The organism is Streptomyces sp. Ru62 (assembly GCF_002920615.1).
In the GTDB taxonomy this organism is placed as follows: Bacteria; Actinomycetota; Actinomycetes; order Streptomycetales; family Streptomycetaceae; genus Streptomyces.
The window spans coordinates 1-56,458 of sequence record NZ_PQSU01000041.1 but is presented as its reverse complement, the minus strand read 5'-3'; the positions used below and the strand labels follow the sequence as shown (position 1 = coordinate 56,458).

At 71.5% G+C, this 56,458-nt stretch carries 56 protein-coding genes and 1 pseudogene (2 of these 57 running past the window's edge); 27 read left to right on the top strand and 30 right to left on the bottom strand.

Annotation, left to right across the window (positions count from 1 at the left end):
• Positions 1-3, top strand: the final stretch of a protein-coding gene (locus C3492_RS47050; RefSeq protein ID WP_103817189.1) for an EF-hand domain-containing protein. It extends 534 nt beyond the left edge of the window; only the last 3 of its 537 coding nucleotides appear in the window; its start codon lies beyond the left edge, outside the window; it ends in the stop codon at positions 1-3.
• Positions 1-1,133, top strand: partial view of an isocitrate/isopropylmalate family dehydrogenase gene (locus tag C3492_RS38105; RefSeq protein ID WP_258056156.1) — the 3' portion only. Its footprint begins 1 nt before the window's first position; 1,133 of the gene's 1,134 nt are visible here — the last part of the coding sequence; its start codon straddles the left edge of the window (only 2 of its three bases are visible, at positions 1-2); it ends in the stop codon at positions 1,131-1,133. Before C3492_RS47050 ends, C3492_RS38105 begins: the two co-directional genes overlap by 4 nt.
• Positions 1,130-1,840: a cysteine hydrolase family protein gene (locus C3492_RS38100; protein WP_103817188.1), complete on the top strand. Its 711-nt coding sequence runs from the start codon at positions 1,130-1,132 to the stop codon at positions 1,838-1,840. The genes C3492_RS38105 and C3492_RS38100 overlap by 4 nt, the downstream gene beginning before the upstream one ends.
• On the top strand, positions 1,807-2,712 hold the full coding sequence (locus C3492_RS38095; protein WP_258056155.1) for a class I SAM-dependent methyltransferase: 906 nt from the start codon (positions 1,807-1,809) through the stop codon (positions 2,710-2,712). Before C3492_RS38100 ends, C3492_RS38095 begins: the two co-directional genes overlap by 34 nt.
• A gap of 232 nt (positions 2,713-2,944) precedes the next feature.
• Positions 2,945-3,709 (top strand): hypothetical protein, encoded by a 765-nt coding sequence (locus C3492_RS38085; RefSeq protein ID WP_181140760.1) that lies wholly within the window; start codon positions 2,945-2,947, stop codon positions 3,707-3,709.
• A 108-nt stretch (positions 3,710-3,817) separates the two neighbouring features.
• Here C3492_RS38085 and C3492_RS38080 read toward each other — a convergent pair whose 3' ends face one another.
• Positions 3,818-4,708, bottom strand: coding sequence for an AraC family transcriptional regulator (locus C3492_RS38080; protein WP_103817185.1), 891 nt, complete (start codon positions 4,706-4,708; stop codon positions 3,818-3,820).
• A 161-nt stretch (positions 4,709-4,869) separates the two neighbouring features.
• Here C3492_RS38080 and C3492_RS38075 point away from each other — a divergent pair, with 161 nt between their 5' ends.
• Positions 4,870-5,673 carry an alpha/beta fold hydrolase gene (locus C3492_RS38075; protein ID WP_258056159.1) on the top strand — a complete coding sequence of 268 codons (804 nt, stop codon included), beginning with the start codon at positions 4,870-4,872 and terminating at the stop codon, positions 5,671-5,673.
• A gap of 71 nt (positions 5,674-5,744) precedes the next feature.
• Positions 5,745-6,512 (top strand): type I methionyl aminopeptidase, encoded by a 768-nt coding sequence (gene map, locus C3492_RS38070; protein WP_103817184.1) that lies wholly within the window; start codon positions 5,745-5,747, stop codon positions 6,510-6,512.
• Positions 6,513-6,537: 25 nt separating this feature from the next.
• Here map and C3492_RS38065 read toward each other — a convergent pair whose 3' ends face one another.
• The gene (locus C3492_RS38065) at positions 6,538-7,197 is read right to left on the bottom strand and encodes a hypothetical protein (protein WP_103817183.1); all 660 of its coding nucleotides are present in this window, start codon (positions 7,195-7,197) and stop codon (positions 6,538-6,540) included.
• 515 nt (positions 7,198-7,712) lie between these two features.
• Here C3492_RS38065 and C3492_RS38060 point away from each other — a divergent pair.
• The gene (locus C3492_RS38060) at positions 7,713-8,270 is read left to right on the top strand and encodes a hypothetical protein (protein ID WP_103817182.1); all 558 of its coding nucleotides are present in this window, start codon (positions 7,713-7,715) and stop codon (positions 8,268-8,270) included.
• 225 nt (positions 8,271-8,495) lie between these two features.
• On the top strand, positions 8,496-9,026 hold the full coding sequence (locus C3492_RS38055; RefSeq protein WP_103817181.1) for a DinB family protein: 531 nt from the start codon (positions 8,496-8,498) through the stop codon (positions 9,024-9,026).
• Between the two features lie 302 nt (positions 9,027-9,328).
• Here the strand turns inward: C3492_RS38055 and C3492_RS38050 are convergent, their stop codons facing one another.
• Positions 9,329-9,994, bottom strand: a complete 666-nt coding sequence (locus C3492_RS38050; RefSeq protein WP_103817180.1) for a DUF4097 family beta strand repeat-containing protein — start codon at positions 9,992-9,994, stop codon at positions 9,329-9,331.
• A 234-nt stretch (positions 9,995-10,228) separates the two neighbouring features.
• Here C3492_RS38050 and C3492_RS38045 point away from each other — a divergent pair, with 234 nt between their 5' ends.
• Complete coding sequence (locus tag C3492_RS38045) at positions 10,229-10,984, top strand: helix-turn-helix domain-containing protein (RefSeq protein ID WP_103817179.1); 756 nt, start codon at positions 10,229-10,231, stop codon at positions 10,982-10,984.
• Positions 10,985-11,125: 141 nt separating this feature from the next.
• Here the strand turns inward: C3492_RS38045 and C3492_RS38040 are convergent, their stop codons facing one another.
• The gene (locus C3492_RS38040) at positions 11,126-11,557 is read right to left on the bottom strand and encodes a MarR family winged helix-turn-helix transcriptional regulator (RefSeq protein ID WP_103817178.1); all 432 of its coding nucleotides are present in this window, start codon (positions 11,555-11,557) and stop codon (positions 11,126-11,128) included.
• Positions 11,558-11,711: 154 nt separating this feature from the next.
• Between C3492_RS38040 and C3492_RS38035 the strand changes: the two genes are divergently transcribed.
• Positions 11,712-13,124 carry a DHA2 family efflux MFS transporter permease subunit gene (locus C3492_RS38035; RefSeq protein ID WP_374938419.1) on the top strand — a complete coding sequence of 471 codons (1,413 nt, stop codon included), beginning with the start codon at positions 11,712-11,714 and terminating at the stop codon, positions 13,122-13,124.
• Positions 13,125-13,415: 291 nt separating this feature from the next.
• Entirely contained in the window at positions 13,416-16,055 is a 2,640-nt protein-coding gene (locus C3492_RS38030) for a glycosyl hydrolase (RefSeq protein ID WP_103817177.1), read from the top strand.
• 46 nt (positions 16,056-16,101) lie between these two features.
• On the opposite strand, the gene C3492_RS38025 is transcribed toward C3492_RS38030, so the two are convergent.
• The 3 genes from C3492_RS38025 to C3492_RS38015 form a co-directional block, all read right to left on the bottom strand.
• A complete protein-coding gene (locus C3492_RS38025; RefSeq protein ID WP_258056154.1) occupies positions 16,102-16,308 on the bottom strand; it encodes an acetyl-CoA synthetase in 207 nt (68 codons plus the stop codon).
• A gap of 88 nt (positions 16,309-16,396) precedes the next feature.
• Positions 16,397-16,627 carry a hypothetical protein gene (locus C3492_RS44340; protein ID WP_146075779.1) on the bottom strand — a complete coding sequence of 77 codons (231 nt, stop codon included), beginning with the start codon at positions 16,625-16,627 and terminating at the stop codon, positions 16,397-16,399.
• 164 nt (positions 16,628-16,791) lie between these two features.
• Positions 16,792-17,502 (bottom strand): hypothetical protein, encoded by a 711-nt coding sequence (locus C3492_RS38015; RefSeq protein ID WP_146075778.1) that lies wholly within the window; start codon positions 17,500-17,502, stop codon positions 16,792-16,794.
• Between the two features lie 148 nt (positions 17,503-17,650).
• Between C3492_RS38015 and C3492_RS38010 the strand changes: the two genes are divergently transcribed.
• Positions 17,651-17,845 carry a hypothetical protein gene (locus tag C3492_RS38010; protein ID WP_103817173.1) on the top strand — a complete coding sequence of 65 codons (195 nt, stop codon included), beginning with the start codon at positions 17,651-17,653 and terminating at the stop codon, positions 17,843-17,845.
• 332 nt (positions 17,846-18,177) lie between these two features.
• Positions 18,178-19,335, top strand: a complete 1,158-nt coding sequence (locus C3492_RS38005; RefSeq protein WP_103817207.1) for a YbfB/YjiJ family MFS transporter — start codon at positions 18,178-18,180, stop codon at positions 19,333-19,335.
• A gap of 406 nt (positions 19,336-19,741) precedes the next feature.
• Here C3492_RS38005 and C3492_RS38000 read toward each other — a convergent pair whose 3' ends face one another.
• Complete coding sequence (locus C3492_RS38000) at positions 19,742-20,854, bottom strand: aminotransferase class V-fold PLP-dependent enzyme (RefSeq protein WP_103817172.1); 1,113 nt, start codon at positions 20,852-20,854, stop codon at positions 19,742-19,744.
• Between the two features lie 259 nt (positions 20,855-21,113).
• On the opposite strand from C3492_RS38000, the gene C3492_RS37995 reads away from it, so the two are divergent.
• Positions 21,114-21,809, top strand: coding sequence for a type 1 glutamine amidotransferase domain-containing protein (locus C3492_RS37995; protein ID WP_181140759.1), 696 nt, complete (start codon positions 21,114-21,116; stop codon positions 21,807-21,809).
• A 162-nt stretch (positions 21,810-21,971) separates the two neighbouring features.
• Here the strand turns inward: C3492_RS37995 and C3492_RS37990 are convergent, their stop codons facing one another.
• On the bottom strand, positions 21,972-24,944 hold the full coding sequence (locus C3492_RS37990) for a GH92 family glycosyl hydrolase (RefSeq protein ID WP_103817206.1): 2,973 nt from the start codon (positions 24,942-24,944) through the stop codon (positions 21,972-21,974).
• A gap of 314 nt (positions 24,945-25,258) precedes the next feature.
• Between C3492_RS37990 and C3492_RS37985 the strand changes: the two genes are divergently transcribed.
• From C3492_RS37985 to C3492_RS37975, 3 genes are all read left to right on the top strand, one after another.
• On the top strand, positions 25,259-26,164 hold the full coding sequence (locus C3492_RS37985; RefSeq protein ID WP_103817170.1) for an NAD(P)H-binding protein: 906 nt from the start codon (positions 25,259-25,261) through the stop codon (positions 26,162-26,164).
• 61 nt (positions 26,165-26,225) lie between these two features.
• Positions 26,226-26,699 carry a VOC family protein gene (locus C3492_RS37980; protein ID WP_103817169.1) on the top strand — a complete coding sequence of 158 codons (474 nt, stop codon included), beginning with the start codon at positions 26,226-26,228 and terminating at the stop codon, positions 26,697-26,699.
• Positions 26,700-26,844: 145 nt separating this feature from the next.
• Positions 26,845-27,417, top strand: coding sequence for an ester cyclase (locus tag C3492_RS37975; RefSeq protein ID WP_103817168.1), 573 nt, complete (start codon positions 26,845-26,847; stop codon positions 27,415-27,417).
• Between the two features lie 189 nt (positions 27,418-27,606).
• On the opposite strand, the gene C3492_RS37970 is transcribed toward C3492_RS37975, so the two are convergent.
• Complete coding sequence (locus C3492_RS37970) at positions 27,607-28,236, bottom strand: TetR/AcrR family transcriptional regulator (protein WP_103817167.1); 630 nt, start codon at positions 28,234-28,236, stop codon at positions 27,607-27,609.
• A gap of 185 nt (positions 28,237-28,421) precedes the next feature.
• On the opposite strand from C3492_RS37970, the gene C3492_RS37965 reads away from it, so the two are divergent.
• The gene (locus C3492_RS37965; protein ID WP_103817166.1) at positions 28,422-28,973 is read left to right on the top strand and encodes an ABATE domain-containing protein; all 552 of its coding nucleotides are present in this window, start codon (positions 28,422-28,424) and stop codon (positions 28,971-28,973) included.
• Between the two features lie 190 nt (positions 28,974-29,163).
• On the opposite strand, the gene C3492_RS37960 is transcribed toward C3492_RS37965, so the two are convergent.
• Positions 29,164-29,877, bottom strand: coding sequence for an SDR family NAD(P)-dependent oxidoreductase (locus tag C3492_RS37960; RefSeq protein ID WP_103817165.1), 714 nt, complete (start codon positions 29,875-29,877; stop codon positions 29,164-29,166).
• Between the two features lie 227 nt (positions 29,878-30,104).
• Here C3492_RS37960 and C3492_RS46735 point away from each other — a divergent pair.
• Positions 30,105-31,027 (top strand): annotated as a pseudogene (locus C3492_RS46735) (LysR family transcriptional regulator).
• Positions 31,028-31,058: 31 nt separating this feature from the next.
• Here C3492_RS46735 and C3492_RS37950 read toward each other — a convergent pair.
• The 3 genes from C3492_RS37950 to C3492_RS37940 form a co-directional block, all read right to left on the bottom strand.
• Entirely contained in the window at positions 31,059-32,582 is a 1,524-nt protein-coding gene (locus tag C3492_RS37950) for a phage/plasmid primase, P4 family (protein ID WP_103817164.1), read from the bottom strand.
• Between the two features lie 410 nt (positions 32,583-32,992).
• Positions 32,993-33,745: a TetR/AcrR family transcriptional regulator gene (locus C3492_RS37945; RefSeq protein WP_103817163.1), complete on the bottom strand. Its 753-nt coding sequence runs from the start codon at positions 33,743-33,745 to the stop codon at positions 32,993-32,995.
• 103 nt (positions 33,746-33,848) lie between these two features.
• Complete coding sequence (locus C3492_RS37940) at positions 33,849-34,349, bottom strand: hypothetical protein (RefSeq protein WP_103817162.1); 501 nt, start codon at positions 34,347-34,349, stop codon at positions 33,849-33,851.
• 243 nt (positions 34,350-34,592) lie between these two features.
• Between C3492_RS37940 and wrbA the strand changes: the two genes are divergently transcribed.
• The 3 genes from wrbA (at position 34,593) to C3492_RS37925 (ending at position 35,970) form a co-directional block, all read left to right on the top strand.
• Complete coding sequence (gene wrbA / locus C3492_RS37935) at positions 34,593-35,204, top strand: NAD(P)H:quinone oxidoreductase type IV (protein WP_103817161.1); 612 nt, start codon at positions 34,593-34,595, stop codon at positions 35,202-35,204.
• Positions 35,205-35,234: 30 nt separating this feature from the next.
• On the top strand, positions 35,235-35,537 hold the full coding sequence (locus C3492_RS37930) for a muconolactone Delta-isomerase family protein (protein ID WP_103817160.1): 303 nt from the start codon (positions 35,235-35,237) through the stop codon (positions 35,535-35,537).
• A 61-nt stretch (positions 35,538-35,598) separates the two neighbouring features.
• The gene (locus tag C3492_RS37925) at positions 35,599-35,970 is read left to right on the top strand and encodes an SgcJ/EcaC family oxidoreductase (protein ID WP_103817159.1); all 372 of its coding nucleotides are present in this window, start codon (positions 35,599-35,601) and stop codon (positions 35,968-35,970) included.
• Positions 35,971-36,139: 169 nt separating this feature from the next.
• Here the strand turns inward: C3492_RS37925 and C3492_RS37920 are convergent, their stop codons facing one another.
• Positions 36,140-37,189, bottom strand: a complete 1,050-nt coding sequence (locus C3492_RS37920; RefSeq protein WP_103817158.1) for an alpha/beta fold hydrolase — start codon at positions 37,187-37,189, stop codon at positions 36,140-36,142.
• Between the two features lie 259 nt (positions 37,190-37,448).
• On the opposite strand from C3492_RS37920, the gene msrA reads away from it, so the two are divergent.
• Positions 37,449-37,964: a peptide-methionine (S)-S-oxide reductase MsrA gene (gene msrA / locus C3492_RS37915; protein ID WP_103817157.1), complete on the top strand. Its 516-nt coding sequence runs from the start codon at positions 37,449-37,451 to the stop codon at positions 37,962-37,964.
• Between the two features lie 143 nt (positions 37,965-38,107).
• On the opposite strand, the gene C3492_RS37910 is transcribed toward msrA, so the two are convergent.
• From C3492_RS37910 to C3492_RS37850, 13 genes are all read right to left on the bottom strand, one after another.
• Positions 38,108-39,571: an NAD(P)/FAD-dependent oxidoreductase gene (locus C3492_RS37910; protein WP_103817156.1), complete on the bottom strand. Its 1,464-nt coding sequence runs from the start codon at positions 39,569-39,571 to the stop codon at positions 38,108-38,110.
• Between the two features lie 385 nt (positions 39,572-39,956).
• Positions 39,957-40,574 (bottom strand): TetR/AcrR family transcriptional regulator, encoded by a 618-nt coding sequence (locus C3492_RS37905; RefSeq protein ID WP_103817155.1) that lies wholly within the window; start codon positions 40,572-40,574, stop codon positions 39,957-39,959.
• Between the two features lie 313 nt (positions 40,575-40,887).
• Positions 40,888-41,571 carry a hypothetical protein gene (locus C3492_RS37900; RefSeq protein ID WP_103817154.1) on the bottom strand — a complete coding sequence of 228 codons (684 nt, stop codon included), beginning with the start codon at positions 41,569-41,571 and terminating at the stop codon, positions 40,888-40,890.
• Positions 41,572-41,710: 139 nt separating this feature from the next.
• Positions 41,711-42,292, bottom strand: coding sequence for a TetR/AcrR family transcriptional regulator (locus tag C3492_RS37895; RefSeq protein WP_258056153.1), 582 nt, complete (start codon positions 42,290-42,292; stop codon positions 41,711-41,713).
• 42 nt (positions 42,293-42,334) lie between these two features.
• Positions 42,335-43,675, bottom strand: coding sequence for an MFS transporter (locus C3492_RS37890; protein ID WP_258056152.1), 1,341 nt, complete (start codon positions 43,673-43,675; stop codon positions 42,335-42,337).
• 225 nt (positions 43,676-43,900) lie between these two features.
• Positions 43,901-44,749, bottom strand: coding sequence for an alpha/beta fold hydrolase (locus C3492_RS37885; RefSeq protein WP_103817153.1), 849 nt, complete (start codon positions 44,747-44,749; stop codon positions 43,901-43,903).
• Between the two features lie 87 nt (positions 44,750-44,836).
• Positions 44,837-46,084, bottom strand: coding sequence for an FAD-binding oxidoreductase (locus C3492_RS37880; protein ID WP_258056151.1), 1,248 nt, complete (start codon positions 46,082-46,084; stop codon positions 44,837-44,839).
• Between the two features lie 238 nt (positions 46,085-46,322).
• A complete protein-coding gene (locus C3492_RS37875; protein WP_041664794.1) occupies positions 46,323-47,024 on the bottom strand; it encodes an SDR family oxidoreductase in 702 nt (233 codons plus the stop codon).
• 162 nt (positions 47,025-47,186) lie between these two features.
• On the bottom strand, positions 47,187-48,023 hold the full coding sequence (locus C3492_RS37870; protein ID WP_103817152.1) for an alpha/beta fold hydrolase: 837 nt from the start codon (positions 48,021-48,023) through the stop codon (positions 47,187-47,189).
• A 258-nt stretch (positions 48,024-48,281) separates the two neighbouring features.
• Complete coding sequence (locus C3492_RS37865) at positions 48,282-48,797, bottom strand: BlaI/MecI/CopY family transcriptional regulator (RefSeq protein WP_103817203.1); 516 nt, start codon at positions 48,795-48,797, stop codon at positions 48,282-48,284.
• 169 nt (positions 48,798-48,966) lie between these two features.
• Complete coding sequence (locus C3492_RS37860) at positions 48,967-49,416, bottom strand: SsgA family sporulation/cell division regulator (RefSeq protein WP_103817151.1); 450 nt, start codon at positions 49,414-49,416, stop codon at positions 48,967-48,969.
• 115 nt (positions 49,417-49,531) lie between these two features.
• Positions 49,532-49,966 carry a universal stress protein gene (locus C3492_RS37855; RefSeq protein WP_103817150.1) on the bottom strand — a complete coding sequence of 145 codons (435 nt, stop codon included), beginning with the start codon at positions 49,964-49,966 and terminating at the stop codon, positions 49,532-49,534.
• Positions 49,967-50,113: 147 nt separating this feature from the next.
• Positions 50,114-50,614 carry a cupin domain-containing protein gene (locus C3492_RS37850; RefSeq protein WP_103817149.1) on the bottom strand — a complete coding sequence of 167 codons (501 nt, stop codon included), beginning with the start codon at positions 50,612-50,614 and terminating at the stop codon, positions 50,114-50,116.
• A gap of 164 nt (positions 50,615-50,778) precedes the next feature.
• Here C3492_RS37850 and C3492_RS37845 point away from each other — a divergent pair, with 164 nt between their 5' ends.
• Positions 50,779-51,351, top strand: a complete 573-nt coding sequence (locus tag C3492_RS37845; RefSeq protein ID WP_258056150.1) for a TetR/AcrR family transcriptional regulator — start codon at positions 50,779-50,781, stop codon at positions 51,349-51,351.
• A gap of 268 nt (positions 51,352-51,619) precedes the next feature.
• On the opposite strand, the gene C3492_RS37840 is transcribed toward C3492_RS37845, so the two are convergent.
• Positions 51,620-52,189: a TetR/AcrR family transcriptional regulator gene (locus tag C3492_RS37840; protein WP_103817148.1), complete on the bottom strand. Its 570-nt coding sequence runs from the start codon at positions 52,187-52,189 to the stop codon at positions 51,620-51,622.
• A gap of 643 nt (positions 52,190-52,832) precedes the next feature.
• Between C3492_RS37840 and C3492_RS37830 the strand changes: the two genes are divergently transcribed.
• The gene (locus tag C3492_RS37830; RefSeq protein ID WP_181140757.1) at positions 52,833-53,852 is read left to right on the top strand and encodes an alcohol dehydrogenase catalytic domain-containing protein; all 1,020 of its coding nucleotides are present in this window, start codon (positions 52,833-52,835) and stop codon (positions 53,850-53,852) included.
• A gap of 110 nt (positions 53,853-53,962) precedes the next feature.
• Positions 53,963-54,799, top strand: a complete 837-nt coding sequence (locus tag C3492_RS37825; protein WP_103817147.1) for an alpha/beta fold hydrolase — start codon at positions 53,963-53,965, stop codon at positions 54,797-54,799.
• 416 nt (positions 54,800-55,215) lie between these two features.
• On the opposite strand, the gene C3492_RS37820 is transcribed toward C3492_RS37825, so the two are convergent.
• A complete protein-coding gene (locus C3492_RS37820) occupies positions 55,216-55,800 on the bottom strand; it encodes a sigma-70 family RNA polymerase sigma factor (RefSeq protein ID WP_258056149.1) in 585 nt (194 codons plus the stop codon).
• Between the last annotated feature and the right edge of the window lie 658 nt (positions 55,801-56,458).

The following is a 56,458-nucleotide window of genomic DNA, read 5'->3' as shown; positions in this document are numbered from 1 at the left end:
TGATCCGCCCCCACATCGCCGTACCGGCGGATGAGTTACGCACCCGGAAGCCCGTCATCGGCCTCGCGGTGGGCCGGGGCACCGGGCCCGAGGTCGCGGACGTCTTCGAGCGCGTGCTCGGCGCGCTCACCGCTCGTCACCCGCACGGCGTGACGATCGAGCGTTCCCCCCGCCTCTACCACTCCTACGTCTCGCTCCGCGCCGAACGGGACGTCGCCAGGATCCGGGCGCTGACCGCCGAGGACGCGGACCACTACGAGCGGTTCTGCCGCACCCGGGCCGAGCAGGGCACCGAGGCGGTCTTCCGCACCGCCATCAACGCCCAGTCCCTCTACCTCGTCCGGCAGCGGCTGCGCGCCGTGAAGGTCGACCTGCTCACCGACGCCCGGCGCTCCCTGCTCCTCGTGCGGGACCAGGCGCAGGGTTTCTACACCGGGGAGAACCGGCACACGCCCGGCGAGGTCACCCGCACCATGACCTTCAGCCGGGACATCACCGAGGCCGTCGTCAGCCACGCCCTGCGGCGAGCCCGGCGGGAATGGCCGGACGGACACCTCGACCGCATCGTCATGGCGTACAAGTTCCACCTGCTGGACGGTGCCCTCGACGCCTGGGTGGCCGACCTCGCGGACCGGCTGGGCATACGCGTCGACCTGTTCCAGCCGGACACGGTCAACCGCAATCTGCTCACCCACGGACTGCCCGACCGCACGCTGATCGTCGCCGGGAACGAGTGGGCCGACATCATGCACGTCATGCTGCTCGACCGGTTCGGCTCCGACCGGCAGGAGAACCGCTGCACCGAGAACGTCTGCCTCGACCCCGGCCTGTCCGGCCTGGTCGAGTACCAGACGGTGCACGGGTCCGCCGACGACCTCGCCGGGCGCGACCTGGTCAACCCGGTGGCGACGATCCGCGCGGCGGCGCTCGTCGCGGAACGTCACGCCGGATGCCCCGGGGCGGTACGGGCCACCGAGCGGGCCCTGCGCATGCTGGACGAGCGGGGGGTACGCACCCCCGACCTCGGCGGCCGGCACTCCACCACCGCCGTGGTCGACACCCTGCTCGACTGCCTCGACGTACCCGGAGCCGACGGGACACCGAGGGACGCCGCCCTGGTCGGCGGGCCATGACCGCCGGGCAGGCGCACGGGACCGCCGGGGACGCGGACGGGACGACGGCCCTGGTCGTCGTGGACGTGCAGAACGACTTCTGCACCGGCCCGACGGTCCAGGCCCGCCTCGGCACGGACAAGCCCCGCTCCCGCCAGGACAGGGGCCCGGTGGTGCTGGAGGCGGCCGTCGCCGGCTGTGTCCGGGCGGTGGAGCTGGCCCGCGAGCGCGGCGTGGAGGTGGTCTTCGTACGGTTCGTCGGCGACCCCGAGCACCAGGGGGCCGCCTGGCGGCTACGGGACAGCGTCCTCGGCAAGCGGCCCAAGTGTCTGGAAGGCTCCTGGGGAGCGGAGTTCCACGCCGTCGCCCCGGCCCCGGGCGAGCGGGTCTTCACCAAGCGCGCCCGCTTCGACGCCTTCCTGGGCGACGGCTTCGCGGAACACCTCGCCGCGCGGGGCGTGGGCCACCTGGTCCTCGCCGGGCTGTACGCGGACGTGTGCGTGGACACCACCGCCCGTACGGCGTTCCAGAAGGGCTTCCACGTCACCGTCCTGACCGACTGCACCGCCGCGCTGCACCTGCCGTACGACGCCGTACTGCGGTTCATGCGCGTCGTCTACGGCGCCCGGACCACCACCGCGCAGGACCCACGGGCGTGGACCGCACCCGTGCCCCGAACCGAGGAGGAGGAGTCGTGCGTCCTGCCGCCGGGCCGGACACCGGTGTGACCGAGGGCGTGGGCCGCACCGCCCTGCTGGTGGCCGCGGCCCGCGCGATCGAGACCCATCGCCCTGACGCCCTGGCCCGGGACCGGTTCGCGGAGCACTTCGTGCGCGCGGCACCGGCCTCCGCGGGCTGGCCGGTCCGCCCGGAGCAGGTGCCCGCCGGTGACGCCGATCCGCTGTGGGGCCGCCTCGGCCGCTACTTCGGCCTGCGCACCCGCGTCCTGGACGACCACCTGCGCCGCTCCGTCCGCCGGGGCGCCCGCCAGGTGGTGCTGCTGGGCGCCGGCCTGGACTGCCGGGCGTTCCGGCTGGACTGGCCGCCGGGCTGCCAGGTCCACGAGGTGGACACCGCGGGTGTACTGGAGTTCAAACATGCGGTGCTCGACCGGGCCGGAGCCACCCCCACGGCCGGCCGCCGCACCCTCGCGGCCGATCTCCGGCTCGACTGGACCGAGGCACTGCTGGACGCGGGCTTCGACCCGGCCGCGCCCACCGCGTGGCTGGCCGAGGGGCTGCTGCTCTACCTCCCCGCGGCGGCCGAGCGCCACCTCATCGGCACGATCGACCGGCTGAGCGCGCCGGGCAGCACCCTGGCCTACGAGATCAAGCTCCTCACCGAGTCCTCGCGGGTACGGGCCGGCCCGGTCTACACCGCGGTGAGACAGCGGCTCGGCATCGACCTGCTCGCCCTGTTCGACGGCGAGCCACGCCCCGACTCGGCGGGCCGACTCGCCGAACGCGGCTGGACGGTGACGGTCCGCACCCCGTACGACTTCACCGCCCTGCACGGCCGCGGCCCCCGCCCGGAGCCGGACGACGCCCTGGCGGCGAACCGCTGGATCTTCGCCACGGCCCCCGCCCAGGGTCCGTCGTGACAGTGGATCCCGCGCGTTGCTGATCCCGCTCTGTGGGACGTGGTGGGTAGCTGGACCTGGACGAGACCGAGCCCCTCCGATGCCCGGCGCATCGCCCTCGCGCGAGGTGATGGTCGTCTGATGCCCGATCGTGATCCACGGGTGTACAACCCCGTGTGGAGCACGGCTGTCTGAAGACGCGCCGGAGGATGAGCAGTCTCCGGCGCCTTTCGGTACGGAGATCGGGGATCAAGTGGGGAAGAAGCTCTGGAGAGCTGTCGTGGCCGGTGGCGCGGTCGCTGTGTTCACCGGCATGGCCGCAGTTCCGGCCGGCGCGGCCGAAGGCGGGGCCTCGTTCACCCGCGTCCGGGTCAACGGCGGCAAGCCGATCGTGATCGGCGTGTCGAACGAGGTCGCGGTACCCACCTCCTTCCGGATGGCGACCACCCACAAGTGGAAGTGGCCGGCGGTGTTTCTGTACCGCGGCGGCACGGGTGATCGACTGTGGCACGCCATCGAGACGAGCGACTGCATCAAGGTGGGTTCGGGCGTCTGCGACTTCAACGAGAGGATGTACTTCGACCCGAGCGAGTGGGACATGCACAACAGCGAGGCCGGAGCCTGGAAGGTCGCGGCCGAGGTGTATTTCCAGGGCGGCGGCGGTGACACTGATGATGAGGACCTCACGGTCTACGTCAAGCGCAACTCCCGCCTGACCGTGAACGCCTCACCCGAGCCGGTGACCAAGGGCAGCACCATCACGGTGACCGGAAAGGTCACGCGAGCCAACTGGGAGACCAGGAAGTACGCCTCCTACGGCGGCCGCCTGGTGAGCCTGCAGTTCAAGCCCACCGGAGCCACCTCCTACACCACGGTGAAGAAGGTGTACGCGAACGGCTCGGGTGATCTCAGGACGACCGTGAAGGCGTCCAGGACGGGCACGTGGCGCTGGGCGTACTACGGCAACACCGCCACCGGGCCGTCGACTTCGGCCGGGGACAACGTCGTAGTGAAGTGATTCCCCTGGGTTGCCTCGCACGCCCGCAGCCGCTCATCGACCCGGTCGGCCCGCAGAGTGTGATCATCCCCGACCAAGATCCACATCCGCGACAGACCCTGGGCCCGGTCACCCGCTGTCGGGGCGGCCGGAGCGGAGGGCGGCCGTCCAGGCGGTGGGGGCCAGGCCGGTCTGGCGCCGGAAGAAGGTGGTGAAGTTGCCGGCGTCGCGGAATCCGAGGCGGTGTGCGCAGCCGCCGACGGACAGGCCGGTGTGGGCGAGCAGCCGTTTCGCTTCGAGCAGGATGCGCTGGTCGAGGAACGTCTTGGCGCCGGTTCCGGTGGCGGTACGGGTCGCCCGGGTGAGTGTCCGGGGGTCGTAGCCGAGTGCGTGGGCGTAGTCGGACACGTGGTGCCAGCGGGCGAAGTGCTCCTCGACCGCGGCGCGGTAGGCATGGAAGACCTCCAGCCGCCGGCTCCGGGGCGCGTCCGGGGAAGCCGGTGGGGGCGTCGTGGGCAGTACCCGCAGCAGCAGTGCCGCCAGCAGATGGGAGAGCAGCGCGGAGGACGCCAGACGCGGCGCTCGCACGGCCGCGTGCTGCTCACGCCGAAGGTGGCCGGCGGCCTGCACCGCGAGCGCGCGGGCGTCCGGCGGCAGGGGCCAGCAGACGGGAGAGGAGACGCCCATGGATTCGAGGCCGGGATCGGGCAGGAGGCCCGGCTGGAACAGGATCAAGGGGCCTTCGACACGCTCGACGTCGCTCCATCGATGCACGACACCGGGCCTGATCCACACGACGTCGCCTTCGCGCAGCTCGTAGGGGCGGAAGTCCGCTTCATGCGCGCCGCGTCCGCCGGTGATCAGGGCGAGGACGTGGAAGTCGGGGCGCTGCAACCGGGTCCGCCGCCGGTCGGTGTCCGTCTCCCGCAGGGCGGCGAAGCTGAGCACCTCCACGCCGTGGGTGGCCCCGACAGCGGGAAGGTAGCGCAACTGCCGCACGGCGAGGTGTCCGTTTTCCACAACAGGTCAGTCTCTTTCCACCAGAAGGAAGTGCTCCACCGGCATAGCGTCGTCCCCGTACCTGACGGCAGGTGCACAGCCCGGACAGGCGAGTGCCCCACGGGAGTGACCGCCTGCCGCGACATCGAGGAGACGGACAAGTGCCGAATACCACAAAGACCGTGGCCGTGGCGGGCGGCTGTCTGGAGGCCCGGATCGAGGGCGGGAACGGCGGCCCCACGCTGGTGTTCGCCCACTACTGGGGAGGCTCCGCCGGCACATGGGACGAGGTCGTCCGCCGCCTGCCGCCCCAGCAGGCGACGGTCCGCTTCGACCAGCGCGGCTGGGGCAGCTCCCGGCACCTGCCGGGGCCGTACCACCTCGACCAGCTCGCCGACGACCTCGTCCGCGTGGTCGAGGGCTGCGTGACGGGACCCTTCGTCCTCGTCGGTCACTCCATGGGCGGCAAGGTCGGCCAACTGGTCGCGGCCCGCCGTCCGGCCGACCTGATCGGCGCGGTCCTGATCGCGCCCGCTCCCGCTCGGCCGGCCCCGGCCGTGACCGAGGAGTACCGCCAGGGGCTGTCCCACGCCTACGACTCGCCCGAGTCCGTCGGCCACGCCCTGGACCACGTCCTGACCGCCGTACCCGTGCCACCGCCGGTACGGGACGCGATCGTGCGGGACAGCCTCGCCGCCTCCCCGGAGGCCCGCACGGAGTGGCCGTTGCGGGGGATCGCGCAGGACATCACCGAACAGGCCCGCCGCATCCAAGTCCCCGTGGCGGTGCTGGCAGGCGAGCACGACAAGGTGGAGCCACCCGCTGTGCTGCGCGCCTGCCTGCTGCCCCACGTCCCGCACGCGACCCTGACCACCGTCCCCGGCGCCGGACACCTCCTCCCCCTGGAAGCCCCCGAAGCGATCGCACGCGCCCTGGCCGACTTCCTCACGGCCACCCACGGCGCCGCCGGCCCGTCACGGCGATGAGGAGCCGGCACCAGGACCGTGATACTAATACCGGTATAAGTATTGGGTCGACGTGCTCCGGGGAGGAACACATGGTGGAGATCAAGACCGACACCGCATTGGACGCGATGCGGGAAGCCGGGCGTGTGGTGGCCCACGCCCTGGCCGCGGTCCGGGAGGCGGCCGACGTGGGGGTGTCCCTGCGGGAACTGGACGAAGTGGCCCGGTCGGTCCTGGCCGAGGCCGGAGCCGGCTCGCCGTTCCTCGGATACCGGCCGTCCTTCGCCCCGGTCGCCTTCCCTGCCGTGATCTGCACGTCCGTCAACGACGCCGTGTCGCACGGCATCCCCGACGACTACCGGCTGCGCGACGGCGACCTGGTGAGCATCGACTGCGGCGCCGAACTCGACGGCTGGACGGGCGACGCGGCCATCAGCTTCACCGTAGGAACGCCGCGCCCCGGCGACCTCGACCTGATCGACGCCACCCAGCAAGCCCTCGACGCCGGGATCGCCGCGGCCCAGGTGGGTGGTCGCATCGGCGACATCTCCCACGCCATCGACACCGTCGCCCGCAAGGCGGGCTGCGGCATGCCCGCCGACTTCGGCGGCCACGGCATCGGCCGCAGCATGCACGAAGACCCCCATGTCCCCAACCGCGGCCGCCCCGGACGCGGCTTCCCCCTCCGTCACGGCCTGGTCCTGGCCATCGAACCCATGCTCATGGCCGGCGGGCGGAACACCTACCGCACCGATGGCGACGGCTGGACCCTGCGCACCACCGACGGCAGCAGGGCCGCCCACTTCGAGCACACCGTCGCCATCACCGACCAGGGCCCCCGCGTCCTGACCCTGCCCTGACGCCCTCGGGAGCGGGATGTCCGCCCTACTCAGCCTCGACGCGAGGTGTGCCGTACCAGCGCCACGTGGTCAGGCGCGGCCGGCCCGGAAGCTCTGAACGACCGGTCGCCCACAGCAGGGTCGGCCACCGGTCGGTGTCGGCCGGGGCGTCGGGGAAGAGCCGGACCAGCACGCGGTCGCACAGGTCGGCGGGCGGCGTCCACTCCAGTCCCAGGCCCTCGGCGACGTCGTGGGTGTGCACCAGGATCTCGACGATGCCCATCGCGGCGAAGCCTTCGGGGTCGGCGGCGCCGAAGACGTGGTGTGCCCGCACCGTGGGCGGTGCGGTGCGGACGACCGCGGTCAGCAAGCCGCCACTGGCGTCCAGTACGTGCAGCAGACCGGCCGTACCGGCCTCGCGGTCCGCGAAGACGGCGTTCGCCGGGCCGTCCGGCCTCCTACGGCTCCACGCGAAGGGGACATGGGTGTCCAACGGCGGGTTCGCCGGGCTGAGTTGGGTGGCATAGGAGAACAGGTCGTCGGCGAGGTGCTCGACGGTCTCCCAGCAGTCCCATTCCAGGGAACCGGCCTTGACACCCCAGTCCCGTCCCTCGGCCTCCCGTAGAGTGGCGAGCGCCAAGCGGACGGCACGTTCGACATCGGCTGCGGAAACCGGGCCGCTCGCTGATCCTTCTGCTCTGGCCATGGATCCTTCTGCTGTAGCCATGGCGGGACCGTATCAACGATCGTCCGCTGCCAGGTGACGGGCCGCGGTCAAGTGTTACGGGGCCGGGCGACGGTCAGGGGCTACGGGCCGGGCGACGGCGCGGGCGGAGCCGCTCTCGGCCACTACGGCAGATCACGGGGGCGAGGGAGTGACGGAACTCCTGGCGCCGATGCCCCGCCGACACCCCTCGGACGCGGACGGGATCTCGGTCCGGGCCGGCGGGCAGGTGCTCCCCGGAACCAGAGTGCCGCCCCCTCGGCTCCCGGGGGCCCGGAGTGTGGGGCAAACCCCACAGCATGCCTCCGGTCCGGCCCACGGCTGTCTGTTGAGTCCGCTCGACAGCGCCCCGCGCCACCGCTGACCAGACTGGGAGGCATCACGGCTGGTCCGCAGCCGATCCTCGCGACCGGGCACGGCCCGACCACTCGACCCGTTGCCCGCTGCCCTGCCCCACGGGGCGACCACCCGCTCACGGTGCTGATGGGAGGAAAGCAATGAGTGACTCCAAGAAGGTCCTGTCCGATCTGGTGCTGTCCACGTCGACGGAGCACGCGCCGCTCGACGCACCCTGGGACGCGATCGACATCGCCGACTGGCTGCTGAACCTTCCGGACAAGGAGTACCAGCGGTGTGCCCCGCCCGACCACAAGGCGGCGGGGTACACCATGACCGACGACGGCAGGCCGATGTCGATCAACGTCGAGATGATCGGCACCGGACTGGTGATCCAGCACTACGTCGCCGAGATCGCCGAGAAGCACCACTGCCACATGGTGTCCACATCCGATGTGCTCACCCCGCACGGCTGGACGACGGTCCAGGTGATCTGGGACCTGTCGGTCAAGGACAACGGCGACGGCACCCTCACCTACACCAACCAGGTCACCAGCCACCCCACCCAGGAGTTCATGGACTTCATCGAGAAGAACGGCACCACCTTCGAGGAGGCCGCCGCCGCACGGCAGGCCGCCTCCGGTGACCACTGCCGGCGCGAGACACCGCTGTACGCGGCGAGCATCGCACGCCACGCCCGGGCCAAGAGCCGGCGGTGACAGGCACCGCCGACGGATGATCCCCGGGCCCGTCGCCGACCCGGCGTGCGGAACCTCGAACGGCGCCCCCGGGGTTCCGCACGTCATCGGAGCAGACGCAACTGAGTCGGACCGCCATGCGCCGCGCTTCCGTCGGCAGACGCGTCCTGCCGTTCCCGGCCCTCTCGCGGTGGAGGGCGACTTCGGGGAACTCCCTGCACGGCCGCGGAGATTACGCGATCCTGGGTGGCCGTGACCGAAAATTCGAGCGGACCAACTCCGGACGCTGAGGTCAGGGCACTTCTCCGGGTCCTGGACGGACAGCGGCGACACGTTCTCGGCATCCTCGACGGGCTCGACGCGAAGGATCTGCGACGGCCCGTGCTGCCATCCGGATGGCACTGTCTGGGACTGGTTCAGCACCTCGCGCTGGATGTGGAGCGGTTCTGGTTCCGCGCCGTCGTCGCCGGGGACGAGGAGGTCCTCCGTGGTCTCACGAGCGGCGCCGAAGCCTGGAACGTGCCCCCGGGGGTCTCGGCCATGGACGTGCTCGACCGGTACCGGCAGGAGACGGAACTCGCCGATGCCGTGATCACCGCCACCCCGGCCGGCGCCGGACTGGCCTGGTGGCCCCACGACCTGTTCGGTGAACCGCACCTGCACACCCTGCGCGACGTCCTGCTGCACGTCATCACCGAAACCGCGTGCCACGCCGGCCACCTCGACGCAGCCCGAGAACTCATCGACGGCCACCGCTGGCTGGTCCTGACGACCTAGCACTCCGGCCTCGACCGAGGACTCGGCGGAAACCGAGCCGCCGCTCGTCACCTTCAGGATCGACTCCCCGACTGGGACCGCCCGTTCCCTGACGAACACCGAACACCGAGTGCCTGCGTCGGCTGCGCTGCCCGGCGCCGCCTGACCGCCGTGCTCGGGCGGGGGACTGGAGCGGCTGGGGGAGCAGCGCCGGCATCTGGTCGAGCGGCCACCCAGAGCCCGGGAGTGGCCGTCGTGGCGCACCCCCGGGGACACCGGGACCGTCGGGCGGTGACTGCTCGGACGGTCCTGGCCCCGCTCCTTCAGAGGCTGCGGGCGGAGATGTCACCGTGGGAGGTGGTGGCGCGGATGTCGAGCGCGGCGGTGCCGTCGTTCCTGAGGGCGTTGTGTACGCGGCCCCGCCCGGTCTCGGCGTCCAGGGTCGCCGAGACACCGCCGGCCGCGGCGACCGAGATGTCGCCGGACTGGGTGCGGAGCACGACCGTCCCGCGCGCGGCCTCACCGATCCGGATGTCGCCCCTGGCAGTGCTGATGTCCGCTGAACCGTTCAGCCGGCCGACCTCCACGTCACCGTCGACCGCGGTGAGGCGGACGCTTGCGGCCTCGTCGACCTTGATCCGGCGGTACGCGCCGTCGAAGGCGATCTCGCCGAGGCGTCCGACTCCCCTGAACTCGGCGCCGGCGGCCTTGCCCTCGATGCCGGAGCCGGTGGGCAGCTGGACGGTGACCTCCACGGAGCCGGAGGGACCGAAGAGCTGGTTGCCGCCGGCCGGGGCGGTGATCCGCAGGACGCCGTCGGCGTAGCTGACGGTGGTCTGGTCGGCGGCCTTGGTGTCGCGGCCCTTGGACGGGTCGGTGGGCAGGACCTCGACGGTGGTGTCGGCGCGGTCCGAGGCGATGAGCTGGACGCGCCCGGAGGGGATGTCGATGACGGCGGCGACCGGGGCGGGGGTGTCGAACTTCTGCATCGGGCTCTCCCGTGTTCGTTGTTGTTTCCGACATTGGAAACGCTACGTTGCTTTCCATGTCTCGACAACAGGCTTGTTGCTTCCGACCTGTGTTTGCGCAGCTAGATGGCATCAAGATGTTGCAATGGCCATGCGGGTAACGCAACGTCGATCACTGATGTCATTGCAATGAGTGAGAGCTGAACGCTATGGTGGGGCCGGTAACAGCCGAGAAGGATTTCCGAGGAGGCCCCGTTGCCGGGAGGCAGGCTCACCCAGCAGGAACGCCAGCAGATCGCACTGGGGCTGGCCGACGGCCTCGCCTACGCCGAGATCGCCCGGCGCGTCGGCCGTCCGACCTCCACGATCACCCGTGAGGTGATGCGCAACGGCGGCCCCACCGCCTACCGTGCCGACCTGGCCCACCGCGCCACCGAACGCCGCGCACGCCGGCGCAGGCCCGCCTCCTCCCGGGGCCCGCAGACGGCCCCCCAGCCGCACGGACGCGACGCCGAGGCCGTGGCCGAGTACGAGGAGACGCTCACCACCGTCCTCATGGCCTCGGGGCTGCCCAAGATGACGGCCCGCGTGCTGACCTGCCTGTTCACCACCGACGCGGGCAGCCTCACCGCGTCCGAACTCGCCCAACGCCTCCAGGTCAGCCCGGCGTCCGTCTCCAAGGCGATCACCTTCCTGGAGGGGCAGAGCCTGGTCCGCCGGGAACGCGACGAACGCCGCCGCGACCGCTACGTCGTCGACGACGAACTCTTCTACCAGGCGACGATCGCCAGCGCCCGCGCCAACGACCAGCTCGTCGAGACCGCACGCCGAGGCGTCACCGTCCTCGGGCCCCACACCCCCGCCGCCACCCGCCTGGAGAACATCGCCCGCTTCCTCGACTTCATCAGCGAAAGCATCACCCGCGCCGCCGAGCAGGCCCGCGAAGTCCTCCACACGAAACCCGCAAGCACCCCGACCGGCACCGGCCGCCCCGGCCCGCACCAGGGATAGCCGACGGAGCGGTACGACGACGCGGGCGGGCGGTACGACGCGGGCGGGCGGTATGGCTGCGCGACCGGCGGTACGACGATGCGCCCAGGTCGTGCGGCGACGTGACCGGCGGTACGACTGTGCCCGGTCGGGGCGTCGCCCTCAGACCATGTGGTCGCGGATGCGCCCCAGCAGCGCCCGAAGTTGCGCGCGGTCGTCCGCGTCCAGGGCGGCGGTCGCCTCGGCGAGGGCGAGGCGGTCGACCTCCTCCGCCTCGCGGTGCCAGCGCAGCCCCTCGTCGGTGAGCCGTACCAGGAAGGCGCGCCGGTCCTGCGGGTGGCGCACCCGTTCCACGAGGCCGTCGCGTTCGAGGCTGTCCACGATCGTGGTGGCGGTACGGGCCGCGATGCCCGCCATCTCGCTCAGGTCCCGCATCCGCAGCGGCTTCTGGGCCTGGGCCAGCATGCGCATGGCGCGCAGCCGGGCCACGGAGGCCCCCTTCTCCCTCAGCCGGGCCTCCACGAACTGCCGTAGCCGGTGCGTCGTCTCGTAGAGCTCGTCGATCAGGATGTCGCTGCTGCCCTGCACTGCCATGGTGCCCAGTCTCCCCTGTCCCGCAGTATGGAAGCCATATGCTGAGTAAGCACATAGTGCGTATGCTCAGCATATGCGCCGACGTCACTCCGTGCTGTCCGCCCTGCCCGCCCGCATCAGCCAGCGCCTGGTCGTCCCCGTCGTGTGCGTCAGCGTGACGTTCATCGCGATCGTCGACGGAGCGATCACGACGGTGGCACTGCCCTCGATCGCCCGTCAGTTCCGGCTGACCACCGCCGCGCTGGACGGGGTGGTCGTCGTCTATCCGGTCTGCCTGGCCATGGCCATACCGGCCTCGGCCTGGCTGGTCGAACGGTTCGGCGCCAAACGCGTCCTGCTGACCGCCCTGGCCGGTTTCCTCGGCTCGTCGCTGCTGTGCGGGGCGGCGGCGGGACTCGGCCAGCTCGTCGCCTACCGCGCCGTGCAGGGGGTGTCGGCCGGTGTCCTCTTCCCGGCCTCCACCGCGCTGCTGTTCGGCACCTTCAGCTCCGCCGAGCAGGTGCGCATCTCCCGCTACATGATCATTCCGCAGCAGATCGCCCCGGCCGCGGCCCCCGTGCTGGGCGGGCTGCTGGTGGACCACCTGTCCTGGCGGTGGGTCTTCTACGTCAATCTGCCGGTCGGCCTGCCGGCCGTACTGTTCGGCACGCTCTTCCTGGCCGGCGACCGTGGCGGCCGGCCAGGCCGCTTCGACCTGCCCGGCCTGCTGCTGAGCGCGGGGGCGCTGGGCACCGTGATGTTCGGCGTCAGCGAGGGGCCCAACCGCGGCTGGACCTCCACCGCCGTCCTGGCCTCCCTCGTCCTCGGCGCGGTGCTGCTGGCCACCGCCGTCGCCGTCGAACTGCGCACCGCTCACCCCCTGTTGCGGCTGAGGCTGTTCACCGACCGGCTCTTCCGCGACACCAACCTGATCAATCTGGTCGGCCTCGTGCCCATCATGGGCGCCCTGTACCTGAGCCCTCTCTTCCTCCAGCAGGCCCAGGGCCGTACGGCGCTGGAGTCGGGACTGACCACCTTCCCCGAGGCGTTCGGCGTCCTGCTGACCGTGCAGATCGTCGGCGTCCTGTACGTCAGGGTCGGTCCGCGCCTGATCGTCGGCTGCGGCATGACCGGTGTCAGCGCGGTACTGGTGCTCCTCGCCACCTGCGACGCGGACACCGGCCTGTGGACCTTCCGCGGCTACATGTTCCTGTTCGGGGCCGCGATCGGCTGCTTCTTCATACCGACCACGGTCGCCTCCCTGGCCACCGTCGACCGGGCGGACCTCGCACAGGCCACCATGCTGAACACCGTCGTACGCCAGACCGGCGGTGCGCTCGCGCCGGCCGCGGTGACCACGGCCCTCGTCCTCGGCACCCCGCCGCACACCGGAGCGGCGCCACCCGTCGCCGCGTACCAGCACGCGTACCTCGCCCTCGCCGCGATCGCGGCGGCGACGGCGGTCTTCACCTTCACCCTGCCCGACGGCCCCGCCCGCGCCGCAGCCCGCGGCAGCGGGACGGGGACCGGAACCGGGACCGACCGGCCCGCTCTCCGCCGGCGCCGACGCGACCGGGTCGGCTCCTGATCCCCAGCCACGGCAGCCCGGGCGGCGCCGCTGCCGCAATCGAAGTCCCCGATGCCGTCGGCAGCGGCTGCGTCACCTGCGTGCAGGCCGGGTGGGCCAGTGGAACGAACTACCGGCGCACGGCGACCTGCTGACCACATGTCCCCAAGAGCCGCGCCGCGCGTTCGCTGAGGGATGCCGGGGGCAGTGGCAGGTTCTGGTCAAAAGCTTCTTCAAGTGACGGACACCTCCCGTCCCCGGTGGTCGGGTTCTCCTCGACGGCTGTACAACCACCCGTTCTGGGAGGACTTGGTGTCAGCACCGACCCGTAAGAGACGATGGCTCACGATCTGCGCCATCACCGCATCCGCCGCACTCGTCGCGACACCCGCCGGCGCCGCGTCCGGCAAGAGCAAGAAGCCCTTCGGGGCACGCACCCTCGCGCGAATCGCCACCGACCGCGACGCGTCCACGGGGGCCCTCAGCCCTGAGGCGAAGGGCGAGGACGAGGACGGCAACGAGGCCGACGAGATAGCCGAGGGGGCGGACCAGTACGCCGAGGCCCGCACCTCGCCCGGCATCGTCGCCCCCGGCGCGTACGGCGCCGCCTGGAGCAGTCTCACCCATCTGCCCAGCACCGGCGGAAGGTGGCGCCACGTCACCGACCTGCCGTACGACTCCGACGACCCCCGCTACCGGGACATCGACTCCAACTCCAGCGGCGGAGCCGGCAAGGTGACCGGCCGGATGGCCGCCATCGCCGCCGACGACGCCGGGTACGTGTACGCGGGCAGCGCGGGCGGCGGTGTCTGGCGGTCCGAGCGAGGCGGCGGACACTGGAAGCCGATCAGCGACAAGCTGCCGTCCCAGTCCACCGGCGCGCTCGCGCTCGACGGCGCCGGGCGGCTGTGGCTGGGCACCGGCGAGGCGACCACCAATGCCGATGCCTATCTGGGCAGCGGCGTCTACGTCCTGTCCGACCCGCACGACGGCACCTTCTCCGCCCGCGGCCGGGTCGGCGGCGACGAGCTGGAGTCCACCACCATCCACGAGCTGCGCTTCGGCGGCGGGAAGGTGTGGGCGGCGACCAGTGCCGGCGTGTGGAGCCACTCCACGAAGACGCTGAAGGGCGCCTGGAAACTGGAGTACGCGCCCAACCCCGACTACCTGCCGGGCGGTTCGAAGGACGACGACCCCGACGCCGCGTACAAGAACATCGCCAACGACATCGCGATCGACCCGAAGGACCCGAGCAGGGTCGTGCTCGCGGTCGGCTGGCGCAGCGGTGACGACTACAACGGCTTCTACACCAGGGTCAACGGCACCTGGACCCGTATCACCAGCGGTTTCGGCGACCTGCCGACCGACCCGGACGACGTCGGCAACGTCACCTTCGCCCGGTCCGCCGACGGCTCGCGCTACTACGCCGTCGACCAGTCGCCGGAGCAGCTCAACACCAACCCGGACAGCGGCCTGGAGGGCGTCTTCGTCTCCAGGTCCGGCTCCCCGGCCGGCCCCTGGACGAAGATCGCCGACTACAAGGGGCTGGCGGCCTCCGGCTCCGCGCTGACCACCGCCGGTTACATGCCGGGCGTGCAGGCCTGGTACAACCAGTTCCTCACCGTCGACCCGAGCGATCCTGAGCATGTCTACGCGGGCCTGGAGGAGGTCTACGAGACCAAGGACGGCGGCAGCACCTGGTCGACCGTGGGACCGTACTGGAACTTCACCTTCCCCTGCTGGAGCATCGACCCGGCCGAGCAGACCGGCGACTGCCACCAGACCACCCACTCCGACCAGCACGGCGTCGCGATCGGCCGCTACCACGGCAAGAGCTTCGTGTACGTCGGCAACGACGGCGGCGTCTACAAGCGCCCGGTCGACGGCTCCCAGGACGCCTCCGGCCACGCCACCGACTGGACCTCCCTCAACGACGGCACCATCGACACCCTCCAGTACTACTCGGTCGGCGTCGGCAGGGACCTCGACCACGGCGGCGTCTCGGTCACCGGCGGCCTCCAGGACAACGGCCAGTCCATCCTGCGCGGCGACGACAAGGTCATGGGCTCCGACTTCGGCGGCGACGGCGGCGACACGCTGACCGACCCGGCCAACGGCTGCGACATCGCGGAGGAGTACGTCTACCTCGCCATCCAGGTGACCCAGAACTGCGCGGTCAACGACGGCAGCTGGACCACCGACCCGGCCAAGGCCACCTCGTACAACGTCGCCCCGGCCGACAACGCGACCGGTGAGGCCCGCTTCATCGCCCCGCTCGCGGCCGACACGAAGAACAGCTCGACGTGGATCGCCGGCGGCCGGCACATCTGGGTGCAGACCCACGGCTACGCCATCCGCAGCGGCGACGAATGGAAGAGCGTGTACGACCTCGGCGCCGGCCGCACGGCGACCGCCGTCGCGGCCTCGGGCGGCAAGGTGTACGCGGCCTGGTGCGGCCCCTGCAACAACCGGGGTTTCGCCCGCGGCATCTCCGTCGGCAACGCGGACGGCACCGGCTGGCACGACATCGCCCTGCCCGTGGACGGGACCGTGCCCAACCGCTACCTCAGCGGCTTCGCCGTCGACCCGAAGAACGCCGACCACGTCTTCCTCGCCGTCAACGGCTTCTCCCGGCACTGGACCGAGGGCCCCGGCGCCGGCGTCGGCCACGTCTTCGAGTCCACCGACGCGGGCACCACCTGGAAGGACATCTCGGCGAACCTGCCCGACGTGCCGACCGACTCCGCGATCGTCACGCCGAACGGCGGCCTCGCCGTCGCCACCGACCTGGGCGTCGTCTACCGTGCGCCCGGCCGCACGAAGTGGCAGCGGGTCGGCAGCCTCCCGGCCGTCGCCGTGCTCCAGCTGAAGCTGGGCCCCGACGGCAGCACCCTGTACGCGGCCACCCACGGCCGCGGCATCCACACCATCAAGGTGCGCGACCTCGGCTGACGCACACCGCGTGGTGAAGGGAGGGGTGACCCCGGGGCGTCCGGGGTCACTCCTCCCGCGCGTACGGGGTGACCGTCACGTCGAGGACGAACCCGACGCGCGCCGCTCCCGCCACGTCCGGCGCCTCGGCCGACGCGGTGACCCTGGCGCTGCCGCCCCGCGCGCCCGCGGTCCGCAGTGTGGCGTGCGCGGTGCCGTCGGCATCCACGCGCCATCCGGACACCAGGACCAGGACCGGCGCGGAACTCCGCACGGCCGTCCACCGCTTGTCATCCGCGCGCGGCCGGAGCACCAGGGACACCACGGTCCCGGGCCGCACACACGACCGCCGCCGCGGCGGATCACCCGGCGCGACGCCGACCTCCGTCCGTCCGGCGACGCAGCCGGCGCTGGAGGCCGAGGACGAGGTGGCGGGAGCGGGGCTGTCCGCCGGCGTACTGCGCGTCGGCGTCCTGCTTGTCGACGTACTGCTCGGCGGCTCCGTCGAGCGGTTCCCGGACACCCTTCCGGCTGCTCCACCACCGGGCGACGCACCGCAGGCGGCCAGGACGACCACCCCGGCGACCATCCATCCGGCGGACCGGCACCGCATCCCCGTACCTCCCAGCTGTCCCGACTCCCAGCATGCCCCGCCGCCACGGAGGAAGCGGCGGACTCGCGAGAGGTTCCCGAAGGCCGAGCCGCCCGAGCGTTGCCTGACCGGGTCGGCGGCGGAAGCCGGCGCCGCCTGACCGGATCAGCCGCCCGCCGGCGTGAGGCAGTGCTCCAGGGCCGTGCGCTGTGCGTCCGGGAGGTGATCACCCAGTGGCGTCCCGCGGGGACTGTGTTCGCCCGCGCAGATCCAGGCGCGCTCGTCCTCGTCGTACGACCAGGCGGCGGCTCCCCACATGGGGTGTCCTCGCAGGAGGTGGCGGGCCAGGGCCTCGCAGTCGTCGGGCCCGCCCTGGGCGATCAGCGCCCGCCGCACCAGGGTGACGGCCTCGGCCGGGACGTCCGTGTCGCCCAGGGCGGGCAGCAACAGGAGAAGCCGGGCGTGCGGATCGGTCACTCCTTCCCCGTCCCCCGGGGCGCCGATCAGCGCGGCCAGCTCCGGCCAGCACAGGCCGGGGCCGATGCGGTCCTCGTCCGTACTGGCGAGGACCAGGCCGTCGGTCCACCAGTCGGGATGGACGATGAAGCAGTCGGTGGACGTGTACTCCTCCCCGCTGTTGTAGTGCACGAGGATGCTGTGTCCGCCCGTGAGCGGGATCCGGAACATCGGCCAGGCGGACTTGTCGCACAAGCGCTCCAGCATGCCTTCGACGTCCGCCGGGTCCACACCGAAGGACTCCACCAGCGCTCCGTCGTACAGGTCCACCAGATGAGCGGCCCAGAACTCCGGCTCCGCCAGCAACGGCAGACCGTCCACCACGGGAGAAGAGGCGTACCAGCGCCTTGCCATGACCATGGCCTGATTCTCGCGTGTCTCCCACGGGTGGTCACGGCCGCATACGGATCCGGTTCCGCGTCACCATATTGACAGGTTACGCGTGGAGGTGCAGGCTTACGGTCATCGAACCCGGTGAACCGGCCCGCGACGAGGAAAGGAAGTCACCGTGGGAACTGAGTCTGCATGGGACGCGGCGGCAGCGGCACGTCACGCCCGCTTCGGCAAGCTGCCCGAGCGTGTCCATTTCCATGAGATGGTCGAGGAGAAGGAGGCCGAGCCGAACGGTTCGGCGGCCGCCTCCTACAACCCCGAGGGCGCCTGGAACCACTTCTCCTGCCTCGCGCTCGACCTGGGGCTGTGAGACACACGCGTCACCGCTCGCGTGATGCCCCCCAGTGACAGCCCCCACACGCGGCCACGGAACATGTTGCGGACACCTTTCCCCGCTGTCATGTGTCACGGTCTCTGGGAGGCTCGGGTTCTCAGCTGGGAGGAAACCGGTCCTGGATTCCGCCGGACAGCGGGCGCAGCCTGGTCCGCATGGGAAGCAGGCGGAACAACGTGTCGATGGCTCCCGGTGCCGGCGGGCGGCCGGTCACCGGCTCCTTGCCGGTCGAGACCTCGGCCCGGGGAGGCCCGCTCCGTTCGCCGTGGGCGCACGTCCTCCAGGCCGCCGCCGCGCTCGCGGCCGGGATGGGCGTCGGCCGCTTCGTCTACACCCCCGTCCTCCCGCTGATGCAGGCACAGGCCGGACTGTCGGCCGGAGCGGGTGCGAACCTCGCGACCGCGAACTACGGGGGATATCTGGCCGGCGCGCTCGCCGGTACCTTCGCCCCGCGGCTGGTGCGTTCCCGGGCGGTGCTGCGTGGCTGTCTGCTCGCACTGGTGGGCACCCTGGCGGGGATGCCGCTGACCCGCAGCGGCGTCGCCTGGCTGCTGCTGCGTCTCGGTGCGGGCTTCTGCAGCGCGATGATCTTCGTGATCGCCGTCGGTTCCCTGCTGGGTCATCTGCGCGACCACCCGCCCCACCTGCCCGGCTGGGCCTTCGGCGGGGTCGGGGCCGGCATCGCCCTCTCCGGCCTGCTCGTTCTCGCGCTGCGCACGGTCGGAAGCTGGCAGGCCGCGTGGTGGGCCTCCGCGGCGCTGGCCGCGGCGCTCACGCTCGCCGCGTGGGGCCTGCGTCCGGAGCCCGTCGCCCGGCCGGCTCCAGGGGCCTCGGCTCCGGGGCCGGGGACGGCCGGGCCGCGCACCCACCGCTGGTTCGGCGCTCTGTTCGTGTCCTACACGCTGGAAGGGATCGGCTACATCATCGCCGGCACCTTCCTGGTCGCGGCGATCAACCAGTCGTCCCCCGGCTGGATCGGCGGCGGTGCCTGGGTGGTGGTGGGTCTGGCGGCCGTCCCCTCCTCCGCCGTGTGGGCGGGACTGGGACGCCGCTGGTCCGGGCCGGACCTGCTACTGGCCGCGCTCGTTGTCCAGGCCGTGGGCATCGCGCTGCCCGCACTGGTCGGGGGAGTGGCGCCCGCGCTGATCTCCGCGGTGCTCTTCGGCTCCACCTTCATCGGCGTGAGCACGCTGGCGCTGGCGGCCGGTACGCAGCTGCGGTTCCCCCGTGCCGTGGCCCTGCTGACCGCTGGATACTCCGTCGGGCAGATCCTCGGCCCCCTGGTGGCGGCGCCCCTGCTCCACCACGGCTATCACCAGGCCCTGCTCCTGGCCGCCGTCGTCGTGCTGGCCGCGGCGCTGAGCGCGTCCGCGCTCCGTATCGGGTTCCCGGACGCCCTGCCGGCACCGAATCCCGCGCCGGGCGCGGAGCCCGGGGCGACCGCCGAGTCCTCGGCGGGCCGGTGAAACGCCGCGCGCGTCGGGCCGGCCGTACCGGCCTCCGCCACGCTCACGCCGTCGCTCCGGTCCGGCTGACAGACCCCCGCCACCCCCCTTCGGCACGACCAGGCGGCCGCCCGACCGGGTCCCGAGACCGGGGTCCGCATTCCGCGCAGCGGGCAGACGCTGCCGCCATCAGCTCCACCGAGGGACGCGTCGCCCGCCCCGGAACGGCCGTCTACGACCTGACGAGGCTCGCCGTCGACGAGATCCTCGTCCGCGCCGGCGAACAGACCTGGTAGCCGGCAGCCTGCGGGCGCGCGGCCGGACGCTCACCCGGGCCGGCGGCCACCACCCGACGCACCCGGGACCGATCCGGCGGCCGGAGACCGCGGGCCGGCCGGGCGCGACGTGCCGTGGTCCGCCGGCGGTCTCAGTTCCGCAGCGACGACAGCGCGGCGGCGACCCGGTCGGACACCTCGGGCGGCGTCGAGGCGTGCGGGGAGAGCCTGAGTGAGTCGGTGCGCACCGTCGGAGTGACCCCCTCGGCGTGCAACGCCTTCGCCACGAGGGACGGTTCGTGCCCCGGCACGGTGAAGGAGAGGATGCCCGCTCGCCGCGCCGGATCGGCGGAGGAGAGGACACGGCCCCCGTACCGCTGGACGGTGTCGGAGAGTTCGGCGATCCGCGCGGCGATCGCGGACTCGATCGCCGCTACGGTGTGCCGCTCGACCAGGGCGAGCGCGGACGCGAACGCGGCGGCCGTCACCGGACTGAGATGGGTGATCGACCACCGTCGGGCGTCCGGGGCCGGCGGGTGCGCCGTTCCGTCGAAGAGACCGGCGTCCTCCACGCCCGTCCATCCGGTGAGGACCGGCTCCAGGCGGTCCAGCGCCCGGTCCGACAGCGTGGCGAAACCGGTGGCCCATCCCGCGCGCAGCCATTTCTGGCCGCCCGTGACCATGACGTCGGCCGCGTCCCAGGGCATCGCGGCCACGCCGAATGCCTGGATGGCGTCCACGATCAGCAACCGGTCCGGCCCGATCGCCTCGCGCAGCGCCGCGAGGTCGGCCCGGAAGCCGGTACGGAAGTCCACGGCGCTGACGGACAGGGCGACCACGTCATCGGTCAGCGCGGCGCGGACCAGGTCGGGGGTGACACCGGCGCCGGGCGCCGGGTCGAGCCAGCGTGGTGTGGCCCGGCCCAGCCGCGAGGTGCGGTGCCAGGGATAGTGGTTTGCGGGGAAGTCGGTGCGCGGCGCGAGGACCATGCCTTCCCGGAGGCCGAGAGCGGCGTGGAACAGGCCGGTGGACGTGTTCGGGAGCAGCACGGTGTGCCGGGCGTCGGTGCCCGCGAGGCGGGCGGCCGTGTCCCGCGCGGCCTCTTCCGCACGCATCAGGGCGTCCACGGTGGTGTGGTCGGCGGTGGCGGACTCCTCCAGGGCTCGCGCGCTCGCGGCCACGGCCTCCCGCGACGGCGGTCCGAAGCGCGCGAAGTCGAGGTACCCGGCGGGCGTGTCGAAGTGGGCGGCGTACGACGTGAGCACGGGGCTCGTCCTTCCGGGCGGGTGTCGGTGCGGTGCGGTTGGCGCGGCGGGTGGGGGCCGTGCGCGTGCGGTGGACCGCCTGCTCGCCGCCCACCGCCACCCGTGTGGCCGTCCGCCCGCCTGGCACGGTACGCGGCTCGCACCGCGCGGGCCTTCCCGGGGTGCCGGTCCGCGTGCGCCCGAACGGAGTCGTGCCTAGCCTGAAGAGGCCCGCGTCCTCCCACAGGACAAAGATCGTCGACGAAGAGGAGACGCGCTGATGGCCAAGGTGCTGTTCATCGTGAGCGGGGCGACGTACTGGGTGCTCAAGGACGGTTCCCGGTACGCGACCGGCTACTGGGCCGAGGAATTCGCGATGCCGTACAAGGCGATCACGCAAGCCGGTCATGAGGTCGTGGTGGCGACACCGGGGGGTGTGACCCCGAATGTCGACATGATGAGCCTGCGTCCGTCCATGGCCGGTGGCGAGGACGGGGCCCTGGAGCTGGAGGCGATCATCCGCTCCGCGGAGGAGATGCGCCGGCCGCTGAAGCTCTCGGACGTCCGCCTGGAGGACTACGACGCGGTGTACCTGCCCGGCGGGCACGGCCCGATGTCGGATCTGGCGTACGACGCCGACGCCGGCCGGCTGCTGACCGCGCAACTGGCTTCGGGCAAGCCGCTCGCGATCGTCTGCCACGCGCCCGCCGCGCTGCTGTCCACCAGGATCCGCGGTGAGTCGCCCTTCAAGGGCTACCGGGTCACGGGTTTCACCAATGACGAGGAGGAGGCCGTCGGACTGGCCCCCAGGGCGCCGTGGCTGCTGGAGGACGAGCTGAAGGACAAGGTGGGCGTGGAGTTCAGCCGCGGACCGATGTGGGAGCCGTACATGGTGGAGGACCGCAACCTCATCACCGGGCAGAACCCGCACTCGGCCGGGGTGCTGGCGGACCGGTTGCTGGAACTCCTCAAGTGAGGGTGCCGTTGCGTACCGGACGTCGCCGACGGGCACACGTCACGACACACGTTTCTCGGGTCCGGGCGGTCCGTGCAGGCGTTCCGACCGGCCGACCGGTCCAGGGGGCCGGGTGACGCCCCGGACGGGCAGCCGCGCTGGAAGCCGTCCGGGGCCCGGGGATCAGGCCCGGCCGCTCAGGGCGAAGACCTTCACGTTGCTCACCGCCGTCGAGGACACCGACTCCGCCGTCCGCTTCGGGTCGACGGGCAGGGCCACGTGCCAGATCCGCACGGTCCGCCCGTCCGCCGTCCCGTCGACGTGGTACCGGGTGGTCGCCGTCAGCGCCGTCTCCTCACCGAAGTGGGGTGTCGTACCGGCCCAGTCCGTGACGGCGAGCGGCACCGTGGAGGTGGTGCCGTCGGTGTACCGGACGGTGACGTCGGCGTGCTGGTCACCGTTCACGGCGGTGACGAGCAGGTCGAGCGCGGAGTAACGGCCGGGGGTCAGGTAGGTCCGCTGGCCGCGCAGGCCGAGGAAGTTCCCGGCCGTGCCCGAGGTCTCGGGGATGCGGTAGTCGTGCCCGCCGACCGAGGTGAGTCCGGGCGCCGGCAACTGGTCCGCCGGGAAGCTCCAGCCCTTGCCGTCCAGGTTCCCCTGCTGCTTGGCGTCCGCGGTGGACGCACCGTCGGTGTCGTACTGGCCGCTCAGGTCCTGCGCGCAGGAGGATCCCGAAACGGTGCACGGGGCGGGCAGGTTGGGCACCGGGGTCCCGGCGGCGGGGACGTGGTCCACCGGCAGGTCGCCCGGGCGGGTGCCCCATGAGGTGTTCGGCGTGGGACCCACGTCCACCACGACGTCGCCCCCGCGGTCGAGCACCGACTCCGCCAGCCAGGACCGGGTCTGCGGGCGGCCGTCCACCCGGACGCTCCGCACGTAGACGTTCTCGGCGGAGGCCTGCGGGGAGGTGACGGTGATGGTGGCGCCGCCGTCCCGCTTGATGCGGGCCTTCGGGAACACCGGGCTCGACAGCAGCATCTCGGCGCGGCTCGGGGTCTGCGGGTACATGCCGAGCGAGGCGAACACGTACCAGGCCGACATCGTGCCGAGGTCGTCGTTGCCCGGAAGGCCCTTGGGGCCGGTTCCGTAGACACGTGAGGCCATCGCCCGGACGGTCTCCTGCGTCTTCCACGGCTGACCCAGGGCGTTGTAGAGCCACGGTGTGTGGATACCGGGCTCGTTCGTCGGGTCGTAGCGCGACGCGTCGCCGCCGGTCGCCCAGGAGCCGTCGGCGCGGTGGAAGAACGCGTCGAGCCGCCCGGCCGCCCGCTGCTTGCCGCCCATGGCCTCGGCCAGGCCCGAGACGTCGTGCTGCACCATCCAGGTGTACGTGGCGCTGGACCCCTGGGCGAACCCGGTGTCCGAGGTCGGCGAGAACGGCCACTGCCAGGTGCCGTCGGCCTTGCGCGCCTGCTGGTAGCCGCCGTCGGCGGCGGCCGAGGGGTTGAAGGTGTTGCGCCACCAGCTCGCCCGCGGGATCAGGGACTGGTAGTCCGCGGTGCGGCCCAGTCGCCTGGCCCAGTCCGCGAGGGCGAAGTCGGCGGCGGAGTCCTCCAGGGTCTCGGCCGCACCGCCCCAGCAGTGGCAGACGTCCTGGGGCGCGTAGCCCAGGCGCAGGTACTCGGCGAGGTTCGGGCGCTGGCCCTCGCACTGCCCGGGGCAGCCCTTGTCCGACAGGCCGTCGGGGTGCGGGACGGTCGCCTGGCGCACGAGCGAGTCGAAGGCGCCGCGGACGTCGAAGTTGCGGACGCCGAGGGAGTAGAAGCCCGCCAGGACGGGGGCCGAGGGATCGCCGGTCATCACGTGGGTGGGACCGTTCACGTGCACCCAGCGGTCCCAGACACCGCCGTTCTGCCGGGCCAGGTTGTACAGGGACTGGGCGAAGTCACCGGCGACCTTCGGCTTGAGCAGTGCGAGCAGCTGGGTGCGCGCACGGTACTCGTCCCAGCCGGAGAAGTTCCCGTACTGGGCGTGCTGGCCGTGCGGCAGCCGGTGGGTCTTCAGGTCGGCGCCGGGGTAGGTGCCGTCGACGTCGTTGGTGACGTTGGGTTCGAGGAAGGCGTGGTACAGCGCCGTGTAGAAGGCGGTACGGGTGTCGTCGGCGCCGCCGGACACCTCGATCGAGCGCAACTGACGGTTCCAGTCGCGGCGGGCGTCCGCGGCGACGGAGCCGACGTCGTCGTGCTCGCCGACCTCATGGGCGAGGTTCTTCTCGGCGGCGGCGAGGCTGGTGTAGGAGATGCCCACCCTCATGCGCACGTCGGCGTCGGAGGAGGTGTCGAAGCCGACGTAGCCGCCGGATCCGCGGCCGGCGCGGTCCGCTCCGGTGGCGTAGCCCTCGCCGCCTTCGGCGGAGGTGCTTCCGGGGCGCAGGTCGCTGTCGACCCACGTGCCGTTGCTCGTGAAGGCGCGGTCGAAGGTGGCCACGAAGTGCAGCCGGTAGTAGCTCTTGCGGTTGTTGGTGCCGCCGTTGGCGCGGCGGCCGCAGAACGCGCCGGTCAGTACGGAGCCCGTCACGGTGCGGTGGCCGGGGTCGATGTCGATCTCCGCGTCCTCGCTGCCGTTGAGGGAGTTGGAGACACGGAACAGCAGGTTGGCGTCGGAGCCCCGGGGGAAGGTGAACTCGCCGACGCCCGCGCGGGTGGTGACCGCGAGGTCCGCCGTTGCGCCCGAGTCGAGCTTCACGGTGTAGCGGCCCGGTTCGGCCTTCTCGTTGTCGTGGCTGAAGCCTGAGGCGTAGATCTCGTCCCTGACGTCGGCGGTGGGGGAGGACGTGACGGCGCCGACGAAGGGCATGACCGGGATGTCGCCCGCGGCTCCGGGGTGGCACCCCGCGCCGTTGACGTGGGTGAGGCCGAAGCCGCGGACGCGCGGGGTGTCGTACGTGTACCCGTTGGCGCCGGCGGCGTTCGTCTGATCACCCGCCGTGTTGGTCGGACTCCAGGAGATCATGCCGAACGGCCGGACCGCCCCGGGGTACGTGTTGCCGCCCCCGGAGGAGCCGATCAACGGGTCCACGTAGCTCGCGGGGTCGGTCACCCGTGCGGATGGCACCGCCGCGGCCACCGGGGCGGCGACGGTCACGGTACCCGTCATCGCCGCCGCCAGGCCGCCTATGACGAGACGCTTCACGAAAGTCTTGATCACACCGGGATCTCACAGCAGGACACCGCACGGGATGTGAACGGTGCCGGGACACCCGGTGTGAGCCTCGTGTACCGGGACCGGAACCCCCGGCCCTGCTCCGACGACGCCGTCGTCGGCCCGGTGAGAGGAGGCTGATGCTTGCCCTCTCCCGGATACGAGCATATGCTCCTAATTGGGGGCGGCGTGTTCCACGCGGCGAAGCGCGCGATCTGACCATTCACGAAGCGCGATCTGACCCATTCACGAAGAAGGAGACGGAGCCTATGGCTACCCATCACCCCACCCTCATCACAGGTGCGGGCGGCGTGGGCCGCAAGGTCGTCGAGAGGTTGCGCGCACAGGACGTACCCGTGCGTGTCATGGTCCGCAGGGACGACGACCGGGCCGCGCGGTTCCGCGCCCTCGGGGCGGAGGTCGTCCTGGGTGATCTCACACGGCCCGAGACCGTCGCGGCCGCCCTGGAGGGCGCCCGGAGCATGTACTTCGCCATGCCCGTCTCACCGGACCACCTTCTCGCGGCGACCGTCGTGGCGAGCGTCGCGCGGGGGTACGGCACATTGGAGGCCCTGGTCGACCTGTCGCAGATGACGGTGTCGCAGATGACCGCCACCAGCACGGCCGAGTCCCACCAGCAGCGGCTGCACTGGCTGGCGGAGCAGGTGTTCGACTGGTCCGGCCTGCCCGTCGTCCACGTCCGGCCGACGTCCTTCCTGGACAACCCGCTGTTCACCGCGCTTCCGGCGCAGACGATCCGCGCGCGGGGCACCATCGAGTTGCCCTTCGGCGCGGGACGCACCTCGCCGGTCGCCGCGGACGACGTCGCCAGGGTGATCGCGACCGTGCTGCGCGAGCCCGCCGCGCACGTGGGGCACGTCTACGAACTGACGGGCCCGCGTACGGTCGACATGACGGAGATGGCCGGGGCCTTCTCGAAGGCGCTGGGCCGGCAGGTGTCGTACGTGGACGTGCCGTTGGAGCGGTGGCGCGAGGAGGTGCTCTCCACGATCGGTCTGTCGCCACACATCGAGCAGCACATCGTCACCATGTGCCGCCTGCACCAGCAGAACCGCTACGACCGGGCTTCCGACGCCGTCGAGCGTCTGACCGGTGCGCCCGGCCGGACGGTCGAGGAGTTCGTGGCCGCACGCAAGGACTTCTACCTGGCCTGACCTGCCCGCTCACCGGGCAAGAGCCGCGACGCGTACAACGAAAACGAAAGTGATCAGAGAAATGACCATGAAGCTGGAGCTCCTTGTCCTGCCCGTCTCGGACGTCGACCGCGCCAGGGCCTTCTACGAGAAGGCGGGGTTCCGGCTGGACCTCGCCAAGGACGTCACCGACGACTACCGGGTCGTCCACCTCACGCCGCCCGGCTCCGAGGCCTCCATCATCTTCGGCAAGGGCCTCACCACGGCCGAGCCGGGTTCGGCCCAGGGGCTGTACCTCGTCGTCACGGACATCGAAGAGGCCCGTGCGGACCTCGTCGGCCGCGGGATCGAGGTGAGCGAGGTGTTCCACGACGGCAAGGGCGTCTTCTTCCACGGGCACGACGCCGGGGACGTCGTGCACGACGGCCAGGGCCAGGAGCGGATCGCCGGCCCGCACCCGGAGCGGGCCAGCTACGGCTCGTACGCCACCTTCAGCGACCCGGACGGCAACGGCTGGGTGCTCCAGGAGATCACGCAGCGGTTCCCCGGCCGCTGACCACCCGCCGCTCGGGCGCCCGGCTGCGGAGGCGCGGCCCCGTCGGGGTTGCTATGCACTGACTATTCAATAGGTAGTCTGTAACCCTAATTGGACGGGGCCTCTCGGGCGTCCGTCCGCCCATCGCAGAGGGAAGGCAAGACCCATGGCCATGCACGCCTCCGACCTCGGGCACGCGCTGTTCAAGGTCCTGGAGACCGGTGACCCGGCGCTGGCCGCCGAAGTCGTCCACGACGAGTTCCACAACCGCGAAGCCGCGGTGTCTCCTCCAGCGTGCCGGATCCCCGGTCCCGCAGGAGTGCTCGCCTCCAGCGCGTGGATGCGGTCCGCGTTCAGCGACCTCCGGCTGCCCGTCACCGACATCCTCACCGGCGACTCGCGGGCTTGGGTGCGGCTGCGCATGCAGGGCCGTCACACCGGCGCCTTCGTCCTCTTCAAGGAGGAGGCGGTCGACCAGGTCGTACCCCCGACCGGACGGGAGATCGACTTCGAGCAGATCCACGTACTGGACCTTCGCGACGGCAAGGTCGTCCGGCACGAAGCCGTGCGGGACGACATCACCATGCTCGGTCAGCTGGGCGTCTTTCCCCCCGGACCGGCCGCCGGGATGCGCATGCTGTCCTGGCGGGTGACCGGCCGGGCCGCACGAGCCGCCTCCGAGGTCACGGCGCGAGCGGCCCGGGCCGCCGGAACGCTGCCGCACGACACCACGGTGTGAACCATGTGTGTTCTCCGCTCGGTGCACCACACCCGGCCGGAGGAGACCGACACGTGTGCGGTGAGCCGGCGCACACCGACCGACGAACAGGGGAGAGTCGGCCGGCACCTCGCCGGAGGCGGTCGTGGCCGTCCTGACCGTCCACGCGCACAACGGCCGTCCCGGCTCGGCCGGGGACCTGCGCACCGGCTACGGCACGGATGTGCGGCGGAGCAGGGTCGCGACGGCCGTGTGCAGCAGAAAGGCCTCGGCCTGCTCCCAGGACCAGCCGTTCTCGATCACCAGGGTGCGCCAGCCGGTCGGACCGAACCAGAACCAGAGGAGGTCCGCCGTCTCCTCCACGGGGCGGTCGGGCGCCGGTGTCAGGGTGTGCAGATGACGAGCGGCCGTCCGCAGGGCCTCCCGGTAGGCGGAGGTCGCCCGTTCCCACAGGGCCTCGCCGTTCTCGTGGACGGGCAGGGCCGCCCGGATCGCTTCGTGGACCTGGAACTGTCCCTCGTTGCCGGCCCGTGTGCCCCGGGCCAACGCCTCCAGTACGGCTTCCGGCGCACGCAGAGTGAGGACCTGCCCCATGGTCTTCTCGTAGTCCGACGCGACCACGCCCTGGTCGACGATCTCGTTCAGGATGTCGCCCTTGCTGCCCACGCTGGCGAAGACGGTCTTGGCGGAGACCCCGCTCGCCGAGGCGATGTCCGCCACGGTGACCCTGCCGTAACCGCGTTCGGCGAACAGGCCGGTGGCGCACCGCAGGATCTCCGCGCGGGTGCGGGCGGCAGCCTGTTGCCGCAAGGGGGAGACATAAGGGCGTTTGGCAGGCATACGGTCATCGTAGCCGCCGTGATCACGGCCTCACCCGGGTCGGCGGCGGCGGCCGGGGCCGCGCGGCGACTGATCCGATACCGTGACGTCTGTGCCCGCCGGGGCATGGGGGGCCGCCGACGGCGGGTGTGAGCACGCGATCAGGGGCCTTTGCATTTTCCCTCGTCACCATCCAAAATGGTGACGTGACTCATGCATTTCCCTGCGGGACGCTCTTCCTCGACTTCGTCGGAACGCTGCGGGCACGCCGTAACGAGACACCGACGGAGATGCTCGCACGTCCCGAGGCGCTCGACGACTGGTTCGTGGAGTCCGGGATGCTCGACGAGGCGCCCGGTGCCGACGAGGCCGACCTCGCGACCGCCGTTGATCTGCGTGAGGCCATCTACTCCCTGGTCGCGGCCCACCTGGCGGGCGAACCGCTGCCGGCCGCGGCGCTCGCCGAGGTGAACCGGCAGGCGGCCGGACTGCCCGTCAGGGTGCAGCTCGCCGCCGACAGCACGCGCCGCCGTGTGGGCTCCGTCTCGCAGGCCCTGGTGGTTCTCGCCCGGGAGACGGTGGAGATCCTGGGCGGAGGGGAGGGCGCACTGCTGCGCGAGTGCTCCCGCCCGGAGTGCACACAGGTCTACATCGATCGCTCGCGTGGCCCCCGGCGGGAATGGTGCTCCATGAGGACCTGCGGCAACCGGGTCAAGGCCGCCGCCTACCGGGCCCGCCGGCACAGCCGGGCGAGCTGACCGCTCCCCCGCGGACCCGGGTGGTCCGGGAGACGCGGCCGTTCGCCCATCCGCACTCGGACGCGCCGCCGCCCCTCTCGGACGGCACCTCCTGGAACAGCCGAACAGGCCGCTGATCACACCCGTGACCAGCGGCCCGTCCATGTGCTCCGGCGGCGTCGGACCGGGAGGGCGGCCGCCGGACCCGGCGTCAGTGACCGGCGCTCTGGCCGCCGTCGACGTGCAGGACCTCGCCTGTGACGAACGGGGCGTCGTCCAGGTAGAGGACCGCGTCGACGACGTCGCTGATCTCGCCCATCCGCCCGACCGGGTGCAGGGCGGCGAACGTCTCGAAGTACTCCTCCGAGTGCATCGGGGTCTTGACGACGCCCAGCGAGACGGCGTTGCTGCGGATGCCCCGGGTGGCGTACTCGACGGCCAGGGCCTTGGTGGCGGACTGGAGGCCGCCCTTGGTCAGGGAGGCCAGCACCGAGGGCACCGCGGAGAGTGCGTGGTCGACCAGGCTCGTGGTGATCTGAACGATGTGGCCGCCGCCCTGACGGAGCATCTGCTCGACGGCGAGCTGGGTGATCCGGAAGAACCCGCTCAGGTTGACGCCGGTGACCGCGTCGTAGTCCTCCTGGGTGTACTCGGTGAACGGCTTGGCGACGAAGATGCCGGCGTTGTTGACGAGGGTGTCGATGCGGCCGAACCGCTCGATCGCGGCGGCGGCGACGCGCTCGGCCGTGGCGGGGTCGGCGATGTCGCCCTGCACGGTGACGACGTCCGGGTCGTCCGAGGCGGCGATGGTCCGCGAGGTGGCGACCACGGCATGACCGCGCTTGCGGTACGCCTCGACCAGGCCCGCGCCGATGCCCTGGGAAGCACCGGTGATGACGGCGACCTTCTTGCCGGAGTTGCTCATTGACTGCCTTCTTCGCATTCGGTGTGACGGTGGTGGTCCCGACCGGCCTCTGTGGGTCGGTCACCGAGCACAACCAGACGACCGGTCTACTAAATTCCGGCCCGCACCGCGTTCATTGCCTCGCGCCACCCCTTCTGACCTGCGGTAGGAGCCTCTGCCTACCAGCTGGGAGCCAACACGTCGCGCGGGGGCACCGGGGGCTGTCCTGCCGACCGCCGCTCCGTAGCATGGGCCTCATGGAGTTGCGTCAGTTGCGGTACTTCGTAGCGGTGGCCGAGGATCTCAACTTCGGGCGTGCCGCGGACCGGCTGCTGATAGCCGGTCCGTCGCTGTCCCAGCAGATCAAGGCGTTGGAACGCGACCTCGGCGTACGGCTCTTCGACCGCGACCGCCGCTCGGTCGCCCTCACGGCCGCCGGTGCGGCGCTTCTCCCGCACGCACGTGACCTGCTGGAGCGCGCGGACGACCTCCGGAACCGCGCCGCCAGGATCGCCGGCTCGGAATCCGTCCGGATCGGCTACGTCAACTGGCTGCCGCCGGACCTGACCGCCCGGACCTCGGCGGTGGCCCGGGTGCACGTCGACGCCTGGATCGCGCCCTCGCACACCCAGGCCGCGCGGGTCGCGGACGGCAGCCTCGACCTCGCGGTGTGCTGGGTCCGCCGGCAGGACCTGGACGAACGCGGGCTCAACGCCCGGCTCATCGGCGCGGACCGCCTGTACGCGGTCTCCGCGGACCGCCGGTCGGACGACATCCGCGCCCGGGACCTCCTCGTCCTGACGGACACCGACGTCACGACCTGGTCGTCCTGGAACGTCTACGCCGAGCGGCTGGCCCGGGACACCGGGGCCCGTGCGGTGCGCATCTCCGACGGCGGCATCACCGGTCCGGGCTTCTTCGACCACGTGCGCCGTGCGCGCCGCCCGATCCTCAACAGCCCCAAGGCACACTGACATCGCTGCCCCCCGATCTGGTCGCGCGCCCCGTCTCCGGACCGAAGGTCTACTGGACGTGGTCCCTGGTGTGGCGCCGCGACGAGCAACGCGCGGCCGTGCTCAGCACCGTGGACGCCCTCACGGAGGGAGTCGGCGACCTCGGCCTCGACGATCCGGACGTATGGCTCCCCGACGACGACCCGCACCGACGGTGACCGCCGCCTCGGCCCGCGCCCGCCCGGCAGCTCACGAGGGGGCGCCCCGCCCCGACTCGGTGAGCAGTCCGATGCCCGGGTAGTGCTTGCGCTGGTTGGACAGGATCATCTCCTTGGGGGAGGCGAGTCCGACCAGCTCGCGCGTACGCGCGGCGAACGCCCGCGAGGACATGGCCGGTGCCCCTTCGTTCCGGCACCAGGTCTTGTAGGCGGCGTAGAGGGTGGTCTGCTCGGCGCGGAGATCAGGAGCCAGGACACAGCACTCGTCGTAGAACCGGCCCGTGTGGTCCTCGGTCTCCGCATAGGCGGTGGTGGCGATACGGACACGCTCCGGACCGGCCAGGTCGCGGTCACCGGCCAGATAGCGGCGGGCACCGTCGATCAGCCAGCCGAGGATGCCAGGGCCCTCCTCGGTGACCAGGATGTCCGCCAGATTGTCGATCTTGTGGTCGTCGGCGACCACACGCTCGAAGGGGATCAGCCGCATCCTCCGCCAGAAGGCGAACCCGCCGGTGCCCACCTCCGGCCGGTGGTTGCCCAGCAACCACAGCTTGTGCGTCGGCTGGAAACTGAAGAAGTCCTGCCGCATCCGGCGTGCCTTGATCCGGTCCCCGCCCGTCAGCAGCTTCACACGTGCCTCGTCGAACCGGTCACCGGGCTTCACCTCGGAACAGACGACGACCCGTCGGCCGTGCAACTCCGCGAGATCCGTGGGGTGCCCCTCGTACGGCCGTGACATCAGGAAGCCCGGCGGTGCGGCGTCGGCGTAGTCACCCAGGAGCTTCATCAGCACGTCGAGCAGCACCGACTTGCCGTTCTTGCCGGACCCGAAGAGGAACGGCAGTACCTGCCCGCCGACGTCCCCGGTGACGGAATACCCCAGGAGCAACTGCAGGTAGCAGATCATCTCCCGTCCCTCGGCGTCGTCACCGAAGGTGTCGGTCAGGAAGCGGTCCCAGCGCGGGGTCGGCCGGTGCTCCGGTCCCACGCTGGTGGACCGGGAGTGGAAGTCCTTGCCGGGGTCAGGGCACTTCAGAAGGGAGGTCCTCAGGTCCACGATGCCGTCGGGGGTGCACAGGGCGTACGGGTCGGCGTCCAGGAGCGCCGCGTTCAGCACCATGCCGGGCGCGGACTTCGCCTGCGTCAGCATCGCGTTGATACCGGTGGTGGACAGTGCGCGGCGACGGTGCTGCTGCAACGCGCTGCTGGTGAAGACACCCCGGGAATCCTGTACCGCGATGTGTTCCGCGAGATCACCGGCGGCCCACAGGACCGTGTCGTCCTCGTCCATCTGCCAGTGGGTGACGTTCCACCGGTACCAGCCGATACCCGGCACGTGCCGGAAGTCGCTCGCGTACAACTTCACGAACAGCTTGGCGTTACCGCGGTCCGACAGCGTGTCCGGCAGCAGTCCGGCCGCCGGGACCCCGTCCACCGGCACCCGCCGGGGATCGGACTGGGCCGGAACGGGCACCACGGTGTCCCGGCCCCGCTTCCGCGCGGCGACCGCCTCGGGGCCGAACTCGAACAGTGCCTCGTTCCCGGAGGAGATCACGGACACCCTCCACCCGCGTACCACGTCCGCATGCCACCGGTGGCGAGACACACACGAACGATGCGTGATCCGGTGCGGGGGCGCCGCGAGCGACTGCACGAAGGCTGCGGGTCCGCAGGCATTCGCCCCCCAATCAGCGACTGAAGCGACTGAACTATGGGCACAGCCTAGCGAATACGGACCCGGACGGGGTGCAGCACATGCCACCGAAATCAGCAGGTCGGATGCGTCCGGCCCGCCGGACAGCGACTGAAGCGACCACGGGCCCGATGCCGGGCGGCGCCTGGCCGGGGGAGTGACGGGAGAGGACCGGGATTCCGCTGGTGAAGGAGGTCTTCTCGCCCGGCGCCGCCCTCCTGGCAACCGCGTCCGGTCCCCTGGCCGTACGCCCGCGAGCCCGGGGACCTTCCTCAGGCGCTTACCGGCTTCTCGTCGGCCAGGCGGTTGAGCCAGTCCAGCAGCAGGGCCTTCTCCGCGGCCCGCAGAGCAGAGGTGTTCTCCCGTGCCAGCGCGGCGCGCAGGGCCATGGCCGGACCGGCCGTGCCGCCCCCCGCTCCGCCGTGCCCCGGATCGGCCGCGGGGGGAGTGGTGACGGCGGCGAAGACGATGTCGCGCGTCGTGTCGACGGCCTCCAGGTCCCACGACTCCGGCGGGGCATTGATGATCGTCGAGACCACGCCCACGCCCGCGGCGTGCATCACGGCCGCCGCGCGTTCCACACTCATGCGCAGCCGTCCGGCCGCCGCCACGCGGGTCATCATGTGCTGCAGCTCCGCGACGGCCTTCCGGCCGGCACGCGACAGGTGTCCGGGTCGGGACCGCCCGAACACCAGCAGGTAGAAGCCCGGTTGCCGCATTCCGAAGCCGATGTGCAGGTCCCAGGCGCGGCGCAGGTCCTGGACCGGGTCGTCGCTCCTGGGCAGGCGGCTCTCGGCGAGCAGGTAGGTCTCGAAACCGTACTCGCCCACCGCCTCCAGCAGACCGCGCTTGTCCCCGAAGAGCCGGAAGATCGTCGGCGGGAACACGCCGGCCCGCGCCGCGACGGCCCGTGTGGACACGGCGTCCAGGCCCCCCTTCTCCAGCACGTCGGCAGCGGCGAGGACGATCTTGCGGCGCAGCGTCACCGTCGAGGTGTCCCCGTCGACCGTGTCCGGAGCAGTCATGACGCGACGATATCAAAGTGCCCGAACCAGTGATCCGGACCAGTGATGCAGCGCCCCTCGGACCGACTGGCGTCGCTCGCGCGGGCCCTGACGCCTCGTCCCTTCAGGCGACGGCGTACGTCACCGATCGCTCGTTCTTGTGACGGCGGACGTGTCCCTTGGCCACGAGCGATTCCAGCGTGTTGCGCACGACCTGCGGGGTCGGGGTCCGGTCCGGGTGCTCGGCGAGGAGTTCGTCCCTCAGTTCCTTCGCCGGACGTGGCTGGTCCTGCGCGCGGAGCAGGTCCAGCAGGATGTCCGAGAGCAGCGGCTGCCGCGACCTCCCCCTCGCCTTCCTCCTCCGCGCGCCGTGCCGGCCCCTGGCCGGCACGGCCGGCCGGACCGCGGGTTCCTCCTGCGCCTGCCCGGGGAGGGCCGACGGTTCGCCGACGTCGCCCACGTGCCGCTCGGCGAGCGCCAGGATGTCGGCGAGGAGGGCTTCCTCCCGCTTCAGCATCTTGATGCTCTGGACCAGCTCCTGCTGTCGTCGGCGGTTCTCCTCCAGATCCGACGCGGCCTGTTCGACGTACCGCGACCGGAGGGTGGCGGTTGACTGGCTGGTCACAACCGTTCACTCCCTCGTCATGGGTGGTGATGCGCATGCTACCCACGACCGGGTGCACATGCGGAGGTGTCGGGTGTCAGCGTCTCGCGCACGCTCACACCTGTCGAGCGGGGCCTACATGTGACCGGCGCGGGAGCTCCGCCCGGCCGTTGCCGCCGTTTGACGCAAGTAGACCGGTCGTCTAGCTTAGGTGACCGGTCGACTCAAGAGGTCGGCGCAGTCCCCCCGAGATGGAGAAATCCCGTGTCCACTCCGATCAAGCTCGCCATCGTCTTCTACTCGTCCACCGGCACGATCACGCAGATCGCCAAGGAGCTGCACGACGCCGGTGTCAAGGCGGGTGCCGAGGTCCGTCTCCTCAAGGTCGCCGAACTGGCCCCCCGGGCCGCCATCGACTCCAACCCGGCCTGGGCCGCCCACCACGCGGCCATCGCCGACATCCCCGAGGCCACCCCGGCGGACATCGAGTGGGCCGACGCCGTCCTCTTCGGCACGCCGACCCGCTTCGGCAACGTCTCCTCGCAGCTGAAGCAGTTCATCGACACGCTCGGCGGCCTCTGGGCCGAGGGCAAGCTCGCGAACAAGGTCTACAGCGGCTTCGTCTCCACCGCCACGGACCACGCCGGCCATGAATCCACGCTGCTCGCGCTGTACAACTCCGTCCACCACTTCGGCGGCATCGCGGTCACGCCGGGCTTCACCGACCCGCAGAAGTTCGTCGACGGCAACCCCTACGGCACCTCGCACGCCGACGGACAGGGCACCAAGCCCGTCGGTGAGGTCACGCGTCTCGCCGCCGGCATCCAGGCTGAGCGGGTCGTGAAGGTCGCCACCGCCCTCAAGGCCGCCGCCTGATCCCCCGCGGACGAGAGAGGACGAACGACGATGAAGGAGTTCCTGGTCGTGCTCACCACGACCGTGCCCGAGGGCACCGAGCCCGCCGAGGCCGACCGGCGACGCGCCGCCGAATCCGTCCGGGCCGGGGAACTGGCCGGCACCGGACACCTGTTCCGGCTGTGGCGCCCGGTGGGTGAGCTGCGCAGCATCGGGGTGTGGCGCGCGGACGACGAGGCCGACCTGCGTGAGAACGTGCTCGGCACGCTGCCCCTGTGGCCGTGGATGACCGCCGAGATCACCGCCCTGCAGCCGCACCCGAACGACCCGGGCGCCACCGGCCCCACCGCCTGACCCACAGGGGTGCGGACCCATGGCCCGCCCCTCCCGCCCCTCCAGCAAGAGGAGAATGCCGATGAGCGGCACAGCAGCACAAGAAGCCGTCCTGCGTGGCGTCGTGGACCAGTGGAAGACCGCGGTCGACGCGCACGAGCCGGAGAAGGTCGCGGCACTCTTCACCGAGGACGCCATCTTCCAGGGGCTCCATCCCTACAGCGTCGGCCGGCAGGGAGTCTTCACGTACTACGACTCCCAGCCGATCGGGCTGACGGCCGAGTACCGGGTGCTGGAGACGCGGAGCCTCGCGGACGATGTCCTGCTCGGGTATCTCGACGTCGACTTCGGCTTCACCGACCGGCCCGCCATCCACGTCACTCTCAGCGTCGTGCTCAAGCGGGTGGCCGACCGCTGGTCCATCTCCCACTACCAGGTGACCAAGCTCGGCTGACGCGGTCCGCGCCGGGTCCGCTGCCGCGGCTGCGGCCGGATGTCCGGTGGCGGAGGAGGGGGCCGCGACACGACGGAGCGGCCGTCCTCGCACTCGGGGGGTGTGCTCGGACGACCGCTCCTCGCCTGCCGCCGGATGCATCGAATCGACGCCCCGGCAGCAGGGGCTCTCAGAAGTGGTCGACGTCCACGACGGCCTGGGCGAAGGCGGAGGGCGCCTCCTGTGGCAGGTTGTGGCCGATGCCGTTCAGCGTGCGGTGCTCGTAGGCGCCGGTGAAGCGGTCGCGGTACGAAGCGCCGTTGCCGGGAGGCGTGAACGGGTCGCGCTCGGCGTCGAGGGTGATGGTGGGCACCTCGATCACGGGTCGCGTGGCGAGGAGGCGCTCATAGCGGTCGTAGCGCCGTTCTCCGTCGGCGAGGCCGAGCCGCCAGCGGTAGTTGTGGATCACGATGGCCGCGTAGTCGGGGTTCTGGAACGCTTTGGCGGTGCGTTCGAAGGTGGCGTCGTCGAACTGCCAGGTCGGGGAGACCGTCTGCCAGACGAGACGGCACAGGTCGTGCCGGTTCTGCTCGTCCTCCATGGCGAGGCGGCCCCGCTCGGTGGAGAAGTAGTACTGGTACCACCAGGTGTGTTCGGCCGCGGGAGGCAGCGGCTTCTTCTGGGCCTCGACGTCGGTGACGAGGTACCCGCTCACCGACACCAGCCCCTTGACGCGTTCGGGCCACAGGGCCGCGACGATGTCGGCGGTGCGCGAGCCCCAGTCGAAGCCGGCGAGGAGGGCCTGCTCGATCTTGAGGGCGTCCATCAGGGCGATGATGTCCAGGGCGACCGCCGACTGCTGCGCGTTGCGGACCGTGCGGGAGGACAGGAAGGCCGTCGTGCCGTGGCCGCGGAGATACGGGACGACCACCCGGTACCCCTGCGCTGCCAGCAGCGGGGCGACGTCGACGAAGCTGTGGATGTCGTAGGGCCAGCCGTGCAGACAGATGACGACCGGGCCGTGCGCGGGACCCGCCTCGGCGTACCCGACGTTCAGGACGCCGGCCCTGACCTGCTTCAGCCTGGTGAACGAGGTGTGGGTGCCGGGGGTCACCTCCGGGACGGTCGGCGCGGGGGTGGGACGCGGGGCGGCGGAGGCGCTCGGCATGCCGGTCAGCGAGACGGCGGCCGCGCCTGTTCCCAGTCCTACGGCCTTGTTGAAGGTGCGCCTGCTGATCATGTGAGCCTCCGTGGTGGTGGTTCGCGGCGTGGCGGTCTCCGCTGGGGAACTCCCGCTGCGAGGCGGCCGCCGGGAGCGGGGCGAGGTGACTGTCTCACGCTCAGAGTCACCAGTCAAACGGGTTACGAAGTGAGAGGTGTGCCGTACCGGCCGTCGGGCGTGCAGCCGAATCGTCACCTGCTTGACAGGTGACGAAATGTGCGTCATAGTAGGGCCTGTATCTCCTCCGGTCGCCGGGGGAGGGGAAGGGTGAGAACTGATGACCGACGTCGAGGAAAGGGCGCTGCTCGCCGGCGGCTGCTTCTGGGGCATGCAGGAACTGATCCGCAAACTCCCCGGTGTGACCCGTACCCGGGTCGGTTACAGCGGCGACGACGACCTGCCCCACCCCACTTACCGCAGGCACGGGAACCACGCCGAGTCGATCGAGATCGTCTTCGATCCGGCCGTCACCGACTACCGCACGATCCTGGAGTACTTCTTCCAGATCCACGATCCGACCACGAAGAACCGGCAGGGCAACGACATCGGGGCCAGTTACCGTTCCGCCATCTTCTACCTCGACGAGGAGCAGCGGCGCGTCGCGCTCGACACCATCGCCGATGTCGAGGCGTCGGGACTGTGGCCGGGGCCGGTGGTGACCGAGGTGGTACCGGCCGGTCCCTTCTGGGAGGCCGAGCCGGAGCACCAGGACTACCTCCAGCGCTACCCGGAGGGCTACACCTGCCACTTCCCGCGCCCGAACTGGCGGCTGCCGAAGCGCGCGGAGGTCTGATCGCCGCCACAGGGCGGTGAGCCGCCCCCCACGCGGTACGGCCGCGGAGTGAGCCCACGAGGGCTCGCCCCGCGGCCGCTTTGCGTGTCCGTCCAGCCGCGCGTCGGCCGAGGCCGCCTCGGCGCGGACGGCGGGGAAGGCGTTCAGCAAGGTTCCGCGCTGCCCCGGTGGCGGTGGGTTTCGAGCAGCCTGAGCCAGACCTCGCTGATCGTCGGGAAGGCCGGCACGGCGTGCCAGAGCCTGTCGACGGTCACCTCGGCCGTCACCGCGACGGTCGCCGAGTACAGGAGTTCTCCGACGCCGGGGCCGACGAAGGTGACGCCCAGTACGACGCCCGTCTCCTCGTCGAGCAGCATGCGGGCTCTGCCCCGGTAGCCCTCGGCGTACTGGCGCGCACCCGCGACCAGCCCGATGTCGTAGTCCACGACCTCCACCCGGCGTCCGACCCGTGCGGCCTCGCGTGTGGTGAGGCCCACGGACGCGACCTCGGGGTCCGTGAAGACGACTTGTGGAACGGCCAGGAGGTCCGCGGTCGTCGTGTGAGCACCCCACTTGGTCTCGTCGAGGCTGTCGCCCCGCGCGCGTGCGCCGATGACGGTGCCCGCGATCCGGGCCTGGTACTTGCCCTGGTGAGTCATCAACGCGCGGTGGTTGACGTCACCCACGGCGTAGAGCCAGCCGTCGGGGACGGCGGTCACCCGGCAGGTGTCGTCCACCCTCAGCCAGTCCCCGGGCGTCAGTCCTACGGTCTCCAGCCCGAGCTTCGCCGTCTGCGGGGTCCGGCCGATGGCGAACAGGATCTCGTCCGCGGTCATCTCGGTCCCGTCCTTGAGCTCGACCCCGACCCCGCCGACCGCGGGCTCCTGGCGCGTCACGGAGATCACCGAGGCCCCGAGGCGAACGTCGACCCCTGCCTCGCGCAGCCCCTGCGCCACCGATTCACCGGCGAACGGTTCCATCCGGGGGAGCAGCCCGGCCTCGCTGCGGACCAGCATGGTCACCTGCGAGCCGAGGGCCTGCCAGGCGGTGGCCATCTCCACGGCCACGACACCTCCGCCCACCACCAGGAGCCGGCCGGGCACCTCGGAGGAGCTCGTCGCCTCACGGCTGGTCCACGGACGTACCGAGTCGAGTCCGGGCAGGTCGGGGAGGGCCGCGCCGGTGCCGGTGGCGATGACGACGGCGTGCCGGGCGGTGAGGCGGACCGTTTCGCCCTCGGGCGTCTCCACCGCCACCCGCTTCTCGCCGGTCAGCCGGCCGTGACCGCGGATCAGGTCCACGTGGACCGAGTCCAGCCAGTCGACCTGGTCATCGTCCTTCCAGTGCTCGGCCATCGTGTCACGGTGCGCGAGCACCGCGGGAACGTCCAGTGGCCCGTCCGCCGCGTGGCGGAATCCGGGGACGCGGCGGGCATCGGCCCGGGCGATCACCGGCCGCAGCAGCGCCTTGCTGGGCTCGCAGGCCCAGAACGAGCACTCACCGCCGAGCAGTTCGTGTTCGACAATGACTGTGCTCAGCCCGGCGGCACGGGTGCGGTCGGCAGCGTTCTCACCGGCCGGGCCGGCCCCGATGACGATGACGTCGTAAGCGCGGGAGACATCGTTCATCACTGCTCCTGAGGCTTGGGTGTGTCTCCCGGCCCCCACCGGAGGCGCGCTCGTTTGTCAGGAGGCGGGGCGTTGTGTCAGGAGGCGGGGCGTTCGATTCGAGGGACGACGTGCGCGTGCGGGCGCGGACGGAGCCGTCCTGACCATGCGATGTCTCCTCGCCGGGCTGTCGGCCGGGACACGGGCGGACAGGTGATTCACACCCTATGCCCTGGTTTCCTCGGCCGCATCGGCTCACCGCGATGACGCCGCGGCATGCGCGGAGCGGCTGGTGCGCCGTCTCCCGGCGGCCCGGCGTGAGGTTCCCCCGGACGTACGACGGCGGCCCCCGGCCACTAGGGACCAGGGGCCGCCGTCGCGTCAGGACTCCCGGTCCCGCCCTTCGTCAGGACGTGGCCGGGACGGAGGCAGGCCGGGCGTTCAGCAGCGCCAGGCAGTTGGCCCAGAGCGCGCCGAGCGGTGCGGTGGTGTTGTAGAGCTTGGCGAACAGCACCTGGCCCTCCAGCTGCGCGACCACGGCACGGGCCGATTCGCGGGTGTCGCCGACGGAGACCTCCCCACGGCTCTGGGCCTCGGTGACGACCGCTTCGATCATGTCGACCTGGTCCTCGAAGATCTCCTGGAGCCGGTCGCGTACGGCCTCGCTCTGGTTGCACAGCTCCAGGGAGAGGTTGCCGAGCATGCAGCCCGCGATCGATCCGCGGTACTCGCGGCCGGCCCGGTGCTCGGCCTCGGTCGCCTCGAAGAGCTGCCGCAACCGCTGGAGCGGCTCCGTGTCGCCCTGCAGGATGCGGGTCCAGTCGCGCCGCTCGGCGGCCCAGTGCTCGTCGATCACGGCGAGTGCGAGGGCTTCCTTGGACTCGAAGAAGTAGTAGAAACTGCCCTTGGGCACCTCGGCCGCCTTGCAGATCTCGGCCACGCCCAGCGCCGAGTAGCCGCGCACCTCGATGAGTGACTGCGCAGCGTCGAGGATCTTCTTCCTGGCGTCACTTGTCCGTCCCATGCCACCAGTATACGACCGATCGACTACAAAGGGGGGTCGCCTCCGCGGGCCGACGGGTCTCGGCGTGGGGGCGGGTGCTCGGCCGCGGCGCCCGGTGTCCGGGCCGGCTTGCGCGGCCGGGTCTCAGGCCGCGGGCCCGGTCGGCGCAATCCTGCTCCGGCGCGGGTGCAACGCCCGGGCGACCGGCCGCCGGTGATCCAGTGGCGGCGGTCCGTCAAGGGCGATCTGTGCAGTGGGGGTCTGTCAGCGCCGGTCTGTCAGCGCCGGTCCGTCAGTGGCGGTCTGCCGGCGCCGGTCCGTCAACGGGAGTCTGTCAGCGGCGGCGTCGCAGGCTGTCCAGCGGTGTCCCGGCCGCCCAGCGGCGCAGCCGGCGGGCGTCGACGAGGTGGACGTCGGTCTGCCGGGAGGCCCAGCGCACCTCGGCGCGGCTGAAGCCACCGCGGTGGACGATGAGCCGGCCGGGCCGCTCGGCCCCGGGCCGGACCGTCTCCCGCACGGTCTCCGGCAAGGAGGCGTCCTCGTCGGCCGCCGCGACGGGACGGAACCTGACGTCGAGCGCACGACCCCGACGGTCCCGGGCGTACAGGCGCGTGTCCCCCTTGCGCAGCGTCAGATCGGCCACCCGCCAGCCGTCGCGCTCCAGCATGCGCGTGGTGGCTTCCACCAGTCCCCGGTCGTCCAGCCGGGCCAGCTCCTGGGCGGTGTAACGGCCGCCGCGCCGGCGGAGGAACCTCCGGCGCAGGCGCAGGCCCACCGTGGTGGCCGCCATGCACAGGACGGCGCACATCAGCAGGCCGGTGGCCCCGAACGCGCGGCTGAGGCGACCGGCCAGCAGCACCAGAGCCAGCAGCACCAGGGCGAGGCCGACGAAGGAGGGAAGAACCTCGCGCAGCTCGGGACCGTACCGGCCCTGCGCCCGCAGTTCGGCCACCTGCTGCCGCCGCAGGGACCGGCGCGACGCCGGCACGGACGCGTCCGGCCGTGGCAACCTCGTCATCCCGCCCCCGTCCCCTCGGTCCTCTCGGACTCCCGCCGCGCCCCTCCGCCCGTCCGACCGTACACCGGTGGCCCCCCGGTCCAGGTGGCGGCCGGGCTCGTAGGGGAACGTCACTCGGAGAACGGCGGGTGACGCCACCTCAGCGAGCGAGCGGCGCCGCGTCGAGCAGGGCCGCCGCCGCACCGCGGGCGGTCGTGGCGGCGGAGGGATCACGATCCATCCGCGCGGCCTGACCCGCGCCGTCGTAGAGCAACTGGAGCTGTCGGGCCAGCTCCTCCGGCTCGGCGTACCCGCACGTGGCGGCCAGTTCGGTGAACAGCTCACGCACCCAGGACCGGTAGGTCTCGGCGGTGCGGCGGATGGCACTGTCCTCGGCCGTCTCGGCGCTGGCCCGGACGAACGCGCACCCGTTGTACTCCGGGTCGGTGAACGCCTCGCCCAGTGCGTCGAACACACCGAGGATCTGCTCACGTGGGGTGCGGAAACGGGTCAGGGTCCGGGTGATCCGGTTCCGCGCGCGCTCGAAGCGCTGGTCCAGGTAGGCGCAGACGAGCCCTTCCTTGCTCCCGAAGGTGTTGTAAAGGGACGCCTTCGCCACACCGGCGTGCTCGATGACCCGGTCGATGCCGACTGTCTGCACGCCCTGCTGGTAGAAGAGCTCGTCAGCCGCTTCGAGCAAGCGCTCACGCGCGGACACCTTGGTCGCGGTCCTGGCCGCCATGGCCACCACCCTCTCAGACAGACCTGTCTATTCTAGCGCGCCTCACGGCTGTGACGTGCTTTCCGCGAGGCGTGCGGGCTCGGGGGCGCAGCCGGCTTCCGGGCGAACGACTGCCACGCGCTCCGCCCGGCGGCCGTTGAGCACCAGAGCGGTCAGCGCCGCGAGGGCCAGCACGATGACGGCGATGCCGTACTCCCGGGACGTGCGCACCAGACCGCCGCCGTGCACGACCAGGACCCCGCCGATCACCGCCGGCACACCCAGCCCCAGGTAGCACACGACGTACAGAAGGGACAGCACCCCGGCCCGCTCGTGCGGCTCCACGCGCGGCATGACCAGCCTGATGCCCCCCTGGAACCCGCTGCCGAAGCCGAAACCGGATATCGCGCCGCCGATGAAGAACCCGATCACGGAAGGGGTGCCGCCGGTTCCCGAGGCGATGGACACCAGGGTGATCACCACGCCGGCGACCAGCGAGCCGATGCCGATCAGCATGACGCTCCGCGTCGCCGCCCCGCGCAGCAGGACGACGGCCAGACCGGCCGAGCCGGCGAGCACGAACAGGGGCAGCCCTCCCCACACCACGGAGGTGGAGTGCACCAGGGTCCGGGCGAGGGCGGGCCCGAGCGCGCCGTACAGGCCGGTCAGGGCCCACACCGCGAACATCACCGGCGCGGCGACGGCCACCGACGCGCGGGCGGACCTGGGCAGCTTGAACTCGGGGGCCATGCTGGCCAGCGCGCCCGGCTTGCGGCTGACCGTCTCGTTCAGGCCGGTCACGGCCAGCGCCTGGAGGACGAACACACCGAGCAGCACGTAGTAGACGAGGTGGGTCGGGGCAGGCAGGTACTGCACGATCAGCCCGGAGACCAGGGCGCCGCTCGCGGTCCCGATCGTGGGCGCGAAGGAGTTGAGGAAACCGCCCCGGCGCGCGTCGAGGTCGAGCATCGCGGCACCGAGCGCGCCGACCGCCGCCCCGGTGCTCAGCCCCTGGACGACGCGGGCGACCAGCAGCGCGTCCACCCCACCGGCGGTGATGAACGTGGCCATGGCCGCCGTCTGCCCGATCAGGGCCACGAACAGCACCGGCCGCCGGCCCACGTGATCGGAGATCTTTCCGAAGACCAGGAGCGCGACCAGCACGGCCACCGCGTAGACGCCGAAGACGACGGTGACGGTGATGGGCGAGAACCCCCAGCGCGCCTGGTAGAGCGCGTAGAGGGGGGTCGGCGCGCTGGACGAGGCCAGCAGCGACACGAGGATCGAGGACAGCAGCCCGAGGGAGGCGATGGGCCCGAGGCCCCTGCGGCGCGGGGCTCCGTGCGCGGGAGACCGCCTGACCAAGGTGCCCTCGGTGGCGGGTCGCTGCGTCGTGCTTCTCATGGCTCTCACTCTCGGTCTGGTAGATGAACCGACTCCATACTAGACAGATCTGTCTGATGCGGGGGCGCACGGGATCGTGAGACATGTCGCAATGACGTGCCGTACCGCGTGCCGGGTGGTGAGGGAGGTCCGGACAGCCCGAAGCCCCGCCGGGCGGTTTCCCAGCGGGGCCTGTGCGGGCGGACGGCCGAGGTCAGGGGCTCATGCGGCCGGGCCTGTGCGCGGTCAGCGGGTGGCGGTGCGGGCGGCCTGTTCGATCAGGTGGGTGACCGCGGCGGGCCGGGAGACGGAGACGGCGTGGGATGCGTCGATCTCGACGGTGTGGGCGTGGGCGCGCTCGGCCATGAAGCGCTGGGCGGCCGGCGGGATGTTCTTGTCACCGGTGGTGACCAGGTCGTACGACGGGATGGTCCGCCAGGCGGGCTCGGTGGCCTTCTCCTCCAGGGCACTCGCGGCGATGGGGCGCTGGGTGGCGGCCATGAGGTCGGTGGTGGGCTTGGGCACGTCGGCGGCGAACTGGTCGTGGAACTTGTCGGCCTTGATGTACAGGTCGGTGCCGGTGCCGCCGCCGGCGAGGGGGAAGGTGACGGGGTTGAGGTTCTCGCCGAGCGTGCTGCCGGGGAACTTGTTGGACAGCTCCAGCGCGCTCTCCCCCTTGTCGGGGAGGAAGGCGGCGATGTAGACCAGCGCCTTGACCTGCCGGTCGCCGGTCGCGGCCTCGCTGATCACCGCACCGCCGTAGGAGTGCCCGACGAGCACGACCGGTCCCTTGACGCTCGCCAGGACGCTGCGGACGTAGGCGGCGTCGCCGGCCAGTCCGCGCAGGGGGTTGGCGGGCGCCACCACCGGATAGCCCTCGCGCTGGAGCCGCTTGACGACGCCGTTCCAGCTGGAGGCGTCCGCGAAGGCGCCGTGGACCAGGACGATCGTGGGCTTCTTGCCCGCCGTACGGTGCTCGGCCTTGGCCGCGCTGGCAGGAGTCGTGACCGCCAGCGTGAGGGCCGAGACTCCGGCGATGGCGCCCAGCACGGCGATGCGCTTGCGGGTGGGGCGGAAGGCGGTCTTCAGGCCCATGGTGACTCTCCTCAGGCAGTGGGCGTGCAACGGAAGTCGCTCCGCCGGGCGGTCCGCCGGGGCGATGGGTAAGAACCTAGCGCGCAATTAAGTTGTGCACAACTCAATGCGGTGACGAGCTTTGCGTCGTCCGCCGCCCGCACCCGTCCGGAGCTCACACCCCCGCCCTGTTGTCGGCCGAACGTCGGCCACGGGGAAGTTCTGGTGGAACACGTTCTCGGGATCGATCCGCCTCTTGATGTCGCGGAGCCGTTGGAGGGTCGTGCCGGGGAACGCCTCGGCGAGTCGTTCCGGGGTGAACGCCGACTCGAAGCTGAGGTACAGACCGTCGAGGGAAGGGTGCACCGCCGCCCAGGCCTCGTCGAAATCCCGGGACGCGTACGGCGCCACGGCCGTGATCGAGAAGTTCTGGTGCCGGTGGGCGTAGGCCGTGGCGTCGGCCGGCACATCGTTGACAGCACCGCCCACGGAACGGATCTGCAGCAGCTCGCCGAACCCGGCACGGACCAGCCCTTCGAGCCGCTCGCTGAGTTCTCCGTCGAGGTGGACGGCCAGGCCGCTGTGGATGCGACCACCTTGCTGTCCGCGGTGGGGAGCCCCTGCCGCGGCCACCACGGCGGCGTACGGCAGGAGTTCCGCGCGGCGCCCGACCAGCGGCGCGACACTCAGGAAGGGGCTCAGGTCACGTCCGGCCACGGCCGGATCGTCCCCGGCGTGGACCACGGTCGCCAGGGCGAACCCGCCACTCAGGAGATACAGGAAGGCGGAGATCTCCGGGAGGGGCGGCCTCCACCGTCTCTCCCCAGGCCCGCAGGAAGGGCGCGAGGCGGTCCACGCGGTACTGGAGTGTCGCCCGGGCGACCACAGGCGTGCGCGAGGCGCGGAACTCCAGGGAAATGACGATGCCCAGGTTGACACCGGCCCGCGCACGGCCCAGAAGAGATCCGGATGCCGCTCGCTGTCCAGGGCGAGGACGCTGCCGTCCGCGGTGACGAGCTCCGCCGCTGTGACGCGGTCGATGGTCAGTCCGTGCGCCCGGCCCATCAGCCCGACGCCACCGGCGGTCGCCAGGCCGCCGACGCCGACGTCCCCGGAGTCGCCCGAACTGATGGCCAGTCCCCAGGGATACAGCGCCGCGGCGACCTCGCCCCAGCGGGCGCCGGGACCGATGCGCAGGAGATCGCTGTCGGGGCTGACCCGCTCGATCGTGGCGAGCCCGCCCAGATCGATGACGGTGCCGTGGTGATGGGTGGAAATGCTGCTGATCCCGTGCCCACCGCTGCGGACGGACAAGGGACCCTCAGCCTCGCGGCCATGAGCCAGTGCCTCCGCCACCTCTGCGGTCGACCGCGGTCGCAGCCGCCGGGGCGCCGGTGGCGGTGTAGACGTGCCGCAGATCCGCGTAGCGTGGGTCGCCGGGACGGATGACGTCGAGCATGGCGGAAGCCTCACTGGGCGGTGGGGATGCGGGAAAGGGGCCGGCGGTCGGGTCGACGAAGGAACTCGGCACGTCAGCGGCCGCTGCCGACGTGTCGGCGAACGCCGCCCCCGGGGGCCCGACGGCCTGCAGGCGTCACTTCACGAGTTGCGGGTACAGGGTCTCGATGTCCGCGGCCAGGCCTGCCTTGACGCGCCGCGACAGGTCATCGGCGAGCACCTCGTACGCCCCGGACTCGACTCCGCCGATGGCGAGCGCGGCGACATCCTTCGGGCTGGACTTGGGCGCGTCGACGTCCGCCGCCATGTCCGTGTCGACGTACCCGACGTGCAGACCCGTCACACCGATGCCGCGCGGCTTCAGCTCCAGCCGCAGGGAGTTCGTCTGCGACCACAGGGCCGCCTTTGACGCGCTGTAGGAACCGGCGACCCCGATCCAGGAGAGGACCGAGTGGACGTTGAGGACGTGGCCGCCTCCGTTGGCCTCGATGATCGGCACGAAGGCGCGGGTGACCTGCAAGGGGCCGTAGAAGTTCGTCTCGAACTCGCGTCGGATGTCCTCGACCGGCGAGGTGAGGAACGACGCCTGCACCGAGACGCCCGCGTTGTTCACGAGTACGGTGACGTCCTTGGCCTGCTCGGCCGCCGCGGCCACCGACGCGGGATCGGTGACCTCCAGTGCCAGCGGTACGACGTCCGGGTTGGTCACCGAGCGGGGGTCCCGTGCCGTGGCGTACACCTTGGCCGCGCCACGCGCCAGCACCTCTTCGACCAGCGCGCGCCCCAGCCCGCGGCCGCCGCCGGTGACGAGGACCACTGCGTTTTCGAGCGATGTCATGTCCAGCTCCTCAGGAGAACCCGTCGTCCCCGGAATCCAACCGACCGTCGTGGTGGCACATGTATGAAACTGACACGTAGGGACGACGCACACGTCATGAGACATGTGCTCGTCGGTTTCGTCAAGTTGCGCATACGTATGTCGACGTGTGTGCGCGGCGGCTCAGCGCAGGAAGTCCAGGACCTCCGGTGCGAACTCCTCGTGGTACTGGAACAGGAAGCCGTGTCCGGAGTCCGGGTACACGTGGACGCGGGCGTCCGGCAGCGAGGTCCCCAGCAGCTGGAGCGCGGATGGCGGGACGACCAGATCGCTGTCGCCGCCCGCGACGAGCGCGGGCTGCTCGATCGAGCCCAGCCTGCGCAGCGCGTCCGGATCGGGTACGCCCCATTCGAGCATCGCCTCGTACTGGGCTTCGCGGCCCTCCGCGCTGACCGGCAGATCCCGGTCGTGCTCCCGTTCTATGTAGCGCCCGAAGAACTCCAGGCCGCTGCGCTGGCTGGACTCGGTGTGGTTGAAGAACGTGTACAGATAGTCCTGGGCACCCAGCCGGTCGACGTCGACGTGCGCGAGGACGTCGTCCCGCAGTCCGTGGATGCCCGGGGCGCCACGCGGGGCGGTCGCGGCGAGGACGAGTCGACGGACGGCGGCCGGCTGGAGCAGGGCCAGCTCCTGTGCCGTGTAGCCGCCCATGGAGAACCCGAGCACGTCCACCTGCCGTACGCCGAGGGCCTGGAGGAAGTCCAGGGTGTCGAGGGCGGTGTCCCGGATGGTGCGGGAAGTGGTGCCGGTGCTCAGACCGACGCCGGCGTTGTCGAAGGCGATGACGTCGCGTTCCGCCGCCAGCGCGTCCACCAGAGCCGGATCCCAGCTGTCCAGCGTGCCGCGGAAGTGCTGGAGAAGGAGCAGCGGAGGCCGTGCGCCCCCGGGACCGCACCGGCGGTAGGCGTAGGTGATGCCGTTGGCCGCTGCGACCTTGCGGTTCGGCGTCTTGATGTACATGTGGGCTCCCGCGCCGGTGAAGTGCTCACGGGAATGGGGTGAGCACAGGGACGACGTCGAGTGTGACGCCGTCTCCGGCGCCGGCCATCAGCCATTTGACCGTACGCGGCGGGGGAGGGCGGGCGATCTCTCGCGGTGACGGCCGGGAGCGGGCGTGCCGGCCCGCCGCTCCTGTACGGCAGGACCGGTACGAGGCGACGGTGGCCGGCGGCCGACGACGAAGGGCGCCTCGGCCGCTCCACCGGTTCCGCGGACGGGTCAGTGCCCGCCCGGAACGACACCGCCCGATGCGATCGGGGTGTACATGACCGACCGGTCCTGCTTGTGGCGCTGGATGAGACCCTTCGCGACCAGCCCCTCCAGGGTGTTGCGCACGACCTGGGGGGTGGGAACCCGGTCGGGATGTGTCTCGATCAGCTCTTCGCGCAGTTCCTTGGCCGGGCGCGGCTCGTCATGGTTCTTGAGCAGGTCCAGCAGAAGGTCTCCGAGGAGGGGGCGCCGCGCGGCGCGTCCCCCGGGTGCCTTGGCCTTGCGCGACGGCCCACGCCCGGCGGCCCTGACCGCGCGGGGACGCGACGTGGACTTCTCCTTCGCGTCCGTGCCCGCCGTCCCCGGCTCGGTGCCCCGGGCCTGCTCCGGCACCGTCGTGGAGTGCTCCGCGAGGTTGAGGATGTCCAGGAGCAGTTTCTCCTCCTGACGCAGAGCATCGAGCTGACGCTGCAGTTCTTTCTGCTGCCGGCGGTTGTCCTCTAGGTCGGACGCGGCCTGCTCCATGTACCGCGACCGGACCGTGGCGGCGGCTGACTTGGTGGGCACAGCCTTCACTCCCTTGCATGTGGATGACCTGCGCATCGTACTCAGGAATGCCCACATGAGACGAGTGCCGGGAAGATGTGCGACCGCCACGGGTGAATACGTGCCGGATCCGGGACCGGCACACCCGTCAGGCGGGTGGGAGGGGGAGCCCGGTGAGGCTGTCCCAGTCCACCAGGGCGTTCTCGGCACCGGCGGGCACGAGTTCATAGGTGTGCTCCAGCCACCGGTGCACCTCGCTCAGGTCGGCCGCGAAGGTCGCCTTGCCCTGGGGGCGTTCCAGTCTCAGGTACAGCAGGGGAGTGGCGGACCGCGCGCGCGAGGGCCAGGCCTTGAAGTCGCCGTCCCCGCTGAGGCCCTTGACGCCGGCGCTGAGGACGTCGCGCCCCACCACCCAGGTGACGGGGGCGTCCGCGGACACATGCAGCTCAAGGCGCACGGCGAGTGGATCGTCGGCACCGTACCGGAAGGCGCATTCGACCGTGCTGTCTTCCGGTGGCGCCGACAGGAAGTGGAGGCTGGTGCGCAGCTCCGAGAGCGGCTGCCGAGTGTCGTTGCTGCGGTCGAGTCTGTCAGTCATGCGCCCGGTGCCCTTTGTGTCGATGACTCCGGTCCCCGCCGGACCCGCCCCGGCCGCTGACGGACTCGGGCGGACCCGGCGTCTGCTGCGACGCAGCGACGGGAACCGTTCGGTGCTACTGGCTGGGAAGCGTCACCTCGGGAGCCAGCAGAACGGCGATCCCGTTGGCGTGCGCGACGGCGTCACTGACCCGGGGGTTGAAGAAGGCCGCGACCGCGCCACGGTGGTGGGGGCTGACGACCAGCAGGTCCGCCTTGAAGTCCTCGGCCGCGGCGGAGATGACGGAGGGCACCTGGTTCGTCAGGCTGTGCGCCAGGTGTCCCTCCGCCTCCACACCGAGGCCGCGGAGGGTGGCCAGCGACTCCTCCAGGATCGCCTCGCCCTGGTCGTCTTCCTCCAGCTTCACGACGGTGTCACCGGCGACCATGGACGTCACGACGTGAAGCACGTGGACTGTCGCGTTCGCCGGGCGGGCCAGCTCGCCGGCCATCAGGAGTGCCGTCTTCCGGGCGGCACTCGGATCGATGGCCACCAGGATGCGTTCGAACACGGCGTTCTTCCTCTCTGCGACCGCCGCGGCCGGGGCCCGGGCGGTATGGCGGTGTGGCGAGGAGGGCGGGTCGACCTCCATGGGTGACAATATGACTGGTCGTCTTAGAAGTCAACATCACTCCGGCGCCCTCCCCGCGAAACCGTGTCAGGGCAGCAGCGGCGGGCCGACGATCTGGATGCCGTGCGCGGCCGCGAGCCGGGTCAGTTCCTCCGGGTCGGGGCCGGGGCCGGCCTCCGGCGGCACAGTCCCGTCGAACGGCACACCCACGTCCGCCACGAACGCGTCGAAACCTCCGCCGGGAGTGTGCAGCGTCAGGAAGCGGGCCGTCGGGGAGGTCACTACGAAGCCGTGCGCCAGCCCGCGCGGCAGCAGCGCGAGCCCGCCCGCCCCGACGCTCCGTACCTCGTTGCCGACCTCCACCCGCAGCGTGCCGTCCAGGATGAGAAACGTCTCCTCGTCCGACTCGTGCAGGTGCAGCGGCGACATGTAGCCGCGCTCACCGGTGTGCTCCAGCAGTGCGTAGGCGCCCGCGGTGTCGGCGGCCCGCGCCCGCATCCGCACGAGACCGCCGAGGAACCGCACCGCCTGCTGGGTGTCGGGGTCCGTCAGGACGGGGGATGTGATGTTGCCGGACAGGGAAGTCACAGCTCTCCTCGCTTCCGCTCAGTTCGGGTCACATTCGAGCAGGGAGCGGAGCGGGCCGTCCAAGACAGATGTGTCATCGCCCCATGCCGGATCGGCATGTGCAGAGCACCTGTGCATGTCGCGGACTTTTGACATTCCCAAGCAGACCGGCCATATTGAGTGCCATGCCTCAGGTGAGCGTCAGGGGAAAGCTGATCGAACACGCGGAGACCGTGTTCCGTCGTCAGGGCTTCAATGGCGCCAGCGTCGCGGACATCACCAACGCCGCAGGTGTGCCGAAGGGGTCCTTCTACAACCACTTCAAGAGCAAGCAGGAACTCGCCGCCGAGATCGTCCGCCGCTACAGCCGCGGGACGGATGTCACCATGCTCGCCGGCGAGGGCCTCTCGGCGATGGAGCGGCTGCGCGCGCACTTCGCCGCCCAGGCCTCGCGCACCAGCTCCACCGGCGTCGAGTACGGATGCCTGCTGATGACCATGGCGAGCGAGGGACCCACGGTCGGCGACGAGGTCGGGACGGTCATTCGGCGCAGCATCGCCGCGTGGGTCGGCGTACTGACCCCGGTGATCGCGGAGGGCCAGCGGTCGGGGGAGATCACCTCCCAGGAACCCGCGAGTGACCTCGCCGCCTTCCTGATCGACGCCTTCGAGGGCGCGGGCCTGCGCGGCAAGGCGACACGGGACGAGGACGCGGCCATGCGCTCCCTCAACCTGGCCCTCAACGCCATCAGGGCGTGACAGCCGCGTTCTTCCCGGTTGGACAGGGCGATGTCTTCCGGTTGAGCGGGGGCGATTCGTCCGGTTGCACGGGGTGATTCCTTCCGGGAAACGGCGCGATCGGCCCCGCCGTGCGTCCCCCGTTGCCACTCCCGTCTCCCCGTGCACACGTCGCCGTACCGTGTTCCCCCGGTACAGGCGTATGTCGTCGTCCCGTGTGCCGGTCCACGTGCGAGGGGGGCGACCCGGTGGCCGCCGCCCCAGGAGCGCACCGATGCCCTCCCGGCCGTCAGGGCCGCAGCGCTTCGAGGGCGATGCTCATCTCCTCGGCCATGTGCGCGTGATCGGCCGCGGTCTTGGCCCGCAGCGCGGCGCCTTCGAAGAGGTCGAGCAGGAAGGCGGCCAGGGCGGCGGCGGACCAGGCGGTGGTGATCTCGCCTGACGCCTGACCCTCCGCGATCGTGGCGGTCATCGCATCGGTCCAGCCGTCCAGGGCCTCCCGGACCGCCTCACGGACCTTCTCCCCGGCGTTGGCACCGTCACTGGCCAACGTGCCGACCAGGCATCCGTACTCGACTCCGGAGCCGCGGATACGTTCGACCTGCGCGGTCAGGTATCTCCGCAGACGCTCCAGAGCGGGGCCATGACCTTCCAGGCCCGAGTGGTCGGTGGCACGCGCGTAGCGCAGGACGATCTCCACGGCGAGGTCCTGTTTGCTGCGGAAGTGGTTGTAGAAGGACCCCTTCGGTACACCTGCCGCCTCGGTGACGTCCTGGATGCTCGCACCGGTGAACCCCTTGCGGCGGAAGACGTCCTCGGCGTTGTCGACCAGTCGTTCCCGGACACTGACCTGTGGCATGTTCTCCGCTCCTCGGCGGTACGTGACGGGACGGCTGGCGTCCGCGAAGCAGGGGACTGGGCTGCGGTCGCGGCAGGCCGGGCGGTGACGGTGCCGTGAGCCACCGTCACGGGCGTGCCGCGACACACCTGGCCCGACGTCACCGGTCACCGCACCGGCGACGGGCGCCGGACCGGTGGCCGTCCTCATGACGGCAGGGGTGTGGCCGGTGCCGGTGGGTGTGGCGCAGCGGTTCAGCGGGGCGCCGCAGGGCACGGCCGGACTCGGCCACCGCCGGCTGTGCGGCGCACGGCTTCCGCCAGGGGGTCCGGCCGTCTGCGGCCGGAGCGGCGGGGAGCGGCGGGGCGGGACACGCCGACGTGCCACCGGACATGTCTTCACCCCCTTCGTCCTGAGCTGCGCTCCCCGCTCCGGGCGGCCTTGTGGTCTGGTCCTTTACCTCTCCCGTCATGAATGTGTCCGGTCGTCTTGGGAAAGTCAAGTCAGCCCTCCGCGTCGGCTGCGCCGCCCCGCCGGCCTGGCGGTCAAGAGTGGGGCCACAAACATTCCACTACCGCCCGCGATGCTGGGACCGATGGCCGGTGGGACACACACGGACCACGCGCCTTCCGCGCACACTCGCCTTCCCTACACGGAGTTGCTCATGGCCACGTATCGCGCAGTCGAGGTCGCCCCCGACGGGAGCCTGCGTCCCACCGAGCGGGAGCTGATCCCGCCGGGTCAGGGCCAGGTGCGTATCCGGGTGGAGGCGTGCGGCATCTGCCACAGCGACTCGATCGTCGTGCATCCGCACGACGAGGGGGAGACCGGCCGGGTCCCCGGACATGAGGCCGTCGGCCGCATCGACGCCCTCGGCGAGGGCGTCACGGGGTGGAGCGTGGGCGACCGGGTGGGTGTGGGTTTCCTCGGCGGGCACTGCGGGGTGTGCGCGGCGTGCCGGCTGGGTGACTTCGTCGGCTGCACCGACCAGCCGTACACGGGTGTGCATGTCGACGGCGGCTACGCCGAGTACATGTACGCCCGGCAGACCGGCCTGGTGGCCGTGCCGGAGGAGATGAGCGCCACCCGGGTGGCACCGCTGCTGTGCGCGGGGTTCACCGTGTACAACGCCCTGGTCGACAACGTGCGTCAGCCGGGCGGCCTGGTGGCCGGTGATCTGGTGGCCGTACAGGGCATCGGCGGCCTGGGGCACCTGGCCGTGCAGTACGCGCGTGCCCTGGCGCTGCGCGTGGTCGCGATCGCACGCGGGGCCGACAAGGAGGAACTGGCCCTCCGGCTGGGCGCGCACCACTACGTCGACAGCAAGGCATCGGACGCCGCGGAGGAGTTGACCAAGCTCGGTGGCGCCCGGATGGTGCTGGGCACCGCGGCGGGCGGGGACGTGAGCCCGCTCCTCGCCGGCCTGGCCCGCCGGGGCCGGCTGGTCCTGGTGGGGGTGTCGCCGGAGCCGGTCCGTGTCGCGCCCCGACAACTGATCTTCGAGGCGGTGCAGGTGTCCGGCTCCCTCACCGGAACCGCCACGGAGAACGAGCAGAACCTGGCCTTCGCCCAGGCACATGACGTGGCGCCGATGGTGGAGCACACGTCGCTGACCGACGCGCCGGCGGCCTACGACCGGATGCTGCGCGGCGAGGCACGGTTCCGCATGGTCATCGGCATCTGACGGCGGCGCACGCGCTTGCGCCTCGCCCCCGTCCGAACGGTGCCCCCTGGCGGGGGCGTCGTCTTTCCTGAACACCTGAACCTCTGAACCTCTGAACAGGAGTCCTGAGCATGTCTGCTTATGTGGCCGATGCGGCCGAGACCCGTTACGTCGAGGGGCCTGAGGGGGAGCGTTTCGCCTACCGCCGGTTCGGCCGGCCGGGCGGCCGCCCCCTGGTGATGCACATGCGGTTCCGTGGCACCCTCGACCACTGGGACCCCGCCTTCCTGGAACCGCTGGCCGCCGAACGGGAGGTCATCGTCTTCGACAACCGGGGCATCAACCTGTCCACCGGCAACGCGCCCGCCTCCATCGAGGACATGGTGGAGGGCTCGCTCGCCTTCATCCACGCCCTCGGCCTGACCGACATCGACGTCCTGGGCTGGTCCATGGGCGGCATCGTCGCCCAGGGCGTGGCCCTGGCGGCCCCCGGAATCGTCCGGCACCTGGTGGTGGCGGGCAGCTCGGCCGGCGGCGTGCCCGACATGCCGCCGCCCTCGGACCGCACCCGCCAGACCATGGCCAAGCCGGTCAACGCCCCCGAGGACTTCCTCTACCTCTTCTTCCCCGAGACCGAGGAGGCGACGGCCGCGGGCCGGGCGTCCCTTCAGCGCCTGGAGCACCGGCTGAAGGACTCCGGGGCGGTCGTCGGCCCGGAGGCGGTGCGCGGCCAGCTCGGTGCCATCGGTTCCTTCAAGGGCTACTGGCACCGGCAGGAGGAACTGACCCTGCCGGTCCTGGTCGCCAACGGCGCCCATGACGTCATGATCCACGCCTACGCCACCTACGCGATGTCGCAGAAGCTCCCCCACGCCAAGGTGATCCTCTACAGCGACGCCGGGCACGGCTTCCTCTTCCAGCACCCCGACGACTTCGCCCACGAGATCAACCGCTTCCTGTCCGCCTGACCCGCCCTGCCGCGCGTCGCGCCGACCCGCCCGCGCGCGGCCGGCGCGACGCGCGGACCGCCGTGTTCGACGTTCCCGCCGACGAACAGCCGGGCGCCCCGGCTCGGCACCGCGTGACGCCGTGCCGACCTGGGGAGAGCCCTGGCCGGCGGGCCTGACCAGCGAGCCGCTGACCGAGGAACCGCTCTGTGGGGCGGCCACCGCGGGGCGTCCGCCGGGCATCCGGCGGCCACCGGCACGCACATGCCGCTGCTGTCCTGGCGGGAGGAACCCGCCTTGGCCGGAGGAACCCGCCCCCGGGTGCCAGGGGCAGGCCGGCGACCCGCGCCAGCAGGGCGGCGACCTGTCGCTCGGCCGTCTCGGGGCCGCGCCCCTGGCGGGCGCTCGCCCCCGTCGGACGGCCCGGCAGGACGCGCTCACGTTCTCCCGCCCGGACCGACGGCTGGTCCGAGGAGTAGCCAGTAGCCCGCCAGGAGCGCGCGGGAGCCGTCCTGCTGACGCAGTGTGCGCAGTGCGTGCGACCGGCGTGAGACGACCGTTCCGGCAGGGACGCCGAGGCGTTGAGCGGTCTCCCGCACCGTGAATCCGTACATGCAGGTGTGGACGAGCACGTCCCGGTGCTCGTGTGTCAGGGTGCGCAGCAGAGCGTGTGCCACCACGGACGCCAGCACACTTTCGGCGCGGTCGGCCTCCGGGACGTCGCGGCTCTCCGCGGTGACGATCTCGTGCCGGGTGAACGCACCGGGCCACCCCTCGACGGCGAGGCCGCGTGCCGTCCTCAGGAGCCAACCGCGTACGGCGCGCCGCCCGGTGGGCAGCCTGCCGATGTGCTGCCAGGCACGGACAAGGGTTTCCTGTGCGATGTCCTCGGCCGCATGGTGGTCGCCGACCCATGTCTCGGCACAGGCGACGAGCGTGGCTCGGTGCTCGGCCACCAGGGCCTCGACGCATGTGTGGTGGCGTGCTGCCGGGGGCGGGCGGTGGTGGGCGTTGGTCGTCATGTTCGCGGATCCCCCATCGGGCAAGGGCGGCCGGCGAACCGTCCCGCCGGCCCCGGACGGGGGTCCGCCCGCATGTTCCGGGCTGTCTACGCGGGCCCGCCGCGCCACCGTGCACAGCCATTTCCGTCGGTGGGCGGATCCGTGGCGAGGGGAGCCTCCCCGCCCCGGAGCTGTGGCGGGACACCTGGGCCGGGGGGAGGCCGTCTCCAGGGCGAGTCGAGTCCCGGAGAATCGGTGGCGACTCAGGCGCCCGCCCGGCCCTCATTCCATCAACGGCCCCGCCCGACGTCCAGGATCACTTTCGCATCGTGCGATGCCGGATCGGCATCGCACGATGCGAGAGGAAGGTCCGAAGGTCCGTCGAAGGGCGGTCCGTTGGAGGGAGACCCGCCGTACTGGCACTGTCCGACAGGAGTCCCAAGCGGACGGTGAACGGCTCTCCCACGCCGTAGCGCAGCCGGCACTGCGGCGAGGAGGCGGGCTCCGCGCCGAACGCAGCCGCGTCCTGGCGCCGTTCACGCGGACGGCTGTGCCAGGACGCGGTGCGCACCAGTGGCGCGCGGGTTCCAGGACGAGCAGGTCTCACCGGCCGCGCGCGGGCGGCTACTTGGCGAGGAAGGTGAGGAGGGCGTCGTTGACGTCTTCGGCGTGGGTCCAC

Coding starts and splice junctions, on each gene's coding strand:
- C3492_RS38100 (WP_103817188.1), top strand. CDS start 1,130: ATGACCGCCGGGCAGGCGCACGGGACCGCCGGGGACGCGGACGGGACG.
- map (WP_103817184.1), top strand. CDS start 5,745: ATGGTGGAGATCAAGACCGACACCGCATTGGACGCGATGCGGGAAGCC.
- C3492_RS38065 (WP_103817183.1), bottom strand. CDS start 7,197: ATGGCCAGAGCAGAAGGATCAGCGAGCGGCCCGGTTTCCGCAGCCGAT.
- C3492_RS38060 (WP_103817182.1), top strand. CDS start 7,713: ATGAGTGACTCCAAGAAGGTCCTGTCCGATCTGGTGCTGTCCACGTCG.
- C3492_RS38050 (WP_103817180.1), bottom strand. CDS start 9,994: ATGCAGAAGTTCGACACCCCCGCCCCGGTCGCCGCCGTCATCGACATC.
- C3492_RS38040 (WP_103817178.1), bottom strand. CDS start 11,557: ATGGCAGTGCAGGGCAGCAGCGACATCCTGATCGACGAGCTCTACGAG.
- C3492_RS44340 (WP_146075779.1), bottom strand. CDS start 16,627: ATGGATGGTCGCCGGGGTGGTCGTCCTGGCCGCCTGCGGTGCGTCGCC.
- C3492_RS38015 (WP_146075778.1), bottom strand. CDS start 17,502: ATGGTCATGGCAAGGCGCTGGTACGCCTCTTCTCCCGTGGTGGACGGT.
- C3492_RS38005 (WP_103817207.1), top strand. CDS start 18,178: ATGGGCGTCGGCCGCTTCGTCTACACCCCCGTCCTCCCGCTGATGCAG.
- C3492_RS37995 (WP_181140759.1), top strand. CDS start 21,114: ATGGCCAAGGTGCTGTTCATCGTGAGCGGGGCGACGTACTGGGTGCTC.
- C3492_RS37990 (WP_103817206.1), bottom strand. CDS start 24,944: ATGACGGGTACCGTGACCGTCGCCGCCCCGGTGGCCGCGGCGGTGCCA.
- C3492_RS37985 (WP_103817170.1), top strand. CDS start 25,259: ATGGCTACCCATCACCCCACCCTCATCACAGGTGCGGGCGGCGTGGGC.
- C3492_RS37980 (WP_103817169.1), top strand. CDS start 26,226: ATGACCATGAAGCTGGAGCTCCTTGTCCTGCCCGTCTCGGACGTCGAC.
- C3492_RS37975 (WP_103817168.1), top strand. CDS start 26,845: ATGGCCATGCACGCCTCCGACCTCGGGCACGCGCTGTTCAAGGTCCTG.
- C3492_RS37970 (WP_103817167.1), bottom strand. CDS start 28,236: ATGCCTGCCAAACGCCCTTATGTCTCCCCCTTGCGGCAACAGGCTGCC.
- C3492_RS37960 (WP_103817165.1), bottom strand. CDS start 29,877: ATGAGCAACTCCGGCAAGAAGGTCGCCGTCATCACCGGTGCTTCCCAG.
- C3492_RS37945 (WP_103817163.1), bottom strand. CDS start 33,745: ATGACTGCTCCGGACACGGTCGACGGGGACACCTCGACGGTGACGCTG.
- C3492_RS37930 (WP_103817160.1), top strand. CDS start 35,235: ATGAAGGAGTTCCTGGTCGTGCTCACCACGACCGTGCCCGAGGGCACC.
- C3492_RS37925 (WP_103817159.1), top strand. CDS start 35,599: ATGAGCGGCACAGCAGCACAAGAAGCCGTCCTGCGTGGCGTCGTGGAC.
- C3492_RS37920 (WP_103817158.1), bottom strand. CDS start 37,189: ATGATCAGCAGGCGCACCTTCAACAAGGCCGTAGGACTGGGAACAGGC.
- msrA (WP_103817157.1), top strand. CDS start 37,449: ATGACCGACGTCGAGGAAAGGGCGCTGCTCGCCGGCGGCTGCTTCTGG.
- C3492_RS37910 (WP_103817156.1), bottom strand. CDS start 39,571: ATGAACGATGTCTCCCGCGCTTACGACGTCATCGTCATCGGGGCCGGC.
- C3492_RS37905 (WP_103817155.1), bottom strand. CDS start 40,574: ATGGGACGGACAAGTGACGCCAGGAAGAAGATCCTCGACGCTGCGCAG.
- C3492_RS37900 (WP_103817154.1), bottom strand. CDS start 41,571: ATGACGAGGTTGCCACGGCCGGACGCGTCCGTGCCGGCGTCGCGCCGG.
- C3492_RS37895 (WP_258056153.1), bottom strand. CDS start 42,292: ATGGCGGCCAGGACCGCGACCAAGGTGTCCGCGCGTGAGCGCTTGCTC.
- C3492_RS37890 (WP_258056152.1), bottom strand. CDS start 43,675: ATGAGAAGCACGACGCAGCGACCCGCCACCGAGGGCACCTTGGTCAGG.
- C3492_RS37885 (WP_103817153.1), bottom strand. CDS start 44,749: ATGGGCCTGAAGACCGCCTTCCGCCCCACCCGCAAGCGCATCGCCGTG.
- C3492_RS37875 (WP_041664794.1), bottom strand. CDS start 47,024: ATGACATCGCTCGAAAACGCAGTGGTCCTCGTCACCGGCGGCGGCCGC.
- C3492_RS37870 (WP_103817152.1), bottom strand. CDS start 48,023: ATGTACATCAAGACGCCGAACCGCAAGGTCGCAGCGGCCAACGGCATC.
- C3492_RS37865 (WP_103817203.1), bottom strand. CDS start 48,797: ATGGAGCAGGCCGCGTCCGACCTAGAGGACAACCGCCGGCAGCAGAAA.
- C3492_RS37860 (WP_103817151.1), bottom strand. CDS start 49,416: ATGACTGACAGACTCGACCGCAGCAACGACACTCGGCAGCCGCTCTCG.
- C3492_RS37845 (WP_258056150.1), top strand. CDS start 50,779: ATGCCTCAGGTGAGCGTCAGGGGAAAGCTGATCGAACACGCGGAGACC.
- C3492_RS37840 (WP_103817148.1), bottom strand. CDS start 52,189: ATGCCACAGGTCAGTGTCCGGGAACGACTGGTCGACAACGCCGAGGAC.
- C3492_RS37830 (WP_181140757.1), top strand. CDS start 52,833: ATGGCCACGTATCGCGCAGTCGAGGTCGCCCCCGACGGGAGCCTGCGT.
- C3492_RS37825 (WP_103817147.1), top strand. CDS start 53,963: ATGTCTGCTTATGTGGCCGATGCGGCCGAGACCCGTTACGTCGAGGGG.
- C3492_RS37820 (WP_258056149.1), bottom strand. CDS start 55,800: ATGACGACCAACGCCCACCACCGCCCGCCCCCGGCAGCACGCCACCAC.